Origin of the sequence: Hongsoonwoonella zoysiae, from assembly GCF_013266695.1 — a bacterium.
GTDB lineage: Bacteria > Pseudomonadota > Alphaproteobacteria > Rhizobiales > Stappiaceae > Hongsoonwoonella > Hongsoonwoonella zoysiae.
This window is the reverse complement of the sequence record NZ_JABRXF010000001.1, coordinates 226608-283924: the sequence shown is the minus strand read 5'-3', so window position 1 is coordinate 283924 and position 57317 is coordinate 226608. Positions and strand designations below refer to the sequence as shown.

General features: G+C 62.2%; 53 protein-coding genes (2 of these 53 cut by a window edge). 25 read left to right on the top strand and 28 right to left on the bottom strand.

Going from position 1 to position 57317, the window contains the following annotated elements; all coding sequences use genetic code 11:
* The 9 genes from HPQ64_RS01300 to HPQ64_RS01260 all read right to left on the bottom strand — a co-directional run.
* On the bottom strand, positions 1-661 hold the 5' portion of the coding sequence (locus tag HPQ64_RS01300) for a carbohydrate ABC transporter permease (protein ID WP_172886592.1). It extends 569 nt beyond the left edge of the window; only the first 661 of its 1230 coding nucleotides appear in the window; its start codon is at positions 659-661; its stop codon lies off the left edge, out of view.
* Positions 658-1905, bottom strand: coding sequence for a carbohydrate ABC transporter permease (locus HPQ64_RS01295; RefSeq protein WP_246270237.1), 1248 nt, complete (start codon positions 1903-1905; stop codon positions 658-660). Before HPQ64_RS01295 ends, HPQ64_RS01300 begins: the two co-directional genes overlap by 4 nt.
* 138 nt (positions 1906-2043) lie before the next feature.
* Entirely contained in the window at positions 2044-3396 is a 1353-nt protein-coding gene (locus tag HPQ64_RS01290) for an ABC transporter substrate-binding protein (protein WP_172886590.1), read from the bottom strand.
* A 34-nt stretch (positions 3397-3430) separates the two neighbouring features.
* Positions 3431-4495 carry a LacI family DNA-binding transcriptional regulator gene (locus HPQ64_RS01285; protein WP_172886589.1) on the bottom strand — a complete coding sequence of 355 codons (1065 nt, stop codon included), beginning with the start codon at positions 4493-4495 and terminating at the stop codon, positions 3431-3433.
* 144 nt (positions 4496-4639) lie between these two features.
* On the bottom strand, positions 4640-5632 hold the full coding sequence (locus HPQ64_RS01280) for a glycosyltransferase family protein (protein ID WP_172886588.1): 993 nt from the start codon (positions 5630-5632) through the stop codon (positions 4640-4642).
* 17 nt (positions 5633-5649) lie between these two features.
* Positions 5650-5790 (bottom strand): DUF2474 domain-containing protein, encoded by a 141-nt coding sequence (locus HPQ64_RS01275; protein ID WP_172886369.1) that lies wholly within the window; start codon positions 5788-5790, stop codon positions 5650-5652.
* Positions 5787-6794 (bottom strand): cytochrome d ubiquinol oxidase subunit II, encoded by a 1008-nt coding sequence (gene cydB, locus HPQ64_RS01270; protein WP_172886587.1) that lies wholly within the window; start codon positions 6792-6794, stop codon positions 5787-5789. Before cydB ends, HPQ64_RS01275 begins: the two co-directional genes overlap by 4 nt.
* 5 nt (positions 6795-6799) lie before the next feature.
* Positions 6800-8215, bottom strand: coding sequence for a cytochrome ubiquinol oxidase subunit I (locus HPQ64_RS01265; protein WP_172886586.1), 1416 nt, complete (start codon positions 8213-8215; stop codon positions 6800-6802).
* Positions 8216-8368: 153 nt separating this feature from the next.
* Complete coding sequence (locus HPQ64_RS01260) at positions 8369-9190, bottom strand: potassium channel family protein (protein WP_172886585.1); 822 nt, start codon at positions 9188-9190, stop codon at positions 8369-8371.
* A 198-nt stretch (positions 9191-9388) separates the two neighbouring features.
* On the opposite strand from HPQ64_RS01260, the gene HPQ64_RS01255 reads away from it, so the two are divergent.
* Entirely contained in the window at positions 9389-9700 is a 312-nt protein-coding gene (locus tag HPQ64_RS01255) for a hypothetical protein (RefSeq protein WP_172886584.1), read from the top strand.
* A gap of 22 nt (positions 9701-9722) precedes the next feature.
* Here HPQ64_RS01255 and HPQ64_RS01250 read toward each other — a convergent pair whose 3' ends face one another.
* Positions 9723-10778 carry a dipeptidase gene (locus HPQ64_RS01250; protein ID WP_172886583.1) on the bottom strand — a complete coding sequence of 352 codons (1056 nt, stop codon included), beginning with the start codon at positions 10776-10778 and terminating at the stop codon, positions 9723-9725.
* 90 nt (positions 10779-10868) lie between these two features.
* Positions 10869-12029: a mannonate dehydratase gene (gene uxuA, locus HPQ64_RS01245; protein ID WP_172886582.1), complete on the bottom strand. Its 1161-nt coding sequence runs from the start codon at positions 12027-12029 to the stop codon at positions 10869-10871.
* Positions 12030-12287: 258 nt separating this feature from the next.
* On the opposite strand from uxuA, the gene HPQ64_RS01240 reads away from it, so the two are divergent.
* The gene (locus HPQ64_RS01240; protein ID WP_210260043.1) at positions 12288-13745 is read left to right on the top strand and encodes a mannitol dehydrogenase family protein; all 1458 of its coding nucleotides are present in this window, start codon (positions 12288-12290) and stop codon (positions 13743-13745) included.
* Between the two features lie 21 nt (positions 13746-13766).
* Positions 13767-15173: a glucuronate isomerase gene (gene uxaC / locus HPQ64_RS01235; RefSeq protein ID WP_172886580.1), complete on the top strand. Its 1407-nt coding sequence runs from the start codon at positions 13767-13769 to the stop codon at positions 15171-15173.
* 22 nt (positions 15174-15195) lie between these two features.
* Here the strand turns inward: uxaC and HPQ64_RS01230 are convergent, their stop codons facing one another.
* The 5 genes from HPQ64_RS01230 to HPQ64_RS01210 all read right to left on the bottom strand — a co-directional run bounded on the left by HPQ64_RS01230 (position 15196) and on the right by HPQ64_RS01210 (position 18388).
* Positions 15196-15795 (bottom strand): uracil-DNA glycosylase family protein, encoded by a 600-nt coding sequence (locus HPQ64_RS01230; RefSeq protein WP_172886579.1) that lies wholly within the window; start codon positions 15793-15795, stop codon positions 15196-15198.
* 103 nt (positions 15796-15898) lie between these two features.
* Positions 15899-16291 (bottom strand): VOC family protein, encoded by a 393-nt coding sequence (locus tag HPQ64_RS01225; protein WP_172886578.1) that lies wholly within the window; start codon positions 16289-16291, stop codon positions 15899-15901.
* Between the two features lie 37 nt (positions 16292-16328).
* On the bottom strand, positions 16329-16670 hold the full coding sequence (locus HPQ64_RS01220) for a cupredoxin domain-containing protein (protein ID WP_343035887.1): 342 nt from the start codon (positions 16668-16670) through the stop codon (positions 16329-16331).
* A gap of 1 nt (position 16671) precedes the next feature.
* Positions 16672-17205: a DUF4142 domain-containing protein gene (locus HPQ64_RS01215; protein WP_172886576.1), complete on the bottom strand. Its 534-nt coding sequence runs from the start codon at positions 17203-17205 to the stop codon at positions 16672-16674.
* A 256-nt stretch (positions 17206-17461) separates the two neighbouring features.
* Positions 17462-18388, bottom strand: coding sequence for an AraC family transcriptional regulator (locus HPQ64_RS01210; protein WP_172886575.1), 927 nt, complete (start codon positions 18386-18388; stop codon positions 17462-17464).
* 216 nt (positions 18389-18604) lie between these two features.
* Here HPQ64_RS01210 and HPQ64_RS01205 point away from each other — a divergent pair, with 216 nt between their 5' ends.
* From HPQ64_RS01205 to HPQ64_RS01180, 6 genes are all read left to right on the top strand, one after another.
* A complete protein-coding gene (locus tag HPQ64_RS01205) occupies positions 18605-19342 on the top strand; it encodes an SDR family NAD(P)-dependent oxidoreductase (RefSeq protein WP_172886574.1) in 738 nt (245 codons plus the stop codon).
* On the top strand, positions 19339-19743 hold the full coding sequence (locus tag HPQ64_RS01200; protein ID WP_343035886.1) for a thiol-disulfide oxidoreductase DCC family protein: 405 nt from the start codon (positions 19339-19341) through the stop codon (positions 19741-19743). The genes HPQ64_RS01205 and HPQ64_RS01200 overlap by 4 nt, the downstream gene beginning before the upstream one ends.
* 114 nt (positions 19744-19857) lie before the next feature.
* On the top strand, positions 19858-20916 hold the full coding sequence (locus HPQ64_RS01195) for a type III polyketide synthase (RefSeq protein ID WP_210260041.1): 1059 nt from the start codon (positions 19858-19860) through the stop codon (positions 20914-20916).
* A complete protein-coding gene (locus tag HPQ64_RS01190; RefSeq protein ID WP_172886573.1) occupies positions 20916-21416 on the top strand; it encodes an isoprenylcysteine carboxyl methyltransferase family protein in 501 nt (166 codons plus the stop codon). The genes HPQ64_RS01195 and HPQ64_RS01190 overlap by 1 nt, the downstream gene beginning before the upstream one ends.
* Before the next feature lie 95 nt (positions 21417-21511).
* Positions 21512-23263, top strand: coding sequence for an adenylate/guanylate cyclase domain-containing protein (locus HPQ64_RS01185; RefSeq protein WP_172886572.1), 1752 nt, complete (start codon positions 21512-21514; stop codon positions 23261-23263).
* Positions 23264-23765: 502 nt separating this feature from the next.
* Positions 23766-25520: an adenylate/guanylate cyclase domain-containing protein gene (locus HPQ64_RS01180; protein WP_172886571.1), complete on the top strand. Its 1755-nt coding sequence runs from the start codon at positions 23766-23768 to the stop codon at positions 25518-25520.
* 79 nt (positions 25521-25599) lie between these two features.
* On the opposite strand, the gene HPQ64_RS01175 is transcribed toward HPQ64_RS01180, so the two are convergent.
* Together HPQ64_RS01175 and HPQ64_RS01170 are read right to left on the bottom strand one after the other, a co-directional pair.
* On the bottom strand, positions 25600-25962 hold the full coding sequence (locus HPQ64_RS01175; RefSeq protein ID WP_172886570.1) for a YybH family protein: 363 nt from the start codon (positions 25960-25962) through the stop codon (positions 25600-25602).
* A 194-nt stretch (positions 25963-26156) separates the two neighbouring features.
* The gene (locus tag HPQ64_RS01170) at positions 26157-27500 is read right to left on the bottom strand and encodes an adenylate/guanylate cyclase domain-containing protein (protein ID WP_172886569.1); all 1344 of its coding nucleotides are present in this window, start codon (positions 27498-27500) and stop codon (positions 26157-26159) included.
* Positions 27501-27653: 153 nt separating this feature from the next.
* On the opposite strand from HPQ64_RS01170, the gene HPQ64_RS01165 reads away from it, so the two are divergent.
* Entirely contained in the window at positions 27654-29531 is a 1878-nt protein-coding gene (locus HPQ64_RS01165; RefSeq protein ID WP_210260040.1) for a glycerophosphodiester phosphodiesterase, read from the top strand.
* Between the two features lie 19 nt (positions 29532-29550).
* Here the strand turns inward: HPQ64_RS01165 and HPQ64_RS01160 are convergent, their stop codons facing one another.
* Positions 29551-30252, bottom strand: coding sequence for an RNA 2'-phosphotransferase family protein (locus HPQ64_RS01160; RefSeq protein ID WP_172886568.1), 702 nt, complete (start codon positions 30250-30252; stop codon positions 29551-29553).
* 218 nt (positions 30253-30470) lie between these two features.
* Complete coding sequence (locus tag HPQ64_RS01155) at positions 30471-32222, bottom strand: adenylate/guanylate cyclase domain-containing protein (RefSeq protein ID WP_172886567.1); 1752 nt, start codon at positions 32220-32222, stop codon at positions 30471-30473.
* A 122-nt stretch (positions 32223-32344) separates the two neighbouring features.
* Between HPQ64_RS01155 and HPQ64_RS01150 the strand changes: the two genes are divergently transcribed.
* The 4 genes from HPQ64_RS01150 to HPQ64_RS01135 are packed head-to-tail and all read left to right on the top strand — an operon-like array spanning position 32345 to position 36037.
* Entirely contained in the window at positions 32345-33013 is a 669-nt protein-coding gene (locus tag HPQ64_RS01150) for a TetR/AcrR family transcriptional regulator (RefSeq protein ID WP_172886566.1), read from the top strand.
* Positions 33010-33960: an HlyD family secretion protein gene (locus tag HPQ64_RS01145; protein WP_172886565.1), complete on the top strand. Its 951-nt coding sequence runs from the start codon at positions 33010-33012 to the stop codon at positions 33958-33960. The genes HPQ64_RS01150 and HPQ64_RS01145 overlap by 4 nt, the downstream gene beginning before the upstream one ends.
* A complete protein-coding gene (locus HPQ64_RS01140) occupies positions 33957-34907 on the top strand; it encodes an ABC transporter ATP-binding protein (protein WP_172886564.1) in 951 nt (316 codons plus the stop codon). The genes HPQ64_RS01145 and HPQ64_RS01140 overlap by 4 nt, the downstream gene beginning before the upstream one ends.
* On the top strand, positions 34904-36037 hold the full coding sequence (locus HPQ64_RS01135; protein WP_172886563.1) for an ABC transporter permease: 1134 nt from the start codon (positions 34904-34906) through the stop codon (positions 36035-36037). The genes HPQ64_RS01140 and HPQ64_RS01135 overlap by 4 nt, the downstream gene beginning before the upstream one ends.
* A 9-nt stretch (positions 36038-36046) precedes the next feature.
* Here the strand turns inward: HPQ64_RS01135 and HPQ64_RS01130 are convergent, their stop codons facing one another.
* The 8 genes from HPQ64_RS01130 to HPQ64_RS01095 form a co-directional block, all read right to left on the bottom strand.
* Positions 36047-37423, bottom strand: a complete 1377-nt coding sequence (locus HPQ64_RS01130) for a M20 family metallopeptidase (RefSeq protein WP_172886562.1) — start codon at positions 37421-37423, stop codon at positions 36047-36049.
* Between the two features lie 96 nt (positions 37424-37519).
* Positions 37520-39973, bottom strand: coding sequence for a peptidoglycan-binding protein (locus HPQ64_RS01125; RefSeq protein ID WP_172886561.1), 2454 nt, complete (start codon positions 39971-39973; stop codon positions 37520-37522).
* A 137-nt stretch (positions 39974-40110) separates the two neighbouring features.
* The gene (locus HPQ64_RS01120) at positions 40111-41004 is read right to left on the bottom strand and encodes a DMT family transporter (RefSeq protein WP_172886560.1); all 894 of its coding nucleotides are present in this window, start codon (positions 41002-41004) and stop codon (positions 40111-40113) included.
* Positions 41001-42407 carry a dipeptidase gene (locus tag HPQ64_RS01115; protein WP_172886559.1) on the bottom strand — a complete coding sequence of 469 codons (1407 nt, stop codon included), beginning with the start codon at positions 42405-42407 and terminating at the stop codon, positions 41001-41003. The genes HPQ64_RS01120 and HPQ64_RS01115 overlap by 4 nt, the downstream gene beginning before the upstream one ends.
* On the bottom strand, positions 42404-43159 hold the full coding sequence (locus HPQ64_RS01110; RefSeq protein ID WP_172886558.1) for an SDR family NAD(P)-dependent oxidoreductase: 756 nt from the start codon (positions 43157-43159) through the stop codon (positions 42404-42406). Before HPQ64_RS01110 ends, HPQ64_RS01115 begins: the two co-directional genes overlap by 4 nt.
* On the bottom strand, positions 43150-44169 hold the full coding sequence (locus HPQ64_RS01105; protein ID WP_172886557.1) for a ketopantoate reductase family protein: 1020 nt from the start codon (positions 44167-44169) through the stop codon (positions 43150-43152). The genes HPQ64_RS01110 and HPQ64_RS01105 overlap by 10 nt, the downstream gene beginning before the upstream one ends.
* Complete coding sequence (locus HPQ64_RS01100; protein WP_172886556.1) at positions 44151-44867, bottom strand: creatininase family protein; 717 nt, start codon at positions 44865-44867, stop codon at positions 44151-44153. The genes HPQ64_RS01105 and HPQ64_RS01100 overlap by 19 nt, the downstream gene beginning before the upstream one ends.
* A 16-nt stretch (positions 44868-44883) precedes the next feature.
* The gene (locus tag HPQ64_RS01095; RefSeq protein WP_172886555.1) at positions 44884-45516 is read right to left on the bottom strand and encodes a MarR family winged helix-turn-helix transcriptional regulator; all 633 of its coding nucleotides are present in this window, start codon (positions 45514-45516) and stop codon (positions 44884-44886) included.
* A gap of 175 nt (positions 45517-45691) precedes the next feature.
* On the opposite strand from HPQ64_RS01095, the gene HPQ64_RS01090 reads away from it, so the two are divergent.
* The 11 genes from HPQ64_RS01090 to HPQ64_RS01040 all read left to right on the top strand — a co-directional run.
* Entirely contained in the window at positions 45692-47275 is a 1584-nt protein-coding gene (locus HPQ64_RS01090; protein WP_172886554.1) for an ABC transporter substrate-binding protein, read from the top strand.
* 89 nt (positions 47276-47364) lie between these two features.
* Positions 47365-48339, top strand: a complete 975-nt coding sequence (locus HPQ64_RS01085) for an ABC transporter permease (RefSeq protein WP_172886553.1) — start codon at positions 47365-47367, stop codon at positions 48337-48339.
* Positions 48336-49220, top strand: coding sequence for an ABC transporter permease (locus HPQ64_RS01080; protein WP_172886552.1), 885 nt, complete (start codon positions 48336-48338; stop codon positions 49218-49220). The genes HPQ64_RS01085 and HPQ64_RS01080 overlap by 4 nt, the downstream gene beginning before the upstream one ends.
* Positions 49217-50218: an ABC transporter ATP-binding protein gene (locus tag HPQ64_RS01075; protein WP_246270236.1), complete on the top strand. Its 1002-nt coding sequence runs from the start codon at positions 49217-49219 to the stop codon at positions 50216-50218. The genes HPQ64_RS01080 and HPQ64_RS01075 overlap by 4 nt, the downstream gene beginning before the upstream one ends.
* Positions 50215-51204, top strand: coding sequence for an ABC transporter ATP-binding protein (locus HPQ64_RS01070; RefSeq protein WP_172886551.1), 990 nt, complete (start codon positions 50215-50217; stop codon positions 51202-51204). Before HPQ64_RS01075 ends, HPQ64_RS01070 begins: the two co-directional genes overlap by 4 nt.
* A 144-nt stretch (positions 51205-51348) precedes the next feature.
* Complete coding sequence (locus tag HPQ64_RS01065; RefSeq protein WP_172886550.1) at positions 51349-52290, top strand: sugar-binding transcriptional regulator; 942 nt, start codon at positions 51349-51351, stop codon at positions 52288-52290.
* Positions 52291-52536: 246 nt separating this feature from the next.
* Positions 52537-53844, top strand: coding sequence for an ABC transporter substrate-binding protein (locus tag HPQ64_RS01060; RefSeq protein ID WP_172886549.1), 1308 nt, complete (start codon positions 52537-52539; stop codon positions 53842-53844).
* Positions 53845-53943: 99 nt separating this feature from the next.
* The gene (locus HPQ64_RS01055) at positions 53944-54816 is read left to right on the top strand and encodes a carbohydrate ABC transporter permease (RefSeq protein WP_172886548.1); all 873 of its coding nucleotides are present in this window, start codon (positions 53944-53946) and stop codon (positions 54814-54816) included.
* Between the two features lie 3 nt (positions 54817-54819).
* Complete coding sequence (locus HPQ64_RS01050) at positions 54820-55650, top strand: carbohydrate ABC transporter permease (RefSeq protein ID WP_172886547.1); 831 nt, start codon at positions 54820-54822, stop codon at positions 55648-55650.
* A gap of 9 nt (positions 55651-55659) precedes the next feature.
* Entirely contained in the window at positions 55660-56667 is a 1008-nt protein-coding gene (locus tag HPQ64_RS01045) for an ABC transporter ATP-binding protein (protein WP_172886546.1), read from the top strand.
* Positions 56664-57317 carry the 5' portion of an L-iditol 2-dehydrogenase gene (locus HPQ64_RS01040; protein WP_172886545.1) on the top strand. It continues 120 nt past the right edge of the window, so only the first 654 of its 774 coding nucleotides appear in the window; it begins with the start codon at positions 56664-56666; its stop codon lies off the right edge, out of view. The genes HPQ64_RS01045 and HPQ64_RS01040 overlap by 4 nt, the downstream gene beginning before the upstream one ends.

Here is a 57317-nt window from a genome sequence, read left to right as displayed (position 1 = left end):
ACGACAGCGTTATCAGAACGGTGCCGATCGAAACGATCGCCGAAACGAGCAGGTATCTTCCGAAATTGAACTGGGTGAAAAGCTCCACGTAGGAGCGGAAAAGGCTGTCAACGCCTTGCGAGAGATCAATGGAAAGGTCGAGCGGGTTGGCAAGCAGCGACTGCTGGCTTTTAAAGCTCGTCATCACCATGACGTAGAAGGGCAGGGCGACGATAATGGTGAAGACGGCGAAGCCGATGCCCTTCATCGCGCGGGTGAAGACAAGCTCGCACTGATACCTGTTGATGGCCCCGCGCGGGATGCCGGCGAGGCAACGCTCATTCGCGAAGGCGACGCTTGCCACGAAGAGAACCAGCGCGAGCAACTGCCAGAGCGGCTCCCTGTCGAGCGGCAGCCCGAAGGGCGTCATGAAGGTAAGCAAACCAAGCACGAGCGGAACGGATATCGCCGCGACCGCCCGGCGGGCTCGCGTGCGGGCGTCTTCCTGAGCCGAGACAAGCAACAGCGCGGAGACGGTGCCGGCCAATGCTGCGGCACCCGCCGGCGGTGCGGAAACCGTGCCGGTGACGAGGGTAAAGAGCACGCCCGTGACGACGATGAAAAGCGCGCCCCAAAGCGCGCCGACGAGCACGGCGGCGAGATATCCGGTGCGGAGGCTCATAGCCCTTCCTCCTTCGGCGAAAAGCGGATGAAGAGCGTTGCGAATGTGACGAGAAGGACGAAGACGACGACGGCGACCGCGGCACCCGCACCGAGGTTCGAAAGGGCGAAGCCCTGTTCGTAGACATCGACGGTGAGCGTACGCGTGCCGGCGGCACCTCCCGTGAGCAGGAAGATGTCGTCGAACTTGTTGAAGGTCCAGATGAAGCGCAGCAGGAACAGGATGGATAGAATTCCGACGAGTTGCGGCAGGGAGATGTACCAGAACTGCTGCAGCGGCGTTGCCCCGTCCATTTCGGCCGCTTCGTAAAGGTCGCTAGAAAGCGATTGCATCCGCGCCAGGATGAAGAGGAACGACAGGGGGAAATACCGCCAGGCCTCGAACGCGATCACCGTGGAAAGCGCCAGAGGAAAGTCGAACGTCAGGCCGAAAAGCGTGATGGGAATAGAACGGGCGCCGAAGAAGTTCACCGGCTCCGCGACGACGCCCATGCGGGTCAGGAGCGCGTTGAGCATGCCCGAAAACGGGTCGAACAGCACGACCCAGGTGAAGGCGACGGCGATGACCGGCGCCACATAGGGGAAGAGAAACAAGCCGCGAAGGAAGCCGCGGCCCTTGAAGCTTTCATTCATTAGCTGGGCTGCGAACAGGCCAAGCACGAGCGCGCCGCCCGTGCCGAAGACGGTATAATAGATGGTGACCTTGAGGACGGACCAGAATTCCGCGCCGCTGAAGACGCGGCGAAAGTTCTCGAGCGTGAACTCGAAATTGGTGAGGATGTTGTCGGCGTCGCCCGAGGTGACGGCCGGGTAGGCGTTGAGCGGATCGTCGAGCTTGAGAAATTCCGCATCGACCGCGCCTTCCAGCCGGACGCTTTCACGCCAGCGCGGCGCGATCGTGCCGAAATCGCAAACAATTCCGCCATTCTCAAGGCTGCAGTGTTCAGGTGCCGCAGCAGGGGTGAACCCTGCGGGAAGAGGAGCGGAGAGCCGTGCATTGCGGATTTCCTCATCTTGCGATGAGTTGCGCAGCCGATATTCGATCGTCACCGGGTCGCCCGGGGCTTCGGGCCGTCCGCGCAGGCGTTCGTTGACGAGGATCGCGGGCGGGCGCAGGTCGGCAAGCCCCACCGGCTTCACGCTGATCCAGAAATTGGCGACCAGCGGGAAAAGGACGATCGCGAAGACGATCAGGAATGTCGGCGCGAGCATGGCCCAGGCAAGGCGTGCTTCGCGCCGTTGCATGGGGCCGCTGCCTTTCGGCGGGCGCGGTTCTGTCATTCCGTCTGCGGTTGACATGGTTCTTCGCAAAGTCGTTGCCGGGTTTGGGCAATTGGCGAAAGGCGGCCCCGCCCGAAAGATGTCGGGCGGGGGCTTTTGCGATTACTGGATTTTCGCCAGTTCCTCGTTGAGGCGAGCGACCGTTTCCGCCGCGTCGCGCTGATCGTCGATATATTCGCGGACGAGGCGGTTGATCACCTGCGAGTTGACGATCTTGGAGGCAAGCGAAAGCTGGCCTTCGTTCACGCCCCAGCGGTTGGCTTTTTCAAGCCCGCCGACGATTTTGGCGATGGTTTCTTCTCCGTAAAGCTCGGTGAGAGGCGCCTTGCGGTCGACGCCGACGGGAAGCTCCGCCCAGCCCTTGACGAATTTCTGCGGGTCGCTCCCGTCGCCGCGCCGCACCGGGAACTTGCCCTCAGGTGCGATAGACAGCGTGGAGAGATAACCTTCGTCCATCGAGAACTTGACGAAGTCGATCGCGGCATCCGTATCGGCATCGTTGGTGATGCCGAAATAGCGGATGTCGGCCCAGGCGGCGCCTTGCGGGTTGGACGGGCCGGAGAACTGCGTCACCACATCGGTCTTCGAAGCCAGTTCCTTCGAGGTCGGGTCGTCGTTGATGGTCGGCGGCGCGCTGTCGCGCAGGCCAGCCAGTTCATCCAGGATGAAGGGCGACCAGATGATCATGGCTGCCTTGCCGGCGAAGTAAAGCTCGCGCGACTGCTTCCAGAAAAGCTCGCCCGGAGGCGAGGCCTTGGCGATGGCCTTGTAGAATTCCAGCGCCTCGATCGTCTTCTTCTCGTCTAGCGGCTTGAAGCCGTTTTCATCGACAGGGGAAACGCCGTTCGCCAGGAAGACATGCTCGAGAACCTGGCTCATGAAGTTCTCGTCGATCTTCGTCGCAGCTACGAATGCATACATTTCCGGCGGATTATGCAGCGCCTCGACAGCCTTCAGGATCGCCCCGTAGCTGGTGGGGGCCTCTAAACCCTTTTCGTCGAACAGATCCTTGCGATAGACGATCATCTGCGTCCAGCCGTCCACGGGAACGGCGGCATGGCCGCCCTCATAGGACGCCATGGCAAGCGCGCCGGGGGCAAAGGTCGCCGTATCGAGCGCATCGAGCACTTCATTCGAAGCTTCCGTGTCGAGAATACCGGCTTCCGCCCACGGCAGGACATATTGCAGCGTATGGTAGATGACGTCCGGAAGGTCGCCGGCCGCAAAGGCCGCGGTCGCTCGCGTTCCGAGTTCGGATTCGGTAACCGGGATCACGTTCACCTCGATGCCGGTCTTTTCCTTGAAGGCGGCTGCAAGCTCCTCCTGCTTGGCAAGGCGCTCGGGCTGTTCTTCGGTGGTCCAGAAGCGCAGCGTTTCTGCAAAAGCCGGATTCATGAAGCCGATAGCCAAAAGGCTGGCGGCCGCTGTGGTTGTCAGTAATTTCTTCCCCGGCATCGTTCGTCTCCTCCTTGATGTTGCGGGTGTCCGTTCATTTCGCCAGGCTTTCCTTAAGCTCCTGCGGCGTTTTTTGAGGCGGCCCGTCGGACGACCGTTTCACGAGGTCGGCCGGGACGAGTTCCTGCCGTTCCAGCGGATCGACGCCTTCGATGACGTCGATCAGCATCCGGGCCGCTCGCGCGCCGGCGGCATGGGCGGATTGTGAAAACGTCGTGAGGGGCGGGTCGATATAGGCGCCGACGGGAAGCCCGTCGTAACCGATGACGGTGACATCCCGCCCGATCGCCAGACCCAGCGCGCGTATCGCGCCCATCGCTCCGATCGCCACCGTGTCCGTCACGCAGACGAGCGCCGTTGGCGGTTCGTCGAGGCGAAGAAGGGTTCGTGCCGCTTCAGCTCCACTGCTTTCGCTGAGTTCACAGGTGCTTTCCAGCGCCGGGTCGTGTGCGATGCCGGCTTCCTCGAGTCCCTTTCGGTATCCGGCCCTGCGCTGTATGGCGAAGTTCATTCGCGTCGGGCCGCCCAGGAAGCCGATGCGCCTGTGCCCGAGTGCCGCGACATGACGGACGGCTTCGAGAAAGGCACGCTCATTGTCGACGTCATACCAGGCAAAGCCTGTATTCCTGGTCCGCCCGTGGGCAACGAAGGGAAAGCCGCGCTGAAGAAGAAGCTCGATGCGCGGGTCGTCACCTTGCGTGCGCGTGACGATGAAACCGTCGACCTTGCGCGAACGGATCAGCCGGTCGTGTACGGCCACGGCATGTTCGTCGGAATGGGCGGTGGTGACCAGAAGGTCGCGGTCGGAAAGGTCGAGTGCCTGTGCAATACCGTCCAGGAATTCGGAAAGAAACGGGTCGGCGTGTTCTCCGTCTCCCGCTGGCAGCACGATGCCAAGCGTGTCGACGCGCCCGCGCTTCAGCTTCCTTGCGGCAGAGGATGGCTGGTATCCGAGACGTTCGACGGCTTGGAGAATGCGATCGCGCGTCTTGGCCGAGGTGTCGCCATAGTTGTTGAGAACGCGCGACACCGTACCCTTTGCGACGCCGGCAAGGCGGGCTACGTCGTCTATCGTCACGGTGTTTTTCGTTCGGGCCATGAAGCGCGCCGACCGCTTGAACGCGGCTCCTCCCCTGGATGCCAATTCATTCCGCGTAATCAGGAATATTATTACAAAACCGGTTTTAGTCGTCAATAAAAACGGTTTTGAAATAGTGTTTGCATCTTTTTGTCGAGAACGAAACTAAAGAGACCGCAGGAAATTCGCCAAAGACGCGCTATTATCCGCCCAATCGTATGCAGACAGGTCGGGCTTGGATTGCCCGGTGAAATCACGGATTTTTCGGACGAAGCTTTTCAGGTCCGCGGTGTCCAATTCGCCTTCATAAAGTGTGACCCAATCACTGCCGACGTCGCCTTGCAGCTCCGGAAAGACGCCGGTCCCCGGGGCAAGGACCGGTCGGTTTCTCGAAAGCGCAAAGATCGCGGCACCACTGTTGGTGATCGCGGAATAGGGAAGAACGACGCCGTTGCTGGCGTCGAGATGCGCTTCAAGGTCGTGTTGCGGCAGCAGGTCGTCGCGTATGTCGAGCGTTATGTCGGGCCTGCTGGCGCATAGCGTTTCGATTTTCGAGACATAAGCCGCGTCCCGGCGCAAACCGGCGATTGTGAGTGTAGCGCCATCGTCACCTAGATCGACCAGACAATGGATCAACCGGTCGACATTCTTGTAAGGGCGCAACTGGCCGAAATTCAAAAGGCGGATGTGGTCGCTATCCGGCGTTGCCGCAGGCCTGGTTTCCATGCTGTCCAGATAGTGCCCGTGCCGTATCGTGTGCAGTTTCGCCTTTGCGTCAGGATAGGCTTTTTCGAACTCTTCGCGCGATGCGTTGGAGAGAAATACGATACCGTCGAGCCTACTCAAGAAGTTGCGCGCCGCCTTGATGTCGACATCGCCGCCATCATGGGGCCGGATATTATGTGCGACCCAGACGAATTTCGTTCCGAAAACGAATTTCATGAAGCGCACCATCGCCATGCGAAAACGGGATTCGAGCGTTGGCTGGGCAAAAAAATATTCGGGCCAGTGCAGTATGACGTAATCCGCTCCGGCAAAGGGAGAAAGCTCCCAATTGAAGTCCTTCAACTTGAAACCGCAGTTCGCAAGCGAATGACTGAACAGATCCACGAATGCATTGTCCCGAGACGTGTTCGGGCGCATGGCGATGACTTGCATGGAGTACGGATCTCCAGTCACTGAAGAAGCAGGAACCTGATCGAATAGGACAGGGCCGCTATCGCGGCAACACCTGCCAGCCAGAGCCCGAAAAACCAGAGCCAGCGCTTCCAGGCCGGCCCAGCCTCGATCCTGCGCGGATCGTGATCGTCGTTCAATGGTATCCTTCTCCCGGGCGCACTTTCCCCCTGAAAACCCAATAGGCATAGGCGGTGTAGGCGAGGATGACCGGCAAGAGCACGGCGGCGCCGACGAGCAGGAACTTCTGGCTGCTCTCGGGCGCGGCCGCCTGCCAGATCGTGACGCTGCGCGGGACGATGTAGGGATAAAGGCCGATTGCAAGGCCAATATAGGACAGCAGAAACAGGACGAGTGCCGCAAGGAACGGTACGCCGTCTCGCGTTCCCCTCAGGCTTGTGAACATAAGGGCTGCGGCGGCCACGACCATAACCGGGACGGGCAGCGTATAAAGCGAGGAGGGATAGGAGAACCAGCGCGTGAAGATCTCCGGGTCGAGTAACGGCGTCCAGATGCTGACGATGCCGATGAAGCAGAGAAGCGCGAGGCCGACATTCCGCGCAATCGTCCTGAAATGCTGCTGCGACGGTCCTTCCGTCTTCCAGATAAGCCACGTCGCGCCGAGAAGTGCATAGCCGGAAACAAGCGCCAGCCCGGTCATGACGGAAAACGGCGAAAGCCAGTCGAACCAGCCGCCGGTATAGGCGCGGCCTTCCACGGGAACGCCCTGGACGACGGCGCCAAGCGCGATGCCCTGCGCGAAGGCGGCGACGAACGAACCCATGAAAAAGGCTGCGTCCCAGCGTGGCCGTGACCGGGCGGAAGACTTGAAGCGGAACTCGAATACGACGCCACGGAAAACGAGACCCATCAGCATGGCGATGATGGGCGCGTAAAGTGCGGGCATCAGGATCGAATAGGCCAGCGGAAAAACCGCGAACAGCCCGCCGCCGCCAAGGATCAGCCAGGTTTCGTTGCCATCCCAGACGGGGGCGATGCTGTTCATCATCAACGTGCGTTCGCTTTCGGTGCGCCCGGCCGGAAAAAGAATGCCGACGCCGAGGTCGAACCCGTCGAGAACCACATAGGCGAAGATCGCAACCGCAATCAGGACGGCCCAGATGAGAGGAAGGTCAATTGCCATCGCATTCACTCCGCTGGCGCGCCGGAGGTTTCCGGCTTGTCTTGCGAAAGGGCTGCCACCGGCGTGATGCCGGCTGTACGGATCGGATGTCCTGCCTCAGGTCCGATGCCTTCCTCGGGCGAATTCCGCATTGAGCGGAGGATGTAGAGAATGCCGATGCCGAAGATGATGCAATAGACGAGGATGAAGACGGCCAGAGACGTGCCGACGGCGGGTGCGGCGACCGGCGAAACGCTGTCGGCCGTTCGCAAAAGGCCATAAACGGTGAAGGGTTGGCGGCCTATCTCCGTTGTGAACCAGCCGGCAAGAACGGCGACGAAGCCGGAAGGGCCCATGACAAGCGCGAACCGGTGCAGGAACCGACTTTCGTAGAGCGCGCCCGTCCACCGCTTCCACAAACTCAAGAAGCCAAGGGCGATCATGAGGAAGCCGATGCCGACCATGATGCGGAAGGTGAAGAAAACCACTGTGGCGTTGGGCCAGTCTTCGCGCGGGAAGTCCTTCAGGCCCGGCACTTTCCCGTCCAGCGAATGAGTCAGGATGAGGCTGCCGAGATCGGGAATCTCGATCTTGTAGAGCGTTTCGGCTTTTTCCATATCCGGAACGCCGAAGAGGATCAGGGGTGCGCGCGTCCGGCTTTCGAAATGGCCTTCCATCGCGGCAATCTTCGCCGGCTGGTGCGCAAGCGTGTTGAGGCCGTGCATGTCTCCGGCAAACGCCTGTATCGGGGCGACGATAGCGGCCATCCACATCGCCATGGAGAACATGACGCGTGCGGCTTCACTCGTCCGGTCGCGCAAAAGATGCCAGGCGCCGACCGCGCCAACCACGAAGGCAGTCGTCAGATAGGCGGCGAGCATCATGTGCACGAAACGGTAGGGGAAGGACGGGTTGAAGACGATCTTGAACCAGTCTTCGGGCACGAATTGCCCGGCTTCGTTGATGCTGTAGCCGGCGGGTGTGTGCATCCAGCTGTTGGCAGAAAGGATCCAGAAGCCGGAGAGCGCGGTTCCGAAGGCGACCAGTGCTGTGGCGGAAAAATGCAGGCGTGGGCCGACCTTGTTCATGCCGAAGAGCATGATGCCGAGAAAACCGGCTTCGAGGAAAAATGCGGTCAGAACCTCATAGCCGATCACCGGGCCGAGCACAGGACCCGTCTTGTCGGAGAAGACCGACCAGTTCGTCCCGAACTGATAGGTCATGACAATGCCCGATACGACGCCCATGCCGAAGGCGACGGCGAAGATTTTCAGCCAATACCGGAAAAGCTTCAGGTAAACGGGCCTGCCGGTCAAAAGCCACAGGCCCTCGAGCACGGCGAGATAGCTGGCCAGCCCGATGGAGAAAGCGGGAAAGATAATGTGAAAGGAGACGGTGAAGGCGAATTGCGCCCGTGCGAGGTCAAGAGCCAATTCGTCCATCGGATCACCTTACCTTTCACACATCCCTGGCAGTCGCGGCGAAACGAGCCGGTAACTGATTGAAGCCGCACCGTCATGACAAGACTATGAAAACATCGGCAGCCTGCACGGGCAAGCCGCCCGGCAAAGCCTGCATGTCTGTGTGCCTGCGGGCTAAATCCAATCGCCTTCGGTTTCGATGTGGATCGTGCGGCCGCAATGCTTGCAGTGAACGGCGTCCGGATCGTGCCGGCTCAATCCGCAGTCGGGGCAGGAGTAGCGGATCTTCTGCGGGCGGAAGATCGTCTGAACGAGGCGCAGGAAAAGCGCGACGCCGAAAATCATGATTACCACGGCAAGCAACCTTCCGAAGCTGTCGGTAAGCGTGATGTCGCCGAAGCCCGTAGTCGTCAGCGTGGTGACAGTGAAATAAAGCGCGTCGAGATAGGTATTGATCGCCGGGTTCTGGCGGCCCTCGGTGACGAAGACGACGGCGGTTACCACGAAAATGAAGACGAGGAGATTGACGCTCGACTGGATGATATCCTCGTTGCGCCGGAAATAGCCGGACATGCCCCTTAGCTCCTTGAGCAGGTGGTAGGAGCGCATGAGGCGGAGCATCCGAGCGACCCGCAGAAAGCCGAGATTGTCGATGAAGGCGGATGCAAACAATGAGAGGATCACCACGAGATCCGTCAAGGCCGTGAATTCGAGGGCGGCTTTCCACGGGCGGTTGGCGATGAAAAGCCTTGCCGCGTAGTCGAAGGCCAGCACCACGGCGATCGTGTAATCCAGCATATGGTTGATTTCTTGAGGATCGAACATCGACGAAACGATGAAATAGCCGATCGTGACGAGGTCGAAACCGAGCAGGGCGAAGCGCCAGCGGCGTGCCGCGACGGAGTGGCCATAGTAGAGGCCGCGCAGCGATTTTCGGAGCCGTTGCAATGTGCTCACGCCTTTGGTGTCATTGTGCGTCGAACGTTCCTTGCTCATGCCGGAACCAAAGCCGAGGCGCTCCGTTTCGTCAATTGATTCTGACGTTAGGTAAAAAATTCCGAGTAATTCGACTTCACGAATAACTGAAAATTACGCGAATTAAGCTCTCATTAATATTTTTTGGAATCCGGCACGAATCGGAACAAAGTTACGCTCGCAAGACTTCGAGAGACCAACTGGATATCAGGCGGTATCATGAGCGGAAATACCGGACAGAAAGCTCAGGCGTCATATCCGATCCTTGATGATTCCGTTCGCTTTGCAGAGCAGCATGTGGGCGAAGTCCTGCACACGCCGGGGGCTGGAGACGGAGAAAATTACCGCTTCATCGTTCGCGCGGCCGGGCGGTTTGGAAACGGCGCCAGAAGCAGCGGCGTCACCGAGGTTACGGCGAATACGCGCCGCGAGGCGGAGTTGAAGCGTCTCCAGGCCGTCGCCTTGCGGGTCGCCGATTACCTGCAGGAACGTATCGAGGCGGAAAGCGCAGTCCCGATCGCGGCCGAATGAATCGGGGCACTGGCTCGACGCGTCAGATGCCGGCGCGCTGCAGCACGGAAATCCAGTTTTTCCAGCAGAGTTTCTCGATCAACTCCTCACCGTAACCTGCCTTGCGGAATGCCTCGACGAGTTTCGGCAGGCCGGCAACATCCTTGATGGCGGCGGGTACGAGACATCCGTCGAAGTCCGAGCCGAGTGCGACGCCATCCTCGCCGAGCCTGCCGATCAGATGATCCATATGACGCACGAGCGTTTCCAACGGCGTATCGGCACGCATTGCCCCGTCTTCTCGCGTGAAGCCGACATGGAAGTTCAGTCCGACGAGACCGCCCGTTTCCGCGATCGCATCAAGCTGCCTGTCGGTCAGATTACGAGGCGAAGGGCTGACCGCATGGGCATTGGAGTGCGATGCGACCAAAGGAGCGTCGCTCAGCTTCGCCACATCCCAAAAGCCTTTTTCGGTAATGTGCGATAGGTCGATCTGAATCTTCAGCCTGTTGCATTCCTTCACGAGCTCCTTGCCGGCGTCCGTAAGCCCCGGCCCGGTGTCGGGTGATGCCGGAAAGGCCATCGGTACCCCGTCGCCGAAAATGTTCTTCCGGCTCCACACGGGCCCGAGCGACCTCAGACCCCGGCCGTGGAACGTCTCCAGTTCGGCAAGGTCCTTGCCGATGGCTTCCGCTCCTTCGATGTGGAGTATCATTGCAAGCCGGCCTGTCCCCATTGCTTCGCGAATCTCCGCGCTCGACCGGCAGATGGAGACGAGGTCCGGTGCCTTTTCGGCGATGCGTTCGGCCTGCCCGAACAGGCGGCTGGTGAACTTGTGCGCGAATTCCTGGGAGATTTCGGCGAAATTGGCGGGATCGGCGGGATTGAACGCCGCTTCTCCGTTTCTGGCGATTCGCGAGGGAACGAACATGGCGAAGAGCCCGCCCGCAAACCCGCCCTTTTTCGCGCGCGGCAGATCGATGTGGTCGAAGGCCGCCTCCTCGAAGAAGGAGCGGTTCTTCGCCGTGCCCTGCTGGAGTTCGAGCTTCAACAGCGTGTCGTTATGCCCGTCGAAAACGGGAACGGGAGCAGGTTGCATCCGGCACTCCGGGCTTGTTGGTTATGGCCTTGAAGGTGCAAATCGCGCGCAGTCTTGCTGTCGCTTGCAGCGCATTGCAAGCCGAAGTTCTCAAACGAGAACGCAGACGGCGCGTTCCACACCCCTGATCTCGGCAAGCCCTCTCAGCCGGCCGGTTGCCGGATAGCCCGGCGTGGAAACCTTCCTGAGATCATCGAGAATCTGGTGCCCGTGGTCGGGCCGGAAGGGGATGAGGGCCCCGCGTCGGCGTTCTTCCAGCACGATTTCCCGAACGACCGATACCATGTCGACGTCGCCGTCAAGGTGGGCTGCTTCATGAAAGCTCTTGCCGTTCCCTTCGCGCTTCGTCGCGCGCAGGTGCAAGAAATGAATGCGCGGGGCGAAGCGGCGGATCATCTCCACGAGATCGTTGTCGGCGCGCACGCCGTAAGAGCCTGTGCACATGGTGAACCCGTTCGACGGACTGTCGGACATCGCAGCGATCGCCTGCATGTCCTCGACCGTCGAGACAATGCGCGGCAGGCCGAAGAGGGCGCGCGGCGGATCGTCAGGGTGAATGGCGAGGACCACACCCGCTTCCTCCGCGGCCGGAAGAACGATCTCAAGGAAGGCGGCAAGGTTTCGCCGCAGGGCGTTCGCGTCGATATCGCGGTAAGCGGCCAGCCGGTCGCGGAAGGTGTCAAGCCGGTAGCTTTCCTCCGATCCGGGCAAACCTGCGATGATGTTCGCCGTAAGTCTGGCAATCTCTTCTTCGGGCATGGCTTCGAAAACCGCCTGGACCCGCTCGCGCTCGCGATCGGAATAATCGGCCTCCGCGCCCGGACGTTTCAGGATGTGAAGGTCGAAGGCTGCATAACGCTCATGATCGAAGCGCAGGCAGCGCGCGCCGTCGGGAAGTTCGTGATCGAGTTCCGTCCGCGTCCAGTCGATGACTGGCATGAAGTTGTAGCAGACGCAGGCAATGCCGGCCCGCGCGACGTTTTTCACGCTTTGCGCCCAGGCGTCCGCGCGCGATTTCCAGGCCGGGGCCGCCGTCTTGATATCCTCATGGACGGGAATGCTTTCCACGACCGACCATTCGAGGCCCGCATCCTGGATCAGCGCCTTGCGCTCGACGATCGCCTCGAAAGGCCAGACTTCGCCGTTCGGGATGTCGTGCAAGGCTGTGACGACGCCGCTCGCTCCGGCCTGTCGGATATCGGCCAGGGAAACAGGATCGTCGGGGCCGAACCAGCGCCAGGTCTGCAGCATGGGATATATCCGGGTGTCGTTCGTGTATGGGGCTCGGTTTCAGTCAAGCGGTGGGCGCGCGGCCTGTTTCGATTTCATAGGGAAAATGCGCCTCCGGACCGTCTTACGGAAGGCTTAGCATATCGACCCGCTTGATGCAGTCGGCAGTTGAGCGGCCGGCGCGTTTAACCGCATTCATTGCCTGACATGTGTCGCGCTTTTGTGCGACAAACGTGCGCTCCGGCCATTCCATCCCGTTCGAAACGTAGTGAGATGCCCATGATCCGATCAGCCGAACCGGCAGTTCTTCGCCCGAACTATGATCGCGAAAGGCTCAAACCTCGCATCCTGCATATCGGTTTCGGCGCCTTTGCGCGCGCGCATCTTCTGGTTTACGTCGACGAAGTTTTGCGCAAGACGGACGGGGATTGGGGCGTATGTGCCGTGCGGCTCAATTCGGGCGCCGAAGAACTCACCGCGCTCGATTCTGCCGATCATCTCTATACGGTCGCGGAAGTGGACGACGGCGGTATCACGGCGCGCTCTGTCGGGGCGGTTGTGGCGACCTGCCACCCGAAGCGGGACGGTGCCGATGCGCTTTTTGCGCGGTTCGAGGATCCGGACCTTTCGATCATCTCGCTTACGATCACCGAAAAGGGATATTGCCAAAAAGACGGTGAACTCGACCTTGATCACAAGGGTATTCAGGCCGATCTCGCCACGCCGGAGGGGCCGGGCACCGCGATAGGCTACCTTGTCGAAGGCCTACGCCGGCGCAAGGAGAAAGGATTGGGCGGGGTCACGCTCCTTTCCTGCGATAATCTGCCGAACAACGGTGCCGTTTGCCGAAACGTGGTTCTGGCGTTCGCGCAAAGGCGCGACCCCGGTCTCGTGCGCTGGATTTCCGAAAACGTCAGCTTCCCCTCGGCGATGGTGGACCGCATCGTGCCGGCGCTTGACGATGAAGGCCGCGCCGTCTTGCGCAGCGTCCTTGAGGGCAAGGACGATCCGAACGGAATCGTTTGCGAGCCGTTTCGCCAATGGGTGATTGAGGATGAATTCGCCGCCGGTCGGCCGGATTTCGATCTCGCGGGTGCGCAACTTACCGACGATGTTCGCCCGTTTGAGGAAATGAAACTCAGAATGCTGAACGGCAGCCATTCGTTCATCGCCTATCTGGGCGCATTGGCCGGACACGAAACCGTTTCGGCCTGCATGAACGACGCGTCTTTCCGCGCGGCCACCTTCGGTTTGATGATGAAGGAGCAGGCGCCGACGCTATCCATGCCGGAGGGTGTCGATCTCGATGCCTATGCAAGAGCGCTGATCGCGCGCTTTTCCAACAGCCGCCTGAAACACCGTACGACGCAGATTGCGTCGGACGGCAGCCAGAAGTTACCGCAAAGGATGCTTGAGTCCGTGCGTTATCATATGCGAACGGGTGGTGACTGGCCGCGCCTTGCGCTCGGCATCGCCGGCTGGATGGCCTATTGCCGGGGGAAGGATGATCACGGCAATCCGCTCCCGCTGAACGATCCGATGGCCGAAAAGCTCGCCGATATTGCAATGACGACGGAGGACGGTGTCGAATACGTGCGTGAAGTCCTGGAGCGTAGCGGTGTCTTTACGCCGATGCTTTCGGAGGATACGGGCTTTCGCACCCGCATTGCCGCGGCTTACCGTTCGCTCCGCGAAAACGGCGCGCGCGGCGCTGTTGGCGCGCTGTCGTCCGACTGACATCTTGAAGGACCGATTGCCATGCAGCCCTTTCTTGGCTCTGATTTTCTGCTGAGGAGCGAAGCCTCGCGCCGCCTTTATCATGATGTTGCGGCTAAGCTGCCAATCGTCGACTTTCACAACCACCTTAATCCGGCGCAGATCGCCACCGATACCAGGTGGGATACGCTCGGGCGCATCTGGCTCGAAGGCGACCACTACAAATGGCGGGCCATGCGTTGGGCGGGCATCGACGAGCGGCGCATCACGGGTGATGCGGATTTCCGCGAAAAATTCGACGCCTTCGCCGAGACCATGCCGCAGTGTCTGGGAAATCCGCTTTACCACTGGTCGCATCTGGAGCTTTACCGGTATTTCGGCCTCGATGGCCTGATCTTTTCGCCGAAGACGGCGGATGAAGCCTGGCACACGGCCAACGCCAAGCTGGCGGAGCCGGAGAACGGCGCGCGCGGGCTGCTTCGGCGAATGAAGGTCGAATTTGTCGGTACGACGGATGACCCTTGCGACACGCTGGAGCACCATCAGGCATTGGCAAAGGTCGAGGACCTCGGCTTCCGAGTCGTGCCGAGCTTCCGGCCGGACAAGGCCTTCAAAATCGATCAGGAAGGGTTTGCGGAATATCTGGAGCGCTTGTCCGCGGCAAGCGGCGTGCGCATTGCAACTTTCGACGATCTCCTGGAAGCATTGACGAAGCGTCTCGATGCGTTCGTCGCGCTTGGGTGCCGAGCCTCCGACCATGGCCTCGACATTTTGCACATCACCGATGATCTGGCGAAGGGTGATCCGAATGCGGTCCTGCAAAAGCGGCTGTCCGGTGCCACGCTCGACGAGGAAGACATAGCCGTATTCCAGACCGCCGTGCTTGTCGCGCTCGGGCGGGCCTATGCGGCGCGCGATCTTGTCATGCAGTTGCACATCGGCGCGATCCGCAACAACAGTTCCCGGATATTGGCGGCCGTCGGCCCGGATTCCGGCGGCGATTCAATCGCCGACAGGCCAATCGCCGAGCCACTGAACCGGCTCCTCGATCATCTCGACCGGACCGGCGAGCTTCCGCGCACGATTCTCTATTGCCTTGATCCGTCGAAGAATGAAATCGTCGCGACGGCCGCCGGTAACTTCCAGGACGGTTCGGTGCCCGGCAAGGTGCAGGCGGGTGCAGGCTGGTGGTTCAACGACCAGCTTGACGGGATGGAACGGCAGATGGTGCAGCTTGCGCAGATGGGGCTTTTGTCGCGTTTCGTCGGCATGTTGACCGACAGCCGCTCGTTCCTGTCTTTCCCGCGGCACGAGTATTTCCGCAGGCTCCTGTGCCGGATGGTCGGCAACTGGATGGAGGAAGGGCATATTCCGCCGGATTTCGAACTTGCCGGCGGCCTTGTCCGCGATGTCTGCTACACGAACGCGAAGCGCTGGTTTCTCGATTGAGGCGTTGAAGAAGAAAGCCGGCTCAACCGATCAATTCACGCACGCGTGCCCGCAGCTCGGGCAGGATCTCTTCCTCGAAGAAAGGGTTCTGCTTGAACCAGCGCTGGTTGCGCGGGCTCGGGTGCGGCAGCGGCAGGATATCGGGCCAGAACGCGCGCCAGTTCGCCACGGTTTCGGTCAGCGACTTCGAGCGGCGGCTGCCGAAGTGCCAATCCTGGGCATACTGGCCGATGACGATGGTCAACTCGACTTTTTCGAGGTTTTCGAGAAGTTTCTCCCGCCAGGCGGGCGCACATTCGCCACGCGGTGGCAGGTCGCCGTTCTTCGACGTGCCGGGAAAGCAAAAGCCCATCGGCAACACGGCTATCTTGCTCGCATCGTAAAACGTATCCCGGTCGACGCCAAGCCAATCGCGCAGTCGGTCGCCCGACGCGTCGTCAAAGGGAATCCCGCGCTCATGCGCCTTTCTTCCCGGGGCTTGCCCGGCGATCAGGATGCGCGCTTCGGTGCCAGCCTGCAGGATCGGCTTCGCGCCAAGCGGCAGTCCTTCGCAAATCGTGCAGGCTCGCACGCTCGCAAGCAGATTGTCCAGACCGGAGCATTTCGAAGGATCGGCAGGCATCGATACTCCTAAACATCAAGACGCAAGCACAAGGCGCATTCAAAAAGAAATTTCCGCCGGGATTCCGGCGGAAATTCTAATTTAGCCAGGCAAACGGCTTTCGTTACTGAGCGGCGAAGCCGTTATGAATCACTTCGATCTTGTTGCCGAAGGGGTCGCGCACGTAGCCGGTGTAGACATTGGGGATCGGGTAGGCCTCGCGCGGTCCAGGAGCGCCTTCGTCCGAGCCGCCATTGGCGAGTGCTGCGTTATATGCGGCATCCACCGCCGCCTGCGAGGGAGCCACAAGGCCGATGTGCGTGCCGTTGCCGCCCGTGGGAGCGCCACCGTCGAAAGGCAGAAGCAGAAGGAATTCGACGCGCGTGGTGCCGTAAGCGGCGAAGCCGTCGCCGGCGGCGAGGCAGTTCGCTCCGATGGCTTCCATGACGGCGTCGTAGAACTTGCGGCCGGCTTCGATGCTCGGCACGCCGACGCTGAGGTGATCGACGATGGACATTGGCAGTTGGCTCCTTTGGTTCTCGGCTATTACCCCGTCAATTCGGGGTAACCGTGATTTCCGCCTTCATGTGCGGGTGGAAAGCGCAAAAGTAGTTCGACGTCCCGATCTCGCTGAATTCGATCCGGGCCGACTGGTTCTTGGCAAGCTCACCGGTATCCCAGAGGTAGTCGCTTTCCTCTGTCGCCGTGTGAGGCGCGATATCCTTGTTGACGAATTCCACCATGTCACCTCGCTTTATCGTGAGGTTGGCGGGTGCGAATTCGAACTTCTCGATGAAGACCTGATGGGTTTCGCCGGCGAACGCAGCGGAACATGTCAGCATCAAGGAGAAAGCGGCGCCCGAGAGGGCGCCGCCGATTTTGCCGGAGCGAGGCATATTACGAACCGCAGTGCAGGCCGTTCACCATGTTCTCGGCGTGCTTCTCGTGCGCCTTGAAGGTGACGAGAGCATCTTCCAGCAGGGCCTTCAGCGGCTCGACCGTCGCCCACGGGATGAACTTGCCTTCGACGGTCTGGTTGACGATCTGGTGGTAGCCCAGCTCGTTCTGCGCATAGGCGCAATCGAAAGCCTTGCCCGAAAGCTTCACGAATTCGGCGCGCTTCTCGGCGGCACCCTTGACGAGAGCCTGGCTCAGGCCGTTGTCCTGCGGCGTGACGTTGAGCTTCTGGATCAGCGCGCCGGCTTCCTGGTTCACCGCGGAGTGGTCGCGGATCATGACGTTGGCGAATTCGCGGACGGAATCGTTCTCGCTGAGCGCCAGCGCGAGGTGGGCGTAACGAATGTCGAGACCGCCGGCGGTGTAGGCGGTGTGAGCGATTTCGAGGTCGTTCATCTTCTCTTCGGCGAAAGCCGGAGCGGTGAAGGAGGCGGCGACGACCGCGGCGGCGGCGGCGATTTTGATGAGCTTCATTGCTATGGTTCTCTCTCTGTGTCCTGAGTTTCTTCCCGGACGCCCGCCAGCTGAGGGCTTTTGTTCTTGTCGCTACGCTCGCCGGGCTGATGTTCGAGGTATCTTGACTGTCCTCTCACCTTCAGACCGGCTGTTCGTCTTGCCGGCGTCCGATGGAGGGGAGAATGCTCAAGTCGGGACGATCTATCAATTACCGCCGCTTAGTCTGAGAGTTTACGCAAAGCCATTGGGACGGTACGCAAAGTCCATCCGGATTTTATGCAATGTTGCGGCGGTATTCGGTGGGCGGAAGGCCGAATTTTCCCGAAAATGCGCGGCTGAACGCGGCAGGAGACTGATAGCCCGTCTGAATCGCCACCTGCTGGACGGAGCAGCGGCAGTCGTCCAGCAACGAGAGGGCTTTCTGAAGCCGCCAATCGGACAGATAGGCCATCGGGCCGGTGCCCATGAGCTCGCTGAAACGCTCGGCGAAACGGCTGCGCGACATGCCGACCTCGCTCGCAAGGCTTTCGACAGTCCACGGTTCGGCCGGCCTTGAATGGATAAGCTGCAGCGCTCTGCCGATGTGGCGGTCGCGGAAGGCGGAAAGCACCATCTGCAATTCCTCGCTCTGGCCGATTCCGACGCGCAAAAGTTCGATGAAGACGATTTCCGACAGGCGGGTGACGGCCGCGGTCGACCCCATCTCTTCGGAAAAGACGCGCTGGACGACCAGGCGCAGCATTTCGTCGAGCCAGGGTTCGCGTGCGCGCACCGAGGCCGATGTGACAAGATGGTCCGGAAGGGCGCGCAGGATCGGGTGGTCGGCGCCATTGCGGAAGGTGTAATGGCCGCAAACCATTTGCGTCGTGGCGTTAGGATCGCCCTCGCCCACGACCAGAACGCCGTCGCCCCGATATCCCACATCCTTCAGGACGGTCTCGAGTTCGGGTGCCGTGTCGCAGGCTGAATCGGCCAGCACATGCTGGCGCCCGCGCGGGATCAGCACCAGATCTCCGGGGCCGAGGTCGACCGCGCTTCTGTCCGGAAACTGGACGTGGCAATGGCCCTGAACGACGAGATGAAAGCGCGCGGCCTGGTTCAGATCCGGCACGGTGACGGACCAGGGATTGGAAAAATCGGTGCGGAAATAAAGCGCACCTTTCAGGTTGAGGGTGTCTAAAATATCATTCAGAACGTCCATTCTCGCCTCCCGTTATATGCTTTCTAATCCTTCCGGATCGGACGATGTGCAAAGAATATTGTATTTAACGGCCTTCAACCACGAGATTTCGAAGCGCTCTCAAGATCGTGACCGCCCAATGAACGAAGGGTCCCGCCGCGAAATCCTGAACCGTATCCGTAATTGCCGCGTAAGGTGAAAAGGTGGGTCAACAGAATTCCGGGAAGGCCAAAAAAGGTGTCCGAGAAATCCGGCGAGGCCGAAAGCCGCGATGTCGATTTCCCGCCCGGCGGCATCGCCGTCGTCATCGGCGCGGGCGGCGGGATCGGTTCCGCGGTCGCGAAAATTTTGCGCAACGACCTTCGCTTTGCGCAGGTGGTCTCGCTCGGCCGGTCAACTTCGCCGGCCATCGACGTAACCCGTGAGGATACGATAGCCGCTGCCGCCGGGGATATCTCGAGCCTGGCGGGAGATGTGCGGCTTGTGTTCGATGCCACCGGGATCCTGCATTCCGAAACGGTCAGCCCGGAGAAGAGTTGGCGCGACCTCGGCATGACACGGATGGCAGAGGTTTTCGCCGTCAACGCCTTCGGCCCCGCACTCCTGATGAAGCATTTTCTGCCGCTTCTGCCGGGCGAGGGAAAATCGGTCTTCGCGACGCTTTCGGCCAGGGTCGGCAGCATCGGCGACAACGGCTACGGCGGCTGGTACAGCTACCGCGCCTCGAAAGCGGCGCTCAACCAGTTCGTCAGGACGGCGGCGATCGAACTGGCACGGCGGCGCAAGGGCGCGGTCTGCGTCGCGCTGCATCCGGGAACGGTGGACACGAGGCTTTCCGAACCGTTTTCCAAATCAGGCCTCGACGTGAGACCGCCGCAAGAGGCCGCCCGGGACCTGCTCCGCGTGATCGACGGGCTGACGGCGGGGCAAACAGGCGGCTTCTTCGACCACAGGGGCGAGGAGATACCGTGGTGAGTGAAAACGCGATCCGCATTCGCGGCGGGAATGGGCCGGATGCCGCCAGGGTTTCCGTATTCTATGACGGCGCCTGCCCGCTCTGCCGCCGCGAAATCGGCTTTTACAGGAGATGCGAGGGATCGGAGGCGGTCGAATTCGTCGACATCTCGAAAGGAGCGGGCGGCGAGGCCGCGCCAGGCCTTTCGCGAGACGAGGCCATGCGGCGATTTCACGTGCGCGGGGCGGACGGAAAGATCGTCTCGGGCGGCATGGCGTTCGTAGAGCTTTGGAAGGCGCTGCCCGGTTTTCGCCAACTGGGACGCCTGTTGAGCCTATGGCCATTCCCCGTTCTGCTTGAGGGCGCATACCGCGCGTTTCTCGTCCTGCGCCCCGCGCTTCAAAGGCTTGCGCGCGACTGAGCCGCACTTCGATGGCCGCGCGCCACGGGCCGGCCATCACCGATCTTTGATGCGGCCGGATATGCCCGCCCTCCGCAACGGCCTTATAGTGAGGAACGGATGGCGGAGGAATTCATGCGGACAGATGTCTGGGCCGCCATGGACGGATTGGCGTGCACCACACCACCTCATATGCTGCGGCAGGCCGAAGCAATCCTGCGTGCGGAAGAGATTTTCGCGCCGACTTTTGCCGATTTCGAAGCGATACGCCCCGTTTTCTCCAATGCCGGTATCGAAAAACGACACCTGGCGATGCCTCTGGAATGGTATCTTGAACCGCGCGACTGGTCTGAGCGCACGGATGCCTATCTGACGGCCGCAACGGAGCTGTTCGTTCGCGCAAGCCGCGAGGCGCTTGACAAGGCGCGGGTAACGGCCGGAGAGGTCGATGCCGTCGTGACGGTAAGTTCGACCGGCATCGCGACCCCTTCTCTGGAGGCGCGGGCGGCCGCCGACCTCGGCTTGCGGGGCGATATCCTGCGCGTTCCGGTCTTCGGGCTCGGCTGCGCGGGCGGTGTCAGCGGACTGGGGCTCGCGAGCCGGCTTGCGAGCGGCGAACAGGGCCTGACCGTGCTGGTCGTCATCGTCGAGCTTTGCTCCATCGCCTTTCGAAGCGACAAGCCGACCAAGGCCAACATCGTGGCGACCGCGCTTTTCGGCGACGGAGCCGCAGCGGCGGTGATCCGGCCGCAATCCGCGCGCTCGCCCACCCTCGTCGGGCCCGGCACCCAGCATATGTGGCCGGACACGCTTGCCATCATGGGCTGGAACGTCGATCCGGGCGGGTTCGAGGTCGTCTTCGATCGCGCCATTCCACCGTTCGCGCGGCGGAACATGCGAAAGGCGGTGGAGGGATTTCACGACCGCCTGTCGATCGAGCCGGGGGAGGTGGCGAGATATCTGTTCCACCCCGGCGGAGAAAAGGTGATCCAGGCGATCGAGGCGGCGATGGAGCTTGAGGCAGCAAGCCTCGACCACGAGCGGGAGATCCTGCGCGACTTCGGCAATATGTCTGCCCCGACGGCGCTGTTCGTGCTGGAGCGTGCGCTCCGCTCCGGCGAGGACGGGCTTTCGCTGCTCACCGCGCTCGGTCCCGGGTTCACGGCCTCCTGCGTGCCGGTTTTGAGCCGGTGATGACGGCTGCGGCGGCATTACTCGCCTTCGTTACGCTGCAGCGTCTGGGCGAGCTTCTGCTTGCGCGCAGAAACACGAAACGCCTGATCGAAAGGGGCGGTGTGGAGGTGTCGCCCGGACATTATCCGCTGATCGTCGCGCTGCACGCCGCATGGCTTGCCGGATTGTGGATCCTGGCGTGGCAGGCGGAGGTCAGGGTATTCTGGCTGGCGGTTTTCGTGCTCCTTCAGCTTTTGCGCATCTGGATCATCGCGACGCTCGGCGAGCGCTGGACGACGCGGATCGTGATAATGCCGGGAGCGCCCCTGATCGCCGCCGGCCCCTACCGTTTCCTGAAACACCCGAATTATGTTGTGGTTGCGCTGGAAATCGCCGTGCTGCCGCTCACCTTCGGCCTTGCGGCCTATGCGCTTGTCTTTTCCGTCCTCAACGCGGGCGTTCTTTTCATACGCATCCGGGCGGAAGAGGCGGCGCTGAATAACGCGGGGACCAGACCCTAAACCCAACCGGCATGCAAATATGTGCGGCAAGGCAAATAGCAGTGCTAGCTTGCCGTTGGGTTATCCCATACAATCCGCCCATGTCAGCAGAGCGTATGAACCGGCGCCTCGCGGCCATCCTCCTTGCGGATGTGGTCGGCTATTCAAGGATGATGAGCGCCGATGAAAACGGCACGCTTGCCGCCCTCAAGCACCACCGCGAAGCGATTTTCGATCCGGCAGTGACCGCGAACAACGGTCGCGTGGTGAAGCTCATGGGCGACGGGACGCTGGTCGAATTTTCAAGCGTCGTCGACGCCGTGAATTGCGCGCTTTCCATCCAGCGGGCGATCAAGGCGCAGACAAGCGCGGCGGGCGGCGGCATAACCCTGCGGATCGGCGTGAACCTCGGCGACATCGTCATCGACGGCGGGGAGATCTATGGCGACGGCGTAAATCTGGCCGCGCGCCTGGAACCGCTCGCCGATCCGGGCGGCATTTGCATCACCTCCATCGTCAACGAGAGCATCGGCGCGCGTGTCGACGCCGTCTTTCACGACGCCGGCGAAGTGCATGTGAAGAATATCGGCAGGCCGGTGAGGGTGTGGAAATGGCACCCGGACATGGATGCGGGCGATTATGAAGCGCCGGCCCCGCAGCCAGAAACGGCGGGCGCGAAGGCGGATATGCCCTCGGTCGCCGTTCTTCCCTTCGACAATATGTCCGGCGATCCCGAGCAGGAATATTTCACCGACGGTATTTCGGAAGACATCATCACCGATCTTTCCAAGGTCGGCAGTCTTCTGGTGATCGCCCGCAACTCAAGCTTCGCCTACAAGGGCAGATCCGTCGACATTCGCGAAGTGGGCCGGGAACTTGGCGTGAGTTCCGTCCTGGAAGGATCGATCCGCCGCGCGGGAAACCGGGTCAGGATAAACGCCCAGCTTATCGATGCGCGTTCGGGCGGGCACCTTTGGGCGGATCGCTTCGACAGGGAACTGACCGACATCTTCGAGGTGCAGGACGAGGTGACGCGCCGGATCGTCGATGCGCTGAAGGTGACGCTGACGCCGGCGGAAGAAGCGCTGATCGCCGACAACACGGCGACGAACGTCGAGGCGCACGATCTCTTCCTGCATGCGAGAGGACTGCTTTCGGGGTCCAAGACCCGTGCGACATTCGAAGAAGCGATACCGCTACTCAAACAGGCAATCGAACTCGACCCCGACTACGGCGAACCCTACGCGGGCCTTGCGCTGGCCTATGTTTTCGACTTCCAGAACCGATGGACGGACGATCCGGACCGTTCGCTCGACATGGCGCTCAACTACGTCGACAAGGCGATCGAGAAGGCGCCGAACGACCCCTACGGCCACCATATCGCAGCGATCGTCGCGGCATTTCACAGGGACTACGAGCGCAACTGGAGGGAAATCGAAACGGCGCTCGAAGTGAGCCCGAACTATGCTGCGGCCCTTGCCTCCAAAGGGGCTGCGCTGACGTTCAGCGGCAAGCCGGAAGAAGCGCTGCCCATTCTCTATCGCGCGATGCGCCTCGACCCGCAAGGGGCGGAGCAATATCTGCATTTTATCGGGCTGGCGCACCTCTTGAGCGGAAACTTCGAAACATCGGCGGCGGAGTTCCGCGAACGGATCAGGCTTGTGCCCGACACGGACTTCTCGCGCGTCTATCTCGCCTCCGCGCTGGCTTACCAGGGCGAACTGGACGAGGCCCGCGAAGCCTGGCGCGAAATGGAAGAGATCAACCCGAATTATTCCTTCGAGGCGCATATGAGCCGCGCACCCTTCCGCCGCCAGACGGAAATCGATTTCATCCGCGATGGCTTGCGCAAGGCGGGGTTGGTTTAGCGGATACGCGGCTTTGGAGTTTTGGTGGACCTCGAATGGGGTGCCGGGTCAAGGTCACTGCTGCCCGGTTGCGATATCTCCGGCAGCTCTTAGCACGAGACCCGCCCCACCCTCCACCGTCACCCTCCCGCCTCCGAGCGGGGGCCCAATCACGGTTCAACATGCAAGGGCGATAGTGATTTCAAAGGATCGCTGCCGAGAACCAATTGATATACCGACGCATTTGGCGAGGTGGATTAGGGCCCGGCTCTGCGGAGCAGCATTGCATGCTGCGCCGCGTCTGGGATGGGGCAGACGCAATGCCAACTTCCGATACCTTGGGGTTTCGATTCAAAATTGCGGGCATCGCAAACCGTATCCTGTCCAGAGGGACAGGCGTGATGCGGCAGCGGTGACGGGCCGCTCGCCCATGCGCAGCTTCCCGCGAAAGGCCATCGTTTTGGCAGCATAAATAGCTTTCGTTTCTCACTAAGAGTAAGCTTTCCCGGTAGGGAGGGCTTCAATGGAACGAAAGCTCGCCGTCATTCTTGCCGCCGACATCGCCGGGTACAGCCGCCTCGTCGCCGCCGACGAGGAAGGCACGCTTACGACGCTCAATGCCTACCGCCCGGTGATCGGCGACCTCGTGAGCGAACACGGCGGGCGCATTTTCGGCACCGCCGGCGACGGGCTGGTCGCCGAATTCCCAAGCGCGGTACAGGGCGTGCGCGCCGCCGTCATGATCCAGCGCGCGCTGCGCCGCCGCAACGCGGATTTTCCCCCCGACCGGCGGCTGGAATTCCGCATCGGCCTTCACCTCGGAGACGTGGTGGTGGAGGGCAGCGATCTTCTCGGCGACGGCGTGAACGTCGCAGCCCGCCTGCAGGAGGTGGCGCAGCCCGGCGGCATCTGTATTTCCGGGGCGCTGCGCGAGCAGATCGAGGGAAAGCTCGACTTTCCGCTCACGAACCTGGGCGAGCGAAGCCTGAAGAACCTGCCCCGGCCGGTTTCCGTGCACGGGGTGGGATGGCAACTGCCCGACCCGGCCGCGAGCGGAGCGCTGGGCGGGCCGCTTTCGATGCCGGACAAACCCTCGATCGCCGTTCTTCCCTTCCTAAACCTCTCCGGCGACCCGGAGCAGGAGTTTTTCGCCGACGGCGTCGTGGAGGACATTATCACCGCGCTTTCGCATTACCGCTGGTTCTTCGTCATCGCGCGGAACTCGAGCTTCGCCTACAAGGGACAGTCGTTGGACGTGAAGCAGATCGCCCGCGAGCTTGGCGTGCGTTATGTGCTGGAGGGAAGCGTGCGCAAGGCGGGCGGGCGCGTGCGCGTTGCGGGACAGCTGATCGATGCCGAAACCGGCGCCCATCTGTGGGCGGAGCGATATGACCGCGATCTCGCCGATATTTTCGCCATCCAGGACGAATTGACCCAGAATGTGGTCGCGGCAATCGAGCCCGAAATCCTGATGGGCGAGGGGCGCCGGGCGCTGGCAAAGCCGACCGGCAACCTCGACGCCTACGAATGCTGCATGCGCGGCATGTGGCACCATCTTCTCGCAACCGCCGAAGACGTCACCGAGGCGATCGGCTGGTACGAGCGCGCGCTCAAGCTTGCCCCCGACCTCGGCCGCGCCCACATGGGGCTGGCGCGATCGCTCTGGGCGCGCTGCGTCTTCGGCTGGAGCGACGATATCGAGCGCGACCGGGCCGCCATGTGTGCCGCCGCCGAGCGGGCGCTGGCGCTCGACAACCGCGACCCTTACGCACGCTACGTGGTGTTCGGCTGCCATATGATCCACGGCCGCCTGGAGCAGGCGCTTGCGGAGGCGCAGCGGGCGATCGACCTTAACCCGAACTTCGCCGTGGGGTTCATGGCGCTCGGGTGGGTGCGCGTCTTCCTAGGCCATTTCAGCGAGGCGCTGGAGCCGCTTCATACCGCGTTGCGGCTGAGCCCGCACGACCCGATGGCCTATATGTTCCTCAGCCGCATCGCGCAGGCGCACTACCACCTCGGCAACTACGAGGAAGCGGTGTATCACGCCGAGCGCGCGCTATCGCTGCGCCGGCTTCCCTTTATCCTCATCCTGCTTACGGCCAGCCTCGGGCAGCTCGGCAGGATCGAAGAGGCGCGCGCCACCCTTTCCGAAGCGGTTGCGAACGAGCCGGCGGACGCAGCGCTCTACCGGGAAGTCAGCCACCCCTACGCCGACCCGCGCCACCGCGAACAGCTCTACGAGGGACTGCGCAAGGCGGGGTTCTCGGGCGCTCTTTGAGCGGGAAACGGCGAACCCCGGCGCCGGCTCGCGCCGGTTTGCTAACCCGTTTATGAGGACCGTCCTCTGAGGGCAGGTGTCAGGCGTCGAAGTTCCAGATGTCGCGGTGGAGTTTCCAGCCCTCGTCCGTCTTGCGCCAGATCACGACGTATTTGCCCTGAAGCTCGGTATCTCCCAAGGAGCCGCTGAGCGTTCCGACCTCCGTCGCGGTGTCGCCGAAGTCCTGCACTTCCACCGTATTGAGGGCGACATTGGCAAGGCCCGCGTCTATCGCGGCCTGCCAAACCTCCTGAACGCCCGACCGGCCGTCGACGCGTGGTGCGCCGGGGGCCATCACCGCGCAGTCGCTCGTATAAAGAGCAGCGACCCCGCCCGCGTTTTTCGAATTCAGGGCCGTGGTGAATTCAGTGCTGAGTTTCGCAATCTCATCGCCAAAGGACATCAGACAACCTTTCCCGATTCAATGGTTTCCGTCGGTAAAAATGATGCTCGTGAAGCGCGGATTGGCGCTTGTCGAGGATAGGGCATTAATAGTTCCGGCGCATCCGGATTCAGGTAAGACACGTTTGACGCAGGGTTTTTTTCAGAAATACACGGAAAAGCAGGCAGGCGAGTGTGGTTTTAATGGGTTTGATCTCAGGTAATATCGCCAGTTACGCGGCCAGGGTCGACCGAAAGGACCTTCACGGGCCGGGTAACGCCTTTGACTTCGCGTTCTCCAAGATCGTCGAAATCGACCGCCAGGGTGCATTCGGCGACCAGCCTGCCGGCTGCCAGGATCTGGCCGTGCTCCGCATCGCCGCACAGGCGTGCCGAAAGGTTCACCACGCTGCCGACCGCCGTATAGTCGAACTGCCCTTCGCTGCCGACAAGGCCAAGCGTCGCGTAACCCGACGCAAGGCCGATGCCGACGCCAAGGGAAAAGCCGAGTTCATTCCACGTCCCGCATGCCCGCATCAACTCGCGGCGAAGCGCTAGCGCGAGCCTCACCGCCTCATCCGCCGGGTTTTCGACCGGCAGGGGGTCGTTCAGCACCACCATAAGGCTGTCGCCGGCGCGATTGGTGATCGTTCCGTTGTATTCGCTGACGATCCTGCCGGCGAGGCTGTGGAAGGTCTCGAGTACCTCCATCACCTCCTCGGGTTCGGCGGTTTCGGAAAAGCCGGTGAAGCCCCTCAGGTCGCAAAAGAGCGAGGCGATCTTCCGCCGGTGGCTGGAAAGCAGTTTCTCGTTCGCCTCATCCAGCACAAGGTCTGCGACCTGACCGGGGAGAAAACGGCGCAGCATCGAATACCGCTCAAGTTCGCGCACCTGCGCGTCCACCCGGCTTTGCAGCGAACGGTTCATCTCGGCAAGTTCGTCGGAAAGCGACCTGGTCTTTTCGATCAGCCGCGTGTTTTCCAGCGCGACCACGCTGTGATCGGCGAAACGCTTCAACAGGGCGACGTCGTATTCGGCAAACGGCTTCACCTCCCGCCGGTAGATCGTGAAGGCGCCGAGAAGCTTCCCCGAGGCAACCATAGGCACGGCCAGGAAACTTCTCGCTCCGCCCAACTCCACCGTTGCCGCCCTCAAGGGTTCGCGGCTTTCGTAAATGTCCTCTCCCGCGACATCCTCGATATTGACGGGAATTCTCGAGCGCTCGATGCGGCCGAGGCCCGTACCGGGATCGACCCGAAACCACCCCGCCTCATGCAGGAAGGCCGCGAAAGCGTCCGGGACCCCCTTCATGTGGCCGGCGTGGAAACCCTCGTCGGGAGAATAGAGATAAAGGATGCCAAGCTGGGCGCCGCAAAGATCGAGAGCGCCATCGAGGATGGCTTGCATCGACGCATCCACATCGCCTGCCGAGTCGGCGATAATTTCGATGATGCGGCCCAACGCCTTTTCCGCTGCTTCGGCGTCGCGCAGCCTTTGTTCGAGGTCTGTCGGCTCGGCTCGGTTTTTCGGTTTCCCGGGAATGGTCGTCTCCTCGCCCAAGGATGCATCCAGCCATATTACTATGGACGAGTGACGCAGCGTCGGTAAGGTAAAATTCAACCCGCGCTTTCTACCCTGGCCGGAAAGCGCGCCTTTTCAGCCCGCGACGGATATGCGTCGAGGGCAATTATCCGCCAAAAAGGCCGGAACGCGATGAAACCCATGTTGCCCGTGCGCGAGATATTCAACTGCTACCGCCGGGCATTTGGCCTCATCCGGCCGTTTCTGGTCGCGCATCTCCTGATCCGCCTGGCCGTGCTTGCGATTGTCGTTCCGCTCGCGGGCCTGGCACTTTCGGCTGCGATCGCCATGCAGGGGCAGGCCGCGCTGACCGATCAGGACATCGCCTGGTTCCTGTTCACGCCCGCAGGCGCTGCCGCCGCGCTGATCGTCGCCTGCCTGACGATCGCAGCCGCCATCCTCGATATCGCGATCATGACCGGCATCATCCGGAGGGGCGAACACAGCACGAGAGGGGTGATCGCGCTCGGCCTCGGCTTGATATTCCGGCGTTCGGCCGCGCTATTCGGCTTCGTGGCCCGGCTGATCCTGCGCGTTCTCGCGATCTCGTTTCCGTTCCTTGCTGCGGCCGGCATGACAGCCCTTGTCACGCTCGGCCAATACGACATCAACTATTATCTCACCTATTGGCCGGCCGATTTCGTGCTGGGTGCGAGCGTTATCGCCACAATCCTGCTGGCGCTGGCGCTCACGCTCGTCTGGCAGCTTTCCGGCTGGGCGATATCGCTTCACCTCCTGTTCCTCAAAAACGTGCCGCCGGGCAATGCCTTCCGGCGAAGTGCGCAGCGGCTTGCGGGACACAAGGGGCGGCTGATCGCGGCGCTTGTTTGCTGGGGCCTGATGCGCGCGGCGCTGGGCCTTTCCATCGCGGCCGTTGCCGGCGTTCTGATCAATCTCATTCCCGGTGCTCTTGGCGGCAACCTTCGCATGGCTGCTAGCGCCACAATCGCGATCCTGACGGGACTGGCGATCGCCAACGCCGGATTGTCGGCCGCCTCGAACGGCGCGCTCGCCGATCTCCTGAACCGCGTCTACGTTCGCGTGACGGCAGGCGAAACGGAACGGGCCGTCGATGCCGATGCTTTCGCGAACGGGTGCGCATCTGTTGCCCCTGTTCCGGGCATCGCCATTCTGGCGGGTCTCGCCGCCGTCGTCGCGGGCGGGATTTACCTTTCCGGCGACCTGCTTGAGGAAATCGGCGCGGAGCGCACCGTCGAGGTCATCGCCCATCGCGGCGCCGCCGCCACCCGCCCGGAAAACACGATGGCGGCGGTGGAAAAGGCGCTGGAAGACCGCGCCGACTGGGTTGAAATCGACGTCCAGGAAACCGCCGACGACGAGGTGGTCGTCGCCCACGACAGCGACTTCATGAAGCTTGCCGGCGTGGGCCTGAACGTGTGGAACGCCACGACGGCGGACCTGGGCGAAATCGACATCGGAAGCTGGTTCGATCCGGCCTATTCCGGGGAACGAACGCCAAGCCTGCGGCAGGTGCTTCTGGCCGCGAAGGGGCGCGGCAAGGTCATCATCGAGCTCAAATACTACGGCCATGACGTGGATCTTGAAGGGCGTGTCGTTCGCATCGTGGAGGAAACCGCGATGGCGGACGACATCGCCGTCATGTCGCTGAAGTACGACGGCATCAGGAAAATGCGGATGCTGCGGCCCGACTGGCGCTACGGCGTTCTTGCGGCAACGGCAATCGGGAATCCTGCAGCCCTTGAGGCGGATTTCCTGGCCTTGAACACGGGGCAGATTTCGCTTGGCCTCATCAGGCGGGCGCATGACGAGGGCAAGCAGGTTTACGCCTGGACGGTCGACGATCCGTTGACGATGTCGCGCATGATCTCCATGGGGGTGGACGGGCTGATCACCAACAGGCCCGCGCTTGCAAGGCAGGTCATGGAAACGCGCAACGGGCTGACGGCCTACGAGCGGCTGGCGCTGTGGCTTTCCGACCGCTTCCGGATCGGCGGTTTCGACCTCGTCGCCGAGGAAACCGACGCGTAGCGGCAGTCCTCTCCCGGTCTCAGGCGCTTGCCGCTTCGGCCGGTGCGAGGTAGCGCGGAGCTTCGGAAACCTTGATGCCCTGGCGGCTGCTGTAGTCCGTCAACTCGCCGAGCCAGAACCGGTAGATGTCGTTCATCTGGTCGAAACGCGGCCAGCGGTCGTTCATCACCCATTCGGTAACGGCAAACTGTTGCATCCAGACGAAATGATAATTTGCGACGGTAACCGAGATGTCCCTTGCCCAGGACACCGGCAGGATCGGCGGGTCGGCCTGAAGGATCGCGACCCTGCTGATCGCTTCCACCGGGATAGGGCCGTGATAGGCGACAGTGCCCATACGGTCCAGCGTCAGCACGGCGTCGTGGAAGTCGTTCTTCAGGGTGTCGCGGTAATGGCGCAGGCGATCCTCGCGCGAACCTTCAATGCCATCGCTATCGCGGTTCAACTGCTCGATGACGCTTTCGTCACCGCGAAAAAGAGAGGAATCGAGCCTCAAGACGTCGATTTCCAGCACGCCCGCGTAAGGGTCGCGATGGCGTGCGCAGGTCAGGGCGGCATGATGGATCGGATAGGCGTCGGTCAGGTAGACGCAATCGGGATTGGACAGCTTGTCGCTGTCCTGAGCGTCGGCAAGATGGGAGCGCGGCCTGAGGCCTTCCCGCAACGCCTTGCGCGCGAACTCGCCGCTGGTGCCGTGATAAAGGAGAGTTGGAAACTCCACCGCATACCCCTTGCGACGGACGCAGCCTTCTGCCGCGTCCCGCCTCTTCGAAGATTGAAACTTTCTGTCGTAGAGTTTCACAGATTACTTAAAGGAAGATTTCGACTATTGGCTAAATTTTGAGATAAGAAGTTCCTATTCTTATGATTTAAAGTCAAATCTTATGTTATTGATTGATATCTATTTGAAGTAATTCATATTTTACGAATCGAGATTGCTTATTCGGGAAGCCCGGCGCGTCTCATTCCGTCTTTCCACCTCGAAAAATTCTCAATGTCCCGGATTGGCAGCAGGTCCCTCAGATTGGACAGTCGCAGGTCCGGATCGCATTTGCGCAGGTTCTCCATGGCCTCGGCCGCCGTATCGTCTTCTCCGAGTAGCGCCGCGCTTGCCGCGGCCGTGCAGCACGCAAGCAGAAGATGGGCATTCACGCGGATAGCCTTCTGTGCCCACGCCAGCGCATCGGCATATCTGCCGGTGAAAAAATGAGCCATCGATGTCGCAGAATACATGGCGAAGCCGTGCGGGTCATGCGGGGAAAGCCGTGTCGCGTTTTCGAAACATTCAAGCGCCGGCTCCGGATTGCCGCCCCAAACGTATGCCCAGCCCCTGAACAGCCATGCCCATGCCAGATTGGGATCGAGCGCCAGCGACTGGTCGATAAGCGCCGCGCCGTCTTCCAGTTCGCCGGCGACGAAAGCAAGCGCTATGCCGGCCGTGCACAGCGCGACCGCGTCGTCCCTGCCAAGGGCCGCGGCACGGCGGGCAAGCCTGACCGCCTCGGCGGTTTCCCGCTCGCGGTCCTTCATCCATCCGCTTGCCTTGCGCATGGAATAGCATCGCGCAGCCATGCCATAGGCCGAAGCGAAGTCGGGGTCGATGTCGACCGCTTTCGAAAAGCAGGCCAGCGCCTCCTCGTTGGCCTCTTTCGTCCACTGATGAACCGCGGAAAGGCCTCGCAGGTAGTAATCGTATGCATCGAGGCTTTCGGTTGGCTTGCGCTTGGCACGCTCGATTTCGGCTCGCTCGAGCCTCGGCGAGAGCGCGCCAACCACATTGGAGGTCACGTTGTCCTGCAGATCGAAGACGTTTTCCAGCGAACCGTCGAAGCGGTCGGCCCAAAGATGCACTCCGCTCGCCGCATCGATCAGCTGCCCGCATATGCGCACCCTGTCTCCCGCCTTGCGAACGCTTCCCTCAAGCACATAGCGTACGCCGAGCTCGCGCCCGACCTCTCGCACGTTCACCGCTCTGCCCTTGTAGGTGAAGGTGGAATTTCGCGCGATCACGAACAGCCAGTTTATCCGCGAAAGTGCTGTAATGATCTCCTCCACCATTCCGTCGGCGAAATACTCCTGCTCCGGATCGCCTGACAGGTTGTCGAAGGGAAGGACCGCGATTGACGGTTTGTCGGGCAGGGAAAGCGGCGTGGAGGGACGCTGCCCGGTATCCGCCGCCGGCCAGCGCCACACCCGGATCGGCTGCGGAATGCCCTTGACCTCGTGCGAACCGGTGTAGGCAAACGTGGCGTCCGCCCGGTTTCCAAGGCTTTCGTGCACGATCGATGAAATGCAAATTCCGCCCGGATCGGCGAGTTTTTCGAGACGCGCGGCGACGTTCACGCCATCGCCGTAGATGTCCTCGTCTTCCACGATCACATCGCCGAGGTTTACCCCGATCCTGAGCCGGATAACCCTGTCGCCCGCCGCCATCGCCTCTTGGATCGCGAGCGCTGCCTCGACGGCCTCCACCACGGACGGAAATTCGACGAGGGCGCCGTCACCCATCAATTTGACGATGCGCCCGTCATGCGAGGCGACGATGGGCTCAAATGTCTCCTTCCGGTGACGCCGCAAGGCTGCAAGCGTTCCAGGTTCGTCTTCGGCCATCATGGCCGAATAGCCCACCACATCGGCGGCGACGATTGCGGCGAGTTTGCGTTTCACATTCACCTCGCCAGGCACGTTCATGGCAGCGCGCCGGTAGGCTCATCTTCCTATCGAACCCGGTAAAAGTCTATCGTTCCGAGGCTTCTTGTGACGCAACGTTATTTTTCTTTGCAAATAACTGACCAGTCAGTTATTAATAAAATATGAGCCAGCAAAACCCCAATCGCCGGGACATAGGGCGCAAGCCGAAATTCCGCAGGCGCGCGGAGGCCCGGCCGGACGATATCCTCGACGCCGCGCTGAAGCTGTTTTCGCTTCAAGGCTTCATGCCCACGCGCATGGAGGATGTCGCGAAGGAGGCCGGTATCTCCAAGGGCGCGATCTACCTTTATTTCCCCTCCAAGAAGGCGCTTCTGGAGGGGCTGATACGCCGGGCGGTGGTGCCCGTGGCCGACAGCGCGCTGGAGATGATCGCGGCCCATCGCGGCGATCCGCTTCCCGTCATCCGCAAATTCCTGACGATGGTGGCAAGCGCGGTAAAGGGGCCGGACGGCTTCGCGGTGCCGAAGCTGGTCATCCGCGAGGCGGCCGCTGTGCCCGAGATTGCGCGCATGTACCGCGAGGAAGTGATCGATAAGGCCCTGCCCGCCATTGCGGGGCTGATCGCGCAGGGCGTGGAGGGCGGTTACATTCGAAACGTCGACCCGGAACTCACCGTGCGAACCGTAGTCGGCCCGCTTTTCATGCATGTTCTGCTCGACGAGGTTTTCGGCATCAGGCCGGACGAAGGCCTTGCCATCGACCGGCTGGTCGACAACCACCTGACGATCCTCATGGCGGGGCTTGCGCCGGAGACCGGGGGCGCGCGATGAGCGATATCCTGAATTCGATTCTGGCCGGTTTTGCCGCGCTATACGCAAGCGTCTTCGGCGTGCCGGAGCCCGTCTATAACGGCTATGTGGAGGCGGATTTCGTCTATATCGCCCCTTCGATGCCGGGCAGGATCACCGACATCAAGGCAGAAGAGGGCGACGCCCTGGCAGAAGGCCAGGTGCTGGTCGTCCTGGACGACCGGGCGCAGCGAGCGGCATTCGAGGCGGCAAAGGCGCGCGTCGCCGAAGCCCGCGCCAATCTCGACAATCTCCAGACGGGCAGCCGGGAACCGGAGCTTGAGGTTATTCGCTCCTCGCTTGCCCGCGCGCGTGCCGAGCGGGTGCTTGCGAAAAAGACGCTCGACCGGTCCACCTCGCTTCTTGAACGCGAGCTTGTCGCCCAGGCGACAGTCGATACGCACCGCGCCGATCTCGACAAGATCGAGGCTGAAATCGCCGAACTCAAGGCCCGCCTCCAGGTCGCGGAACTGCCGGGCCGCGATGCCCAGCTTGCCGCCGCCCGCGCCGCCGTGGATGCGGCCGTCGCCGAGGCCGACAAGGCCCGCTCCGACCTTGACGACCGGGTGATGGCATCGCCCGTTTCAGGCCGCGTCGAGGATGTTTTCTTCGATGTCGGCGAATTCGCGACGGCAGGCGCGCCGGTTCTCTCCATCCTGCCGCTGGACCTGCGCAAGGTCGTCTTCTTCGTGCCGGAGCGCGAGCGTATCTCCTTCAAGCTCGGTGACCGGCTCGAAGTTGCCTGCGACGGTTGCCCGCCGGAGCTGGAGGCCGCCGTCACCTTCATCGCCACCGATCCGCAGTATACCCCGCCGATCATCTACAGCCGGGAGGAGCGGGCAAGGCTCGTCTTCCGCGCCGAGGCGCATATCGACGGCGAAAGCGATCTCATGCCGGGCCAGCCGGTATCGCTGGTGCGAAAGCAATGAACGGAAACGCCGAGTTCGCCATTTCGGTCAGGGGCCTGACCAAGCGCTTCGGCGACAGGACGGTCGTCGACCATTTCGACATGGATGTTCCGCGCGGCTCGATCTACGGCTTTCTGGGCCCGAACGGCAGCGGCAAGACCACTACCATCCGCATGATGTGCGGCCTGCTGGTGCCTGACGACGGCGAGGGCGAATGCCTGGGCTACGACATCCTGACCCAGTCCCGCCGCATCAAGGAGCACGTGGGCTATATGACCCAGCGCTTCTCGCTCTACGAGGACCTGACGATCCGCGAGAACCTGGACTTCATCGCCCGCATGTTCCGCCTGAAAGACCGCGCTTCCCGCGTCGACGCCGCACTTGAAGACCTCGACCTGAAGGACCGCGCCGACCAGCTTGCCGGCACACTTTCCGGCGGCTGGAAACAGCGGATGTCGCTTGCCGCCTGCATGCTGCATGAACCGAGTCTTCTCCTGCTTGATGAACCGACGGCGGGCGTCGACCCGAAGGCGCGGCGCGACTTCTGGGACGAGATCCGCAGGCTTTCGGCTAAGGGAGTTACCGTTCTCGTCTCCACCCATTACATGGACGAGGCCGTGCAGTGCGATTTCATCGCCTATATCGCCTATGGCAGACGGCTGATTTCCGGCCCCGCACGCGAAATTCCGAAGATCATCGGCCTTCACACCTGGCGGGTGGAAGGCGGCGATATTTCCGCGCTTGAAGAGGAGTTGCGCAAGGACGAGAGGGTGGGCCAGGTGGCGCGGTTCGGACCGGTGCTGCATGTCTCGGGCACCGACAAGATGGCCCTCGATGCTGTCGCGCAGGAACAGATGAAACGCGGCACGCACGAATGGACGGCGCGCGAGGCGGGGCTTGAGGAGGCCTTCATTTACCTGATGGCCGGGGCGCGGGACAATTTCGCGGGCGCAGGGGCTGCGCGATGATCTCGTTCTCGCTTGGCCGTTTCAGCGCCGTTCTTATCAAGGAATTCGTGCAGATGCGGCGCGACCGCGTCACCTTCGCCATGATGATCGGCATCCCGATCATGCAGCTTCTGCTGTTCGGGTTTGCGATCAACTCCGACCCGAAGCACCTGCCCACACTCGTGCAGATGGACGACAGCGGCCCGATCAGCCGCGCTGTGCTGGCGAGCATGCGGACATCGGACTATTTTGATTTCATTGGCGCCGTGACAGGCCGGGAGGAAGGCGACCGGGCGCTGCGCGACGGAACGGCGAATTTCGTCGTCGTTATCCCGCGGAATTTTGAGCGCGACGTGCTGCGGGGGCTGAGCCCAGACATCCTGCTTGCCGCGGACGCATCCGATCCGACCGCGACGAGCGGCGCGGTGGCGGCGCTGACCGGGATTGTGGATGCGGCTGTCGCGCAATCGCTGACCGGGGCGCGCCAGCCGGAGCCGCGTCCCGCCGAACCCTTTTCGGTGACGGTTCACCGACAGTTCAACCCCGAAAGCGAAACGCCGATCAATATCGTGCCGGGGCTTTTGGGCATTATCCTTTCCATGACCATGGTCATGATTACGGCGGTGGCGATCGTGCGCGAAAGCGAACGCGGCACGATGGAGGCCCTGCTTGCCACGCCCGTGCGCCCGCTTGAGGTGATGTTCGGCAAGATCATCCCCTACATCCTCGTTGGATATATCCAGACAGCCGTGTTTCTGGCGGCCGCGCGGCTCCTGTTCGATGTGCCGTTCCTCGGCAGTCCACTTGCCTTCTTCGTCGGCTTCAACCTCTTTATCGCCGTCAACCTGATGGTCGGATTCCTGATCTCGACGCTTGCGCGCTCGCAGATGCAGGCGATGCAGATCTCCTTCTTCACCCTGCTTCCGACGATCCTGCTGTCGGGCTTCATGTTTCCCTTCGCCGGAATGCCGGGATGGGCGCAGGCGATCGGCAACGCGATACCGGCCACGCACTTCCTGCGGATCACGCGAAAGGTGATGCTAAAAGGAGCCGGCCTTGCCGACATCACTTCCGACATGGCGGCAATCGTCGCGATCACGGCCGTCGTCATCGTGATTGCGCTGAGCCGCTACCGCCAGACGCTTGATTGAGACGCTGCTTTAACGCTCGCCGATATCCCAGAAGAGGCCGGCCATGAGCCCCAGCGCCTCGCGGCAGGTCTCCTTCACCACGTGTTCGCCGGGCGCATGTTGCGAGCAGCCGCGATAGGAATGCGGCACCCAGACGGTCGGCAGTCCGAGAATTTCGGAGAACGTGTCGTTCGGCAGGGAGCCTGCCAGGTTCGGCAGGATGTGCGGCGCCTTGCCGGAGGTGCGCTTCAGCGAGCCCGCGACGAAGGTCACCCACGGGTTGTCCGGGTCGAGCCTCGTTGCGCGGAAGAACAGGCGGTCGGCGGGCGTGACCTCCACCATACCGAAGCCATTGGCATCGAGATGGCGGCGAAGCGCGGGCAGGATATCGTCCGCATCCGTGCCGACGACGTAGCGAAGCTGGCAATGCGCTTTTGCCGAGCCCGAGATCGCGTTTACCGGGGCTTCGGGAACGCCGCTCTTCATGGCAAGCACGGCGAAGGAATTCCAGCCGAAGACGCGCTCGGCGGGCGAAAGCCCTTCCTCGCCCCAGTCCGGATCGATCGCCGGGCCATTGTTGCCTTCGACCGGCAGGTCTTTCAAAACCTCGCGGATTTCCGGCGTGAGGCTCGTCGGCCGCCATTCGGGGATCCTTATCTGCCCACGCCTGTCGACAATGGAGGCGATGGCATGGGCAAGGATCGTCGCGGGATCGGCGAGAAGCCCGCCCCAATTGCCGGAGTGATGCGCGCCGTCACGCAGGTTCACCGAAAGGTCGAAATTCACGCCGCCGCGCGAGCCCATGAACATGGTCGGCGTTTCGGGCTGCAGCCTCGGCCCGTCGGATGCGATCAGAACGTCGGCGGAAAGCCGCTCCCGGTTCGCGCTGCAGAAGTCGGCAAGGCCAGGCGAGCCGGTCTCCTCCGACATTTCGATCAGCACCTTGACGTTGAAGCCAAGCCGCCCGCGCTCCTCCAGAACGCAGGCAAGGGCGGAAAGATTGATCAGGTGTTGGGCCTTGTTGTCCGCCGTGCCGCGCCCGTAGAGTTTTTCGCCTTCCTCCACCAGACGGAAAGGGTGCAGCCCTTCGCGCCATTGCTCGGTCTGGGCGCGGATGACGTCGCCATGACCGTAGATGAAGACGGTCTCAAGCTCGGGATCCTCCGTCCGCTCGCCGATGAGGAACGGCCCGCCGCGAGGGTCGGGGTTTTCGGATATTTCGCAATGAAAGCCGAGGCTTGTCAGCCAGGGGTGGATCGCTTCGTTCAGGTATCGCCGCAGTTCGTCGGCCTGCGCCGGGTTCTGGCTTTCCGTTTGAAAGGCGACGAGGCGGGCGAGATCCGCCTGGAAACTTCCTTCGTCGAAATAGGCTTCGGCGCGGGCGATCGCTCCGTGTCTGGATGTCATTCTTCAATCCCTGAGGTAATGCCGATTCTGTCCGCTATTCTATCGCATATGGTGCTCCCGTCGCGTCCGGCCGAAACGACCGATCGCGGGTCGTTCTCAGAACAAACTGCCTGTGCATGAGCGTATCTGACGCCTGCCGTTCCTCACCGTCGTCGTCACCGTCTGTTCGCAGTCGGGCGAAAGATAGGGTTTCACCAGTTCCCATTTGCCGTCGTTTTCGTCGTAGATCTGATAATTGCAGTTCCGCGTCCCGCACCAGAGGGAGCCTGTGAGCTTTGCGACGAGTTCCACCTTGCCGTCGCCATCGAGGTCGAATGGCGCGATGGCCACATGCTCCATGCCTTCCGGTCCGTCAAGCGCCGGCGCAAGCGCGTATCGATAGTCCGATAGCGCGGCCGGCGTGAATGAAAGCGGCTCCGGCTTCATCTTCTCCTTCGGCCCGGTAGCGGCTTTCGCAGCGTGCTCCTCCGGCTCGTCGGTCCCGGGTCCCGCTGCCGCCGATATGCTGTCGGCGGCTGTCGCACCGGGATAGGGGATAGGCTCGCGCTCATCGATGCCGGTCACATTTACGGTGCCAAGCCCCAGGCGCTGGCAGGCGCCTTCTTCGCAGGCCGGCGTCATCCACAATTCGCCGTTTCCGAACATCGCGCCCTGATCGCGCACGAACATTTCGGCGAAGGTCTGTTTCAGCACGATCTCGCGAAGGGCCATGTTCAAAACATCCGTGCCGGCGGCTTCAAGATCGGCCCGGTTCTTGAGCGCCCTGCGGCTACCCCCGTCGATAAGGTTCACGGGGTAGGCGACCGCCCAGTTGAGCAGTCCGACATCGCCAACCCGGAAAGCGGCCCTCAGACGGCGAAAGTTGAGGTAGGACTCTTGCGGATCGAAACCCTGGCGCGTGAATTTTTCCCGCACATCGGCGCTCAGACCCATCATGGTGAAATCCGTCCCGCCGGAAGGTTCCTCATAACCCGATTTTCCGCGCAAGCCCCTTGCGACCAGGTAAAGCGCAAGCTGTTCGTCGTGGAGCATTTGAACCTTTGGCGAGATTTCGGCTCCCTGGCCTTTCTGGAAGGCGATGAAAAGGTCTTCCTCGCTCCTGTTGATGTCCTCCCGCGCGACGCCCCTCATGCGCTCGTCAAGAAGTGCCTCGAAGGCTTCCCAATAAAGTATCTGCCCTGCCCACGCCCTTTCTTCCACGATTGCGAGGATCTCGTCATCGCCTGAAACGCCGTCGCGGGCAGCCTCAAGGTCCTTTGGAAAATGTTTCGCGATTTCCGCAGGATCTCGCAAGACCGGCTCGTCTTCCGCGAAGGCGAGCGATAGTCTGAACGGCTTGCCGAGAATCGTGAGGGCTACGGCAGCCCCTTTTTCGCCGGCCTGCCCGTCTTCCCCGGCAGTATCCGCCCGCAAGCCGGCCTGTCCGGTGTTGTCGAGGATCAGGGCCTCATAGAGCTTCGGGCTTGGCTCAGCCGTGACGCGAAGCCCGTTCGCGGCCTCATATGCGGCTATGGCCGAACGTGTCTTCGGGCCTATCAGCCCATCCGCCGAGCCCGCGTCATAGCCTTTTTCCGACAAGGCGGCCTGGATCTGGCTGATGTGATTTCGGGTCAGCCGGGCAGGCGCCTGTGCGGTTTCCGGTTCCGATGAGCTTTGCGCGGCTGTGCCGGGGCTCAGCGTGCTTCCCGTAATCACGACGCGGCCAAGCTCTACCGTGCTTTCCTCATCTTCCCGGCGCACGCGCAGTTGGCCGTTTTCGCTGTAGTAACGGAAGCACCCCTTGACGCCGGACACATCCCAGCAGATCCGCCCGTCCGGCCTGATCGCGAATTTGCCCATCCGCCCAACCGGGGCCCCGTCCGTGTGTGAGGAAATCGTGCCGTCGGGGCTCAGGAAAAAAGAGCCGCCCGTTCCATCGTCGCGCACATGGCGGTATCTGGCGTTGATCAGGAGCTGGCGTACTTCTTCCGCGGATAGATTTTTCACGCTTGCCGGTTCTGCCGACGGTCCCCGGGGCGGCTGCGCCGTCTGCCCGCCTTGCGTGCGGTCCTCCGGCGCCTCGCGCGCGGTTTCGCCTTCCGGGGCTTTTGGGGGCGAGCGATCCGGAGTCGCCGCTTGCTCCGGAGCTTGCGGTTCCTGAGGTTCCGAGCGCTGCCAGATTGCGGTCAGCGTGGAAATGCTCTGGCGATTGATGCTGCCGTTTCCGGCGATGCCGTAATCGCTCTGGAATTGAGCCAGGGCCGAGCGTGTCTGAGGACCGTAAAAGCCATCCACCGGGCCGGCATCGTAGCCGAGATCGTTGAGCATGCTCTGGACGCGGGTTACCTGCGCGGCATCATATGCCGGGCGCGACCGCGCGGGCGGGTTCGGCTCCGGGTTTGCCTGGCGTTGCGGCGCGGGCTCCACATAAACGGGCGGCGCGCGGAAAATGTCGAAAATATCGATTGCGAAAGCCGGCGGCCCCTGCCACGCAAGGCCGGCCGTCAATAACGTGAACGCAAGCAAGGCCCGGGGGGCGGCGATTGAGACATTTTCCGGGATGAAACGCATGACCAGATCTCCCCGTTTCGGATGTCTGTCCCATTGTAGAACATCCTGTGCGCCCGATCACCTTGGCCGGTGCCAGAAATAATCGCTCGCGCGTTCGCCGGGAATTCGCCGCCCGCAAGGGCCGGCGGGTTCCTCCGTCAGCGGTGGGGAGCGGCGAGGCCGCGGCGGCGCTCCGACCGGGCGACGTAAATCGTGGTGGCGACGATGACCGCCATGCCGGCGAGCGTGTTCGCGGAGGGCACTTCGGCGAATACGGCGTAACCGGCGGCGACCGCGAAAACGAGGCGCAGATACGGGAAGGGCGCAAGGGCCGAAACCTCGCCCGCGCGATAGGCCTCGATCGTGAGCCACATGCCGGCGGCTCCCACAAGTCCGGCACAAGCGAGCAGCATGAGGACGCCAGACGACAGAGGCTGCCAGTTGAACCAGGCGACCGGCAAGGTACCGAGCGCGGTTACGACGCCGATGTAGAACATGATCGTCGGCGTCTTTTCCGTGCGCACCAGGATGCGGTTCAACAGCACGAGCACGGCGGCGAGCGCGGCACTGGCGATGCCGACGATAACGCCGGGCTCGACGGACGAAGGCGATGCGCCCGAGGCGACGACGACACCGGCAAAGCCGATCAGCGTCGCCGCCCATCGCGCCGTACCTATCCGCTCGCCCAGAACGGGGGCTGCGAGAAGCGTGACGAAAAGCGAGGTGGAGAAGGTGAGCGTGGAGGCAAGCGCGAGATCGAGCAGCAGGAAGCTGACATAGTAGAGATACCAGACGCCGAGGCTCGTCAGCCCGCGCGTGACCTGCAGGAAAGGGCGCCGGGTGGCGAAGGTGCCGCGCGAGGCGACGACCATCGCGGTGCCGAGCAGAAGCTGTGCGAGCGCGCGGAAAAAGACGATCTGCGCGGTGGCAGCCGTCTCGCCGGCAAGCCGCACCAGCATGACTTCGCCGGTGAAAACGGCGGCGGCCAGCATGAGCAGGAGCGCGCCCTTGAGGTTGCCGCTCGCAGGTGCCGCCGTGGCGGGCGCGCTCAACGGCTTTGCCTGAACGGCGGGTAGGTTTCGGGTGTTTGTCGCCCGAGCAGGCGCAGGAAAGCGACCCAGGCTTTCACCCCGTCGTCGATAGCGGAAAGACGGAAGAACTCGTTCGGGGCGTGGAAATCCTCATCCGCCGTTGAAAACGACATCATCACCGTATCGAGCCTGAGCGCGTGCCGCACGATATCGGAAAGGGGGAGCGTGCCGCCGATGCGCACCCTGACCGGAGGCTTTCCCAGGGCGGTTTCCAGAGCGTCTTCAGCCGCTTCGAGCAGGGGATGATCTGCAGGCACCGTATAGGCCGCCGTGCCGGGATCGTTCCGGTCGACTGTCAACGCTACGCCCTCGGGGCAATGGCGGCGCAGATGCTGCTCGATCAGTGCGCCTGCGCGTGCCGGATCCTGACCGGGCGCAAGGCGGGTCGTCAATTTGGCGAAGCTTTCTGCCGGAGTGACGGTCTTGGAGCCGGCGCCCTGATATCCGCCCCACATGCCGTTGATTTCAATGGTCGGGCGGTGCCAGAGCCGCTCCAGCGCGGAATAGCCCGGCTCGCCATGTGCGCTCGCGCCGATCGCTTCGAAAAAACCGGCTTCATCGAAGGGGATGGCGGCGATGCGTTTACGCTCGCCATCGTCGAGAGGGGCTACGTCATCTACGTAGCCTTCGACGGCGATGGAACCATCCGGATGATGCAAGGAAGAGAGTAGGGCCGCCATCTCGTGGAGCGCGTTGCGCACCGCCCCGCCGAAGCGGCCCGAGTGAAGATCCTTCGCTGCGGTTCTCATGGCGATTTCCAGCCGCATGCTGCCGCGCGAACCGACGTTGATGCTGGCAAGATCGGCCCGCCAGCGCGCGCCATCGGCGGAAATGACCGCATCGGCGGAGAGAAGATCGCGATGCTTTTCCAAGATCGCACCGAGCGTGGCGCTGCCGACCTCCTCCTCGCCCTCTATCAGAAGGCGGATGTTGACGGGCAGACGGCCTTCAACGGCGAGAAAGGCGGAAAGCGTCTCGATGGCGATGGAAACCGGGCCCTTGTCGTCCGAAACCCCGCGCCCGTAGAGACGGTGATCGTGGATTTCCGGCGCGAACGGCGGCGATTTCCAAAGCTCGAGCGGGTCGGGCGGCTGAACGTCGTAATGGCCGTAGACGATGAAAGTGGGCTTGCCCGGCGCGCCGAGCCATTCGGCGTAAACGGCCGGGTGCCCGCCCGCCTGCAGCTCCTGAACGGCGCTGAAACCTGCAGATTTCAGGCGCGACTTGAGGATATCGCGGGCAGCCTTCATGCCGTCGAGATAGGCCGGATCGGTGCTGACCGAGGGCGCCGAAGCGTATTCGACGAGGCGCGCGACGATGCCTTCCCGGTCGGCCTGGAGGCGGGCAAGCACGGGATCGCTCATGAGCGACCCCCGTCGACGGAGAGGATCTGCCCCGAGATCCAGGATGCTTCATCGGAAGCGAGAAAGAGCGTGGCGGCGGCGATATCCTCCGCCGTGCCGAGGCGTTTCGTATGGATCGAGTCCACGAGACGCTTCTGGCCGTCTTCGCCCATGGCCTGCCACTGGCGCTCCGTCGTCGGGTTGGAGCGCACGAAGCCGGGAGCGACGGCGTTGACCGTGATGCCGTGCGACCCCAGTTCCAGCGAGAGCTGCTTGACGAGGCCGACAAGCGCGTGTTTCGCCGCCGTATAAGCCTGAATGCCGGTGAGCGAGGGACGCAAGCCTGCGCCAGAGGCAATCGCCACGAAGCGGCCATAGCCTTTTTCCCGCATATGCGGACTTGCGGCCTGGGCAAGCCAGAAAGCGGCATCCACATTGGCCTCGAATATCGTGCGCCAGGAGGCCTCGTCGATCTCTTCGAGCGGCCGGCCCGCCTGGCCGCGCGTGCCGCCGGCGGCGTGGATGACGATGTCGGGCGCTCTGCCGGCCGAGGCGAGCCTGTCAATCAGGCCGTGGACGGCGGAACGCTCGCCAAGGTCGAGTACCTGATGATCGGCCTTGAGATTTGCGGCCGTGGCGGCAAGGCCCGCCTTGTCGATATCGGCCAGGACGAGGGACGCTCCAGCTTCCTTGAGACTGGTCGCGATGGCCCGCCCTATGCCCTGTGCCGCGCCCGTGACGAGCGCGCGCTTTCCTTCGAAACTCAGCCGCATCGCGCAATCAACTCCCTTAGGGTTTCAAGCGACTGCACGCGCCTGCCCTCCTCGATGTCGTGGATGAGATCGACCACGGCTGAAAGGGCAGGGGTTTCGATGCCGGCTTCGCGCGCAAGCTCGACGATCTTTCCGATCTGCTGATCGACCTCCGTCTTGCGTTTCCTGACGGCGAGATCGCGCCAGATGCCGGTGTGCGTCTTGGCGGTCTTGCCGGTGAATTCGACAAGGGCTGCGATGGAGGCGTCGGCAGCGGCATCGGTCGCACCCGGTGCGAAGGCCGCCGGGTCGAAGCCGTTGAAGCCGTTGGGCGACACGCCGCGCGCGGCGGCAACCGCCATGACCTCGCGCCCGAGCGCGCGCCACGCCGGGCGGCGGGCGGGATCGGCAAAATTTTCGGCCATCGAGTCATTCGTCAGCGCCGTGCCGAAAAGCATCGCGCCATAGCCGAGCTTGCCCCAGAGCCAGGCCCAGATATCGTCGGTGAGCACCGCGTCGGGCTCGAAGACCCGCAATAGGCGGTGCATCTCCTGCGTGCGCTCGCGGATCGTGCCGTCGATCTCGCCGACGACGACCGCTCCGCGATTGCCGAAGAGGATCTCTCCGGGGCCATGCCAGTCGGCGGCGAAATTGACGAAACAGCCCATGGTGCGCTTCGCCCCGACGGTTTCCGCGATCTCAAGCTCGTTCAGGCCGTTTTGCGCCGAAAGAATGAAGCCGTCGCCCGCCAGATGCGGCTTGAGGGCCTGTGCTGCGGCGGCGGTCGCCTGCGCCTTCACGGCAAGGACGATGCGGCGGAAGGTGCCGGTCAGCTCCTGTGGCGTGACGGCGGGAATGACCTGCGTGAATTCTTCCACCGGGCCGGTGATCGAGAGACCTTGGGTGCGGCATTTTTCGACGTGATCGGGGACGATATCGACGAGAAGCACATCCTCGCCCGCGCGTGCCCAATACGCGCCGAGCGTGCCGCCGATGGCGCCGGCGCCCCAGATCAGGATCGGATCGGCCATGGTCCCTCAAGTGCGTTGCGCACTTCCTCAACGCCCGTCTTCCAGATTTCGAGCATGATCTCGTCGGCTTTCTGATAGTCGCCGCCGAATGCCCCGTCGCCGAGGATATCGCGTGCGATTTCGGGCGCTGCGGCCTTCAAGGCGACCATGTCGGGCGCGGGCTTCGGCGCCTCGGGGCGAGGAGCCGGCGCATGGGCAAGCCGCGTCCAGGGGTAGTTTTCCATCCAGTTGGCGTGGCTGCCGGAAGGGTCGACCGCCTGCACTTTCGCCCAGACCTTCGGGGCGTTCCACCAGTTGTGGAACTTTATACTGACATGCGGGTAATCCAGCATCATCTCGTTCGCGACGGCGCCCGCCGGCTGGTTGCCGCCGTGGCCGTTGACGACGAGGATGCGGCGGAAGCCGGAACGCTCCAGCGAGGCGACGACGTCGCGAATGACCGAAACGAGCGTTTCGACGCGCAGCGTGACCGTGCCCGGATAGGCGGCGAAATAGGGCGCAAGGCCATAGGGCATCACCGGGAAGACGGGAATGTCCAGCGGCTCGGCCGCCTCAAGCGATACACGCTCGGCGAGGATGGAATCGACGGAAAGCGAAAGCTGCGCATGCTGCTCCGTCGAGCCGATGGGCAGGATGCAGCGGTCGTCCTCGGCGACCCTTTTTTCGACATCCATCCAGTTCATGTCGCTGATGCGCATCGCTTCTCGTGCTCCCCTAGCGTTCTGATTTTTCTTGAGAGTTTTCTTCCGGGTCGATGCGGCCGGGCCAGCCGGTGGAGGCGACCACGAGCTTGGCCATAAGGGCCGACAGCGTCTTGCGCTCGTCCTCGTCAAGGGCTTCAAGCATCATCTGCTCGAAGTCGACGAAGCGGGGCAGGGATTGTTCGAAAAGGGCGCGGCCTTCCTTCGTCAGGCGCAGCACGTTGCAACGCCGGTCGGCATCGTCCGCGGTCCGTTCGATCATGCCGAGGCCGACGAGTTTCTGGATCGCACGGCTCAGTGTGTTCTGCGGAAAACCGGACGAACTGGCGATGTCGCGGGCAAGCGCACCATCCTTCAGTCCGAGCGAATAAATCACGACATATTCGGGCCGGGACAGGCCGTAGGTTCGCTCCACCCAGTTGTAGAGCGGCACATTGTAACGAAGGGCGAGATAATTCAGCCGATAGGTCAGCCAGCAGGGATTTTCCCAAAGTTTGGCGGCCGTCATCGCGTCGAGACCGGAGGCGGAGGAAGGGCCGCCGGCTTCACCGACACAGGCGAGGCTGCTCGCCGCAACATTCGGCCGATCCGGCGTTTCGCCGGATGCGAAACCGTCACGAACCCGCCTGCCCTGCCGAGACCGCATTTCCAAGAACCCCGACTTCAAAATCGACTTGACGGCATCAGAATGGCCTATCATTGTGAGATAAACAAGTTCCATTTGGAAATATACAATCCGGAATTAATCCAATTGGAACTTGTTGTCCGGCGGCTTGAAGCGATCCCACGGAGCCGCGAGAGGGGAGAGGAGCAATCACGCCATGAACAGACATGCCAAAGCTTTCGCTTTCGCCGCCGTGCTAAGCGCCGCTGCAACGGCGGCTGGCGCGCAGGAACTCACGGTCGGCGTTCGCGGCGGCCCGGAATCCATGGACCCGCATTACTCGGCGCTTGGGCCCCAGGCCGACGCGGTGAAACACATCTTCGACCCGCTGGTGTGGACCGGCGACGACCTGCAGCTTGAGCCCGGGCTTGCCGTTTCCTGGAAGCCGGTCGACGACGACACCTGGGAATTCAAGCTGCGCGAGGGCGTGAAATTCCACGACGGTTCCGATTTCACCGCCGAAGACGTGAAATTCTCCATCGAGCGCATTCCGCAGGTGACCGGCCCGACCACGACCGAGATTTACGTGCGCCGCGTCGCCGATGTCGAAATCGTCGACGACTACACGCTCAACATCCACACCAATGGCCCGGCGGCCACGCTTCCCTACGACTTCGTGCGGCTCTTCATCGTCTCAGCCGACGCGGCGAAGGATTATTCCACCGCCGAGACTTCCGCCGAAGGCTTCAACTCCGGCAAGGCGGCGATCGGCACGGGACCGTTCAAATACGTCTCCTGGGAGCCGAAGGGCGACCTGGTGCTCGAGCGCTTCGACGACTACTGGCGCGGCCCCGCACCCTGGGCGCGGGTGGTGCGCAAGGAGATTTCCGACGACGCGTCGCGTCTCGCCGCCCTCAAGGCCGGTGACGTCGACGTGATCAACTACGTCTCCTCCGCCGACTATCTGGCGCTCGACAACGACCCGGATATCGAAACATTCATCGGCGATTCCGTCTATGTGATGAACCTCCAGCTCGACCAGCGCGAGGACACGCCGAAGGTGCGTGCCAAGGACGGCAGCAAACTTGCCGAAAATCCGCTGCGCGATGCCCGGGTGCGTGAGGCGATCGACCTTGCCATCGACCGCGAGACGATGGTGGAAATCGTTCTGGAAGGCCTCGGCACGCCCGCCAACCAGATGATGCCCGAAGGCTTCTTCGGCTCTTCGGAGGATATCCCCGCGCCGGTCTACGATCCTGAAAAGGCGAAGGCGCTGCTGGCGGAAGCGGGCTATCCGGACGGCTTCGAGATCGACCTTTACTGCACGAACGACCGGCTTCCGGGCGACGGCGCGATCTGCGAAGCACTCGGCCAGATGTTCTCGCAGGTGGGCATCGCAACCAACGTCAATGCGATCTCCAAGACCGTCTACTTCCCGACCCAGGCGCGCAAGGAGTACTCCGTCTTCATGAACGGCTGGGGTACGCTGACCGGCGAAGCTTCCTACACGCTCGGCTCGCTCGCCCATTCGCCGGACGACGAGGTGAAGATGGGCGCCTTCAACCGGATCGAGTACCACAACGAGGAAGTCGACCGGCTGCTTGAGGAAGGCGCCCAGGAACTCGACGCCGACATGCGCCGCGCGCTCTTCGAGGAAGCGATGGAAAAGACCATGGCCGACCGCGCCTATATCTCCATCGTCGTGCTGCAGAGCGTGTGGGCCGGCGACAAGGACAAGGTCGTCGTCACGCCGCGCGCGGACGAGGAGACGCTGGCTTATTTCATCAAGCCGGCGAAGTAACGCCTTATCGAAATCCGGCGGCCGCGGCAGACACCGCGGCCGCCTGCTATTGTTACGATATCAATTCCCCGAACGAGACCTGACGGCCCATGTCGAGCTTCCTGCTGCAGCGCATTCTTCAGGGCATCGTCATAATGGCGGTCATGTCGGTGATCGTATTCGCCGGGGTCTATGCGATCGGCAACCCGATGGAAGTGCTGATCCCGCCGGAAGCGACCCAGGACGTGCGCTTGCGCACGATAGCCCGCTTCGGCCTCGACAAGTCGCTGGTGGAGCAATATTTCCTCTTTATTTCCAATCTCTTCCAGGGCGATCTCGGGCAATCTTACATCTATAACGAACCGGTGCTGCGGCTGATCGGCAACCGGCTGCCGGCAACCCTCGAACTGGTGCTGACAGCCGTTCTCGGCGCGACGTTCATCGGCGTGCCGCTTGGCATCTATGCCGGCTACAAGCCTGAAAGCGCCACCGCGCGCATCATCATGGCCGTGTCGATCCTCGGTTTTTCTGTGCCGACATTCTGGGTCGGCCTGATCCTGATCCTGACCTTCGCCGTCTCTCTCGGCTGGCTGCCGTCCGGCGGGCGCGGAGATACGGTGGAGGTCTTCGGTATCGACTGGAGCATCTTCACGCTCGACGGATGGTCGCACCTGATCCTGCCGGCGACGAACCTTGCGCTCTTCAAGCTGGCGATCATGATCCGCCTGGCAAGGGCCGGAACGCGCGAGGTGATGCTTTCGGACGCGGTGAAATTCGCCCGTGCGGCGGGTTTGTCCGAAGCGACGATCCTGTCGCGGCACGTGCTCAAGCTGATTTCGATCCCGATCGTCACCGTCTTCGGGCTGGAGCTTGCCTCGACGCTCGCTTTCGCCGTCGTGACGGAGACGATCTTCTCCTGGCCGGGGGTCGGCAAGCTCATCATCGATTCCATCAAGAACCTCGACCGGCCGGTCATGGTCGCCTATCTCATTCTGACGGCGGGGCTTTTCGTGACGATCAATCTTTGCGTCGACATCGGCTACGCCGTGCTCGATCCGAGGCTGAGACGGGGGAGGGCCGAATGACGACGAAGGCCGTTTCCCCCTGGCGCAACCTCTGGACCCGCTTCTGCGAGGACAGGATCGCGCTCGGCGCGCTGATCGTGGTGGCTATCATCCTGGTACTGGCGCTGTTCGCGCCACTGATCGCGCCGCAGGACCCGTATGACCTTTCCGGCCTTTCCCTGCGTGACGCACGCCGCCCGCCCGGCTTCGTCGGCTCGGGAGGCTATGTACATTGGCTCGGCACGGACGCGCAGGGGCGCGACCTTTTGTCTGCGATCCTCTACGGACTTCGCGTCTCCATCCAGATCGGAATTTTCGCGGGCGCCGTCGGCCTCGTGATCGGCACGACCATCGGCATTCTCGCTGCCTATCATCGCGGAATGGCCGAAACGGTCCTCATGCGCATCATCGATCTGCAGCTTTCCTTCCCGCCGATCCTGCTGGCGCTGGTTCTTGTCGCGGTGCTGGGGCAAGGCAAGGCGCAGCTGATCGCCGCACTCGTCGCCGCGCAATATGCCTATTTCGCGCGAACCGCCTTCGGTGCGTCATCCGCCGAGCGTTCCAAGGACTACATCGAAGCGGCGATGGCGACGCCCCTTTCCAACATGCGCATCGTCTTCCGCCACATCCTGCCGAACGCCATGCCGGCGCTGATCGTTGTGGCGACCGTGCAGGTGGCCTATGCGATCGCGCTTGAATCGACGCTCTCCTTCCTCGGTCTCGGCCTGCCTGTGACCGAACCCTCGCTCGGCATGCTGATATCGAACGGCGTGAAATACATGATGAGCGGACGCTACTGGATCTCCGTCTATCCGGGCATCGCGCTGATCATCCTGATCGTGGCGATCAACCTCGTCGGCGACCATGTGCGTGACATCCTGAACCCGAGGCTGAACCGATGACCGCCCTGACAATGCCCGAGGGCGAGGCGCCGATCCTGGAGGTCAAGGATCTTGCCACCCATTTCTTCACCCGTGCGGGCGTGGTGAAGGCGGTGGACGGGGTGTCGTTCTCGCTGAATCGAGGCGAGATCATCGGCCTTGTCGGGGAATCGGGATCGGGCAAGACGGTGACGGGCTTTTCGCTCATCGGGCTCGTCGATCCGCCGGGACGTATCGTCGGCGGCTCGGTGAAGCTGGAAGGCCAGGAACTTGTCGGTCTCGACGATGCGGGCCTGCGCAAGGTGCGCGGCGCGCGGATCGCCATGGTGTTCCAGGACCCGATGATGACGCTGAACCCGGTGCTTACCATCGGACAACAGATGCATCTTGCGCTCGCCGCGCATGAAAGGGTTTCCAAGGGTGCCGCGCGCGTGCGTTCGGCGGAGGCGCTGACGCGCGTCGGCATTCCCGACGCGGCAAGCAGGCTCGACGCCTATCCGCACCAGTTTTCGGGCGGCATGCGCCAGCGCGTTGCCATCGCCATCGCTCTGTTGCACGGCACGAGGGTGATCATCGCCGATGAACCGACGACCGCGCTCGACGTCTCGATCCAGGCGCAGATCCTGAGCGAAATGCGCGAGCTTGCACGCGAGATGGGGACCGCGCTCGTGTGGATCAGCCACGATCTTTCCACCGTCTCCACGCTCGCAAGCCGCATCCTCGTCATGTATGCAGGGCGCATTGTGGAGGAAGGGCCGACGGCGCAGGTGCTGCGCGCGCCGCGCCACCCCTATACGGCGGGCTTGTTGCGTTCTTTACCCGCCATGGCGGAACCGGGAACGGATCTTGCGCAGATACCGGGCACGACGCCCTCCCTGCTTAACCTTCCCGAGGGCTGCCCGTTCCGCCCGCGCTGCGAACGCGCAAGCGAATTGTGCGCAAAGAACCCGCCGATGACGCGGGCGGGCGAGCGCGGCTACCGCTGCCACCACGCGCTTGAGGAAGCGGTGAGCGCATGAGCGAAGCCTTCATTTCGATCGACGACGTCTACAAGCGCTTTTCGCCGCGCCTTTCCATGGCTGACCGGATCGTCTCGAAGCTGGGCGCAAGGGTGGAAACGCGGCCCGTGCGCGCCGTCGACGGGGTTACGCTCAATGTCGAGCGCGGGCAGACGCTTGGCCTCGTCGGGGAGTCGGGATGCGGAAAATCGACGCTCGGGCGGATGATCGCCGGCATTATCGAGCCGACGTCGGGATCCGTCAGGATCGACGGCAAGCCGGTGATGGAAGGCGGGCGCAAGGCCGACACCCGCATCCAGACGATCTTCCAGGACCCATTCGCCTCGCTCGACCCGCGCATGCGTATCGGCGACATCATCGCCGAAGGCCCGTTTGCCCATCGTCTCGTCGACAAATCGGGCGAACGGTCCTATGTCGCCGGGTATCTGGAGCGGGCGGGCCTCGATCCGTCCTTCGCCGACAGGTTCCCGCATCAGTTTTCCGGCGGCCAGCGACAGCGCATCGCGATCGCCCGTGCGCTTGCCATGCAGCCGGACGTGCTGGTCTGCGACGAGCCGGTCGCCTCGCTCGACGTCTCGATCCAGGCGCAGATCGTGAACCTCTTTCTGAAGCTTCGGCGCGAGATGTCGATCACGCTGATCTTCATCTCGCACGATCTTTCCGTGGTACGGCACGTTTCCGACCATGTGGCAATCATGTACCTCGGCCGGATCGTGGAATCGGGCCCGACCGAGACGATCTACACCGACCCCAGGCACCCCTACACCAAGGGTCTTCTGGAGAGTGTTCCCAAACTCCTGGTGGAGGATGACGCGCTTGTCCATTTCAAGCCGATCATGGGCGAGATACCTTCACCGCTTGCGCCGCCCGCCGGCTGCCATTTCAACCCGCGCTGCCCCATCGCCATCGACCTGTGCCGGAGCGAGGACCCCGCGCTGCGACCGCTTGGGCCGGGCCACTGCGCCGCCTGCCATCTGGCGCAATGACAGGCAAACCTTGTCCGCCTTTCCGGCAAGCAGGCTTCGTTTCGCGCAAGAAGGCTTTGGCAATCCACTCGCCGCAGTTCATATATGGTGCGAGGGAGCGTCCCGTGGACGCTCGTCAATCGAGGCGGGGTTGCAGTTTAAAACATGGCGTCAAACGGCAACCGGCTGGATGAAGCCGCGCGCGCTGCGTGGCTTTACTACGTGGCCGGCAACACGCAGGACCAGATCGCGGCGAAGCTCGGCGTTTCGCGCCAGTCGGCGCAGCGGCTGGTATCGCTCGCGGTATCGGAAGGCCTCGTCAACGTTCGCATCGACCACCCGATCGCAAGCTGCCTCGACCTCGCTCGCAAGCTCAAGGAGCGCTACTTCCTGATCTTCTGCGAGGTCGTGCCGAGCGATCCGGTGAGTGATTCCACCACGCTCGGCGCCTCCCAGGCGGCGGCGGTTGAGATAGAGCGCTGGTTGAGGAAGGAAGAGCCCATCATCATGGCGCTTGGCACGGGACGCACGTTGAAGGCCGCAATCGAGCAGCTTCCGCCGTTCGAATGCCCGCAGCACAAGGTCGTGTCCCTGACCGGCAATATCTCGCCCGACGGGTCGGCCGCCTATTACAACGTCGTCTACACCATGGCCGATACGGTGAAATCGCGCTCCTTTCCCATGCCGTTGCCGGTCTTCGCCTCCTCCCAGGCCGAGCGAACCATGCTTCACAGCCAGGCGATGATCCGTCCGACGCTGGAGCTGGCAAGACAGGCGGATGTGACTTTTGTCGGCATTGGCGATTTCGGGCCGGAAGCGCCGCTGCTCGTCGACGGGTTCATATCGCTGGAAGAGCTTGGCGAACTGCAGGCGGCTGGTGCCGTCGGCGAGATCGTCGGCTGGAGCTTCGACGCCGAAGGCAGGCTCATCGAAGGCATCACCAACGACCGGGTGGCGAGCGCGCCCCTCCCGGACCCAAAGAAATCCAGCGTGATCGCGATCGCCATGGGCGACAAGAAGCTGCCGGGTCTTCGCGCGGCCATCAAGGGCGGCTTGATTAACGGTTTGATTACGGATGAGCGGACGGCCGAGAAGCTTCTCAACTGACTGACACGCCTGAATAATTTGGTTTTTGCGAGGACTGATGCTGCGTTGCGGCAACGAATCCCTGTTGACTTTGCGTGTCGATTTGTGAGTATTTGCTCAGCCGAAAGGCAATTGCTCATTAGATCATCCCGCGCTGAGAGAAGCGTGGAAGGGATGGTCTGGCGCTTCGAAAACGATCGGCTCTTGTGCCGTCAGACGGCTAACCTGGAGGAAGGCCGGTCGAAGCGGCTTGATCGGGAGGAATCCATGAAGTTCAAATCCATGCTCCTTGGAGCGGTATCGCTTGGCGTGATGACGGGCCTCGTCCATGCCGAGACGATCACGATCGCCACCGTCAACAATGGCGACATGATCCGGATGCAGAAGCTGACGGATGATTTCACGGCGAAGAATCCGGATATCGATGTCGAATGGGTGACGCTGGAAGAAAACGTCCTGCGGCAACGCGTGACGACCGACATCGCCACGAAGGGCGGTCAGTACGACGTGATGACCATCGGCACCTACGAGGTTCCGATCTGGGGCAAGCAGGGCTGGTTGGTATCCCTGAACGATCTGCCGGAAAGCTATGATATCGACGATCTTCTGCCTGCCATCCGCGGCGGGTTGACGGTCGACGGCGAGCTTTATGCCGCGCCGTTCTACGGCGAAAGCTCCATGGTGATGTACCGCACCGACCTGATGGAAAAGGCCGGGCTCGAAATGCCGGAAGCTCCCACGTGGGACTTCATCGCCGAAGCCGCCCGCGCCATGACCGACAAGGAAAACGAGGTCTACGGCATCTGCATGCGCGGCAAGGCGGGCTGGGGCGAGAATGTGGCGTTCATTACCGCCATGTCGAACTCCTTCGGCGCCCGCTGGTTCGACATGGACTGGAAGCCGCAGTTCGACCAACCGGCCTGGAAGGACACGCTGACGTTCTATCTCGACCTGATGGAAGACGCCGGCCCTCCGGGCGCATCGTCGAACGGCTTCAACGAAAACCTGGCCCTTTTCCAGACCGGCAAATGCGGCATGTGGATCGATGCGACGGTTGCCGCATCCTTCGTAACGAACCCGGATGACAGCGAAGTGGCCGACAAGGTGGGCTTCGCCCTTGCGCCCGACAAGGGCCTCGGCAAGCGCAGCAACTGGCTGTGGGCATGGTCGCTCGCCATTCCGGCCGGCACCGACAACGAGGCAGCCGCGAAAAAGTTCATCGAATGGGCGACGTCCAAGGAATACCTGGAACTGGTCGCGAGCAAGGAAGGCTGGGCCAACGTGCCCCCGGGTACGCGTACCTCGCTCTATGAGAACCCGGAATACAAGAAGGTGCCGTTCGCGGAGATGACGCTGCAGTCGATCAATTCGGCCGACCCGCAGAACCCGACAGTCGACCCGGTTCCCTACGTCGGCGTTCAGTTTGTCGCCATCCCCGAGTTCCAGGGCCTTGCTACGGTTATCGGCCAGCAATTCTCGGCAGCTCTTGCGGGCACGATCACGGCCGAACAGGCTCTGCAGAGCGCGCAGCAGATCGCCACGCGCGAGATGACGAAGGCGGGTTACATCAAGTAGCCGCGTCCCTCCCGGGAGCAGGGTCCGCGTATAGCGGGCCCTGCCTCTTTTTAATTGGTATCCGTTCGTTTTCCTTCATCAGGAATGGGAGCGCCCGACATGGCGACGCAGCATTCCAAATCCGCGGCACGTTTCATGATCTCGCCGGCGGTTCTCCTGTTGCTCGGCTGGATGCTGATCCCGCTCAGCCTGACCCTTTATTTTTCCTTCCTTCGCTACAACCTCCTGATGCCGGGCACGGAGGAATGGGCGGGATTGCTCAACTACCGCTTCTTCCTGACCGATCCCGCGTTCTTCGACGCGATCTGGAATACGCTGCTTCTGGTGGGCGGAGTGCTGGTCATCACGGTCGTCGGCGGCGTCCTGCTGGCGCTGCTTCTCGATCAGCCGTTCTGGGGCCAGGGCATTGTCCGCATTCTCGTGATCGCGCCGTTCTTCGTCATGCCCACGGTCTCCGCGCTGGTGTGGAAGAACATGTTCATGAATCCTGTGAACGGCCTCTTCGCCTTCCTTGCCAAGGCCGTGGGGCTTGAGCCGTTCGACTTTCTGGCGCATGCGCCACTCAGTTCGATCATCCTGATCGTGGCCTGGGGCTGGCTTCCCTTCGCAACGCTGATCCTTCTTACGGCGCTCCAATCGCTCGACAGCGAGCAACTGGAAGCCGCCGAGATGGATGGCGCGAGCTGGATGAGCCGCTTCTTCTACATAATGCTCCCGCATCTTGCGCGCGCGATCACCGTCGTGATCCTGATCCAGACGATCTTCCTTCTGTCGGTTTTCGCCGAGATTCTCGTCACGACCAACGGTGGCCCCGGAACGGCGACCACCAACCTGACATTCCTGGTTTATGCCCAGTCGCTCTTGCAGTTCGACGTGGGCGCAGGTTCCGCCGGTGGTGTCGTCGCCATCATCCTTGCCAACATTGTCGCGATCTTCCTGATGAGGATGATCGGCAAGAACCTGGATGCATGAACCATGGCCCGCGCTGTAACACCCGCACACAAGGCAACCGTTACCTTCTTCGCCTGGGCGATCGGGCTCCTGATCTTCTTCCCGATCCTCTGGACGATCCTGACAAGCTTCAAGACGGAGGCCGAGGCGATCGCCTCGCCACCTTCGTTCGTAGGCTTCGACTGGACGCTCGAGAACTATTCCACCGTGATGGAGCGCTCGAACTACTTCCTGCACTTCCTGAACTCGGTGGTGATTTCGGTCGGCTCGACCCTGATCGGGCTTTTGATCGCGATCCCCGCCGCCTGGTCGATGGCCTTTGTGCCGGGCAAACGGACCAAGGACGTTTTGATGTGGATGCTATCCACCAAGATGCTCCCGCCCGTGGGCGTGCTGATCCCGATCTACCTGATCTTTCGCGATACCGGCCTACTGGATACGCGTACGGGTCTCGTGATCGTGCTGACGCTGATCAATCTGCCGATCATCGTGTGGATGCTCTACACCTACTTCAAGGAGATCCCGGTCGACATCCTTGAAGCGGCACGTATGGACGGGGCAAGCCTGCGCGCGGAGATCATCTATGTGCTCACGCCGATGGCGGTTCCCGGAATCGCCTCGACATTGCTTCTCAACATCATTCTCGCCTGGAACGAGGCATTCTGGACGCTCAACCTGACGGCGGCGAAGGCCGCGCCGCTGACCGCGTTCATCGCCAGCTATTCCTCACCCGAAGGGCTGTTCTACGCGAAGCTCAGCGCAGCCTCGACCATGGCTATCGCGCCGATCCTCGTCATGGGTTGGTTCAGCCAGAAGCAGCTTGTCCGCGGCCTGACGTTCGGCGCAGTGAAATAGGAAAAAGTCATGGGACGCATCGTACTCGAAAAGGTCACGAAGAGCTTCGGCGACGTCAACGTGATCCCGCCGTTGGACCTCGCGATAGAAGACGGCGAGTTCGTGGTGTTCGTCGGGCCGTCGGGCTGCGGGAAATCGACTTTGCTGCGCCTCATCGCGGGGCTGGAAGATGTCACCTCCGGCCGGATCACCATCGACGGGCGCGACGCCACGGAGCTGCCGCCGGCAAAGCGCGGGCTTGCGATGGTGTTCCAGTCCTACGCTCTTTATCCGCACATGAGCGTTCGCAAGAACATCTCGTTTCCGCTCAAGATGGCGGGGCTGGATCCGGCGGAGCGCAACAAGCGGGTCGAAGCCGCGGCGAAGGTCCTGAACCTCACCGACTACCTCGACCGGCGGCCCGGGCAGCTTTCCGGCGGCCAGCGCCAGCGCGTCGCCATCGGCCGCGCGATCGTGCGCGAGCCCGCCGCCTTCCTCTTCGACGAGCCGTTGTCGAATCTCGATGCCGCGCTTCGCGTCAATATGCGCCTTGAGATCAGCGAACTGCACAATTCGCTCGAGACCACGATGATCTATGTGACGCACGATCAGGTCGAGGCGATGACGATGGCCGACAAGATCGTGGTTCTGCGCGCCGGCCATATCGAGCAGGTGGGATCGCCGCTGGAGCTTTACCGTAATCCGAGAAACCTGTTCGTTGCCGGCTTTATCGGTTCTCCGAGGATGAATTTCATCTCGGGCGCCGAGGCCGCGAAGCATGAAGCCGCGACGATCGGAATCCGGCCGGAACATCTCGCGATATCCAAGACCGAGGGAATCTGGAAGGGAACCGTGGGCGTTTCGGAACACCTGGGATCGGACACCTTCTTGCACGTGCACGCAAGGGAACTGACCCAGGAGCCGATAACCGTGCGCTCCGACGGCGAGATCGACATTTATCATGGCGACACGGTGTTCTTGAGCCCGCAAGAGGACAAGGTCCACAGGTTCAATCAGGAAGGGCTGCGGCTATCGTGAGACGGCTTGAGGGAAAGTCGGCGTTGATCACGGGGGCGGCGCGCGGTATCGGGCGAGCGTTCGCCGAAGCTTACGTGCGCGAGGGCGCGAGGGTGGCTATCGCCGATATCGATATGGCGCGGGCGGCGCGTTCGGCCGCCGAAATCGGCGACAGCGCGCTTGCCGTGGAGATGGATGTCACCGACCAGGCTTCTATCGACGCCGCAGTGAAGACCGCGGACGATGCCTTCGAAGGGATCGACATCCTTATCAACAACGCCGCGCTGTTCGACCTTGCGCCAATCGTGGAAATCACGCGCAAAAGTTACGAGCGACTGTTTCAGATCAACGTCGCCGGCACGCTTTTCACCATGCAGGCGGTGGCAAAGCGCATGATCGAACGCGGGCGCGGCGGCAGGATCATCAATATGGCGAGCCAGGCGGGGCGGCGGGGCGAGCCGTTGGTCGCGGTCTATTGCGCGAGCAAGGCCGCGGTCATCAGCCTGACCCAGTCCGCTGGTCTGGATCTCATCAAGCACGGCATCAACGTCAATGCGATCGCGCCCGGCGTGGTCGATGGCGAGCATTGGGACGGCGTCGATGCGCTGTTTGCGAAATATGAAAACCGCCCGCTCGGCGAAAAGAAGCGCCTTGTCGGCGAAGCGGTGCCC

Bases quoted from the DNA above. Each gene is read 5' to 3' on its own strand.
- HPQ64_RS01295 (WP_246270237.1), bottom strand. From the start codon at position 1,905: ATGCAACGGCGCGAAGCACGCCTTGCCTGGGCCATGCTCGCGCCGACA.
- HPQ64_RS01290 (WP_172886590.1), bottom strand. From the start codon at position 3,396: ATGCCGGGGAAGAAATTACTGACAACCACAGCGGCCGCCAGCCTTTTG.
- HPQ64_RS01285 (WP_172886589.1), bottom strand. From the start codon at position 4,495: ATGGCCCGAACGAAAAACACCGTGACGATAGACGACGTAGCCCGCCTT.
- HPQ64_RS01280 (WP_172886588.1), bottom strand. From the start codon at position 5,632: ATGCAAGTCATCGCCATGCGCCCGAACACGTCTCGGGACAATGCATTC.
- cydB (WP_172886587.1), bottom strand. From the start codon at position 6,794: ATGGCAATTGACCTTCCTCTCATCTGGGCCGTCCTGATTGCGGTTGCG.
- HPQ64_RS01265 (WP_172886586.1), bottom strand. From the start codon at position 8,215: ATGGACGAATTGGCTCTTGACCTCGCACGGGCGCAATTCGCCTTCACC.
- HPQ64_RS01260 (WP_172886585.1), bottom strand. From the start codon at position 9,190: ATGAGCAAGGAACGTTCGACGCACAATGACACCAAAGGCGTGAGCACA.
- HPQ64_RS01255 (WP_172886584.1), top strand. From the start codon at position 9,389: ATGAGCGGAAATACCGGACAGAAAGCTCAGGCGTCATATCCGATCCTT.
- HPQ64_RS01250 (WP_172886583.1), bottom strand. From the start codon at position 10,778: ATGCAACCTGCTCCCGTTCCCGTTTTCGACGGGCATAACGACACGCTG.
- uxuA (WP_172886582.1), bottom strand. From the start codon at position 12,029: ATGCTGCAGACCTGGCGCTGGTTCGGCCCCGACGATCCTGTTTCCCTG.
- HPQ64_RS01240 (WP_210260043.1), top strand. From the start codon at position 12,288: ATGATCCGATCAGCCGAACCGGCAGTTCTTCGCCCGAACTATGATCGC.
- uxaC (WP_172886580.1), top strand. From the start codon at position 13,767: ATGCAGCCCTTTCTTGGCTCTGATTTTCTGCTGAGGAGCGAAGCCTCG.
- HPQ64_RS01230 (WP_172886579.1), bottom strand. From the start codon at position 15,795: ATGCCTGCCGATCCTTCGAAATGCTCCGGTCTGGACAATCTGCTTGCG.
- HPQ64_RS01225 (WP_172886578.1), bottom strand. From the start codon at position 16,291: ATGTCCATCGTCGATCACCTCAGCGTCGGCGTGCCGAGCATCGAAGCC.
- HPQ64_RS01220 (WP_343035887.1), bottom strand. From the start codon at position 16,670: ATGCCTCGCTCCGGCAAAATCGGCGGCGCCCTCTCGGGCGCCGCTTTC.
- HPQ64_RS01215 (WP_172886576.1), bottom strand. From the start codon at position 17,205: ATGAAGCTCATCAAAATCGCCGCCGCCGCCGCGGTCGTCGCCGCCTCC.
- HPQ64_RS01210 (WP_172886575.1), bottom strand. From the start codon at position 18,388: ATGGACGTTCTGAATGATATTTTAGACACCCTCAACCTGAAAGGTGCG.
- HPQ64_RS01195 (WP_210260041.1), top strand. From the start codon at position 19,858: ATGCGGACAGATGTCTGGGCCGCCATGGACGGATTGGCGTGCACCACA.
- HPQ64_RS01190 (WP_172886573.1), top strand. From the start codon at position 20,916: ATGACGGCTGCGGCGGCATTACTCGCCTTCGTTACGCTGCAGCGTCTG.
- HPQ64_RS01185 (WP_172886572.1), top strand. From the start codon at position 21,512: ATGAACCGGCGCCTCGCGGCCATCCTCCTTGCGGATGTGGTCGGCTAT.
- HPQ64_RS01180 (WP_172886571.1), top strand. From the start codon at position 23,766: ATGGAACGAAAGCTCGCCGTCATTCTTGCCGCCGACATCGCCGGGTAC.
- HPQ64_RS01175 (WP_172886570.1), bottom strand. From the start codon at position 25,962: ATGTCCTTTGGCGATGAGATTGCGAAACTCAGCACTGAATTCACCACG.
- HPQ64_RS01165 (WP_210260040.1), top strand. From the start codon at position 27,654: ATGAAACCCATGTTGCCCGTGCGCGAGATATTCAACTGCTACCGCCGG.
- HPQ64_RS01155 (WP_172886567.1), bottom strand. From the start codon at position 32,222: ATGAACGTGCCTGGCGAGGTGAATGTGAAACGCAAACTCGCCGCAATC.
- HPQ64_RS01150 (WP_172886566.1), top strand. From the start codon at position 32,345: ATGAGCCAGCAAAACCCCAATCGCCGGGACATAGGGCGCAAGCCGAAA.
- HPQ64_RS01145 (WP_172886565.1), top strand. From the start codon at position 33,010: ATGAGCGATATCCTGAATTCGATTCTGGCCGGTTTTGCCGCGCTATAC.
- HPQ64_RS01140 (WP_172886564.1), top strand. From the start codon at position 33,957: ATGAACGGAAACGCCGAGTTCGCCATTTCGGTCAGGGGCCTGACCAAG.
- HPQ64_RS01135 (WP_172886563.1), top strand. From the start codon at position 34,904: ATGATCTCGTTCTCGCTTGGCCGTTTCAGCGCCGTTCTTATCAAGGAA.
- HPQ64_RS01130 (WP_172886562.1), bottom strand. From the start codon at position 37,423: ATGACATCCAGACACGGAGCGATCGCCCGCGCCGAAGCCTATTTCGAC.
- HPQ64_RS01125 (WP_172886561.1), bottom strand. From the start codon at position 39,973: ATGCGTTTCATCCCGGAAAATGTCTCAATCGCCGCCCCCCGGGCCTTG.
- HPQ64_RS01115 (WP_172886559.1), bottom strand. From the start codon at position 42,407: ATGAGCGATCCCGTGCTTGCCCGCCTCCAGGCCGACCGGGAAGGCATC.
- HPQ64_RS01110 (WP_172886558.1), bottom strand. From the start codon at position 43,159: ATGCGGCTGAGTTTCGAAGGAAAGCGCGCGCTCGTCACGGGCGCGGCA.
- HPQ64_RS01105 (WP_172886557.1), bottom strand. From the start codon at position 44,169: ATGGCCGATCCGATCCTGATCTGGGGCGCCGGCGCCATCGGCGGCACG.
- HPQ64_RS01100 (WP_172886556.1), bottom strand. From the start codon at position 44,867: ATGCGCATCAGCGACATGAACTGGATGGATGTCGAAAAAAGGGTCGCC.
- HPQ64_RS01095 (WP_172886555.1), bottom strand. From the start codon at position 45,516: ATGCGGTCTCGGCAGGGCAGGCGGGTTCGTGACGGTTTCGCATCCGGC.
- HPQ64_RS01090 (WP_172886554.1), top strand. From the start codon at position 45,692: ATGAACAGACATGCCAAAGCTTTCGCTTTCGCCGCCGTGCTAAGCGCC.
- HPQ64_RS01085 (WP_172886553.1), top strand. From the start codon at position 47,365: ATGTCGAGCTTCCTGCTGCAGCGCATTCTTCAGGGCATCGTCATAATG.
- HPQ64_RS01080 (WP_172886552.1), top strand. From the start codon at position 48,336: ATGACGACGAAGGCCGTTTCCCCCTGGCGCAACCTCTGGACCCGCTTC.
- HPQ64_RS01075 (WP_246270236.1), top strand. From the start codon at position 49,217: ATGACCGCCCTGACAATGCCCGAGGGCGAGGCGCCGATCCTGGAGGTC.
- HPQ64_RS01070 (WP_172886551.1), top strand. From the start codon at position 50,215: ATGAGCGAAGCCTTCATTTCGATCGACGACGTCTACAAGCGCTTTTCG.
- HPQ64_RS01065 (WP_172886550.1), top strand. From the start codon at position 51,349: ATGGCGTCAAACGGCAACCGGCTGGATGAAGCCGCGCGCGCTGCGTGG.
- HPQ64_RS01060 (WP_172886549.1), top strand. From the start codon at position 52,537: ATGAAGTTCAAATCCATGCTCCTTGGAGCGGTATCGCTTGGCGTGATG.
- HPQ64_RS01055 (WP_172886548.1), top strand. From the start codon at position 53,944: ATGGCGACGCAGCATTCCAAATCCGCGGCACGTTTCATGATCTCGCCG.
- HPQ64_RS01050 (WP_172886547.1), top strand. From the start codon at position 54,820: ATGGCCCGCGCTGTAACACCCGCACACAAGGCAACCGTTACCTTCTTC.
- HPQ64_RS01045 (WP_172886546.1), top strand. From the start codon at position 55,660: ATGGGACGCATCGTACTCGAAAAGGTCACGAAGAGCTTCGGCGACGTC.